The sequence below is a fragment of the Cupriavidus ulmosensis genome, from assembly GCF_977008105.1.
In genome coordinates this window covers 1,230,765-1,285,897 of the sequence record NZ_CDRMWP010000001.1, presented here as the reverse complement: position 1 = coordinate 1,285,897, position 55,133 = coordinate 1,230,765, and the positions used below count along the sequence as shown (strand labels likewise).

Sequence of the window (55,133 nt, the reverse complement as noted above, 5' to 3'; positions counted from 1 at the left end):
GCACCATGTGGCCGGCCGGCAGCTTCACGCGCTGCTGCCCGTAGGTATCCTCCACCACCAGTTCGCCGCCGTCGTAGTCCTCGAGCGCGGTCAGGAACAGCGTGGCGGAAAGGTCGCTGCGAATGCGGAAATTGGTGCCGCGCAGATGGCGGATGGCATTGTCGACATGATTGTCGAAGGCCTGCCCGCCCTCGTAGCGGTTGAACAGCGGCGGATAGACCTTGAGCGGCAAGGCCGCGGAGAAGAACAGCGGGTTGGCGGCCAGCGCGTCCTGGATCAGGTCGCCGACCTGCCGTGCCGCGGGCGAGCCCTCGGGCAACTGCATGTTGCGCTTGGCGAGCGCCGACTGATGCCCGGAAGTGACGTTGCCGTCGACCCACTCCGCCGCGTCCATCAACGCACGGCATTCGGCCACCTGGGCCGGCGTCAGCACATCGGGGATATGCAGCATCATGATTTCAGTTACCTCGGCAAGATAATGTATGGGTCGTGGGACAAACAGGCGAGCGCCGATTGTATGAGAAAGGTCCACGATGCTCAAATAGGAATCATTTCCAGAGAGAACCTGCTTGACCTGGAGCAAGTCGGATAGGATGTCTCTCATCCAGTGACGGGCACCGCCCTGCCCCGCGGACGCGGCGATGAACCTCGCGGGCGCCAGCCATCTCTAACCGTTATCGCCCGGCACACGCCGGGCAGCCTACCGCCCGACCGAACGCATCATGCACCGCGCTCCGCTCCGCCTCTTGCTGGCCTTGCCGCTGTTGTTGCTGGGAGCCTGCGTCGCCTTCGACAGCGACTATGACTACTCCCCATACGGCCCCTACGATGCCTACGGCGCCTACGATCCCTATGCGTTCTACGGCCCCGGCGCCGCCTACCCGCCCGCGTGGTACGGCTACGGCGGCTATGGATATGGGGATGGATACGGCTACGACTATCCGCTGCCGTTCTATGGCGGGTTCTATGGCGGCGGCGCCGTCTTCTATGGCTACCGCTCCCACGGCTATGGTGGCTATGGTGGCTATGGCGGCTATGGCGGCTACTACCGCGGCGGCGCGCCCCACGCCTGGTATCGCTATCACGGCGCCTATCCGTATCGCGGCGGTTATGGCTACCGGGGCGGTTATCCCGCTCGCCCGGGCGCCGGCCACGGCTACTACCGCGGCGGCGGCTGGGGCGGCGGACGGCATGGCGCCGGCGGCCGCGGTGGTGGTGGCGGCGGCGGCCGGGGCGGACGGCGCTGAGACCGCGCCTCGCCGGCATGCGCGCGCACGGCGGCACGCACGACAGCGCGCGCCAAGCCACCGCCAGCCGCGCGGCGCGTTCGCGCCGGCGGCGCCTGCCGTCAGTGCCCCGATCCGGCCAGCGGCGAACGCCGCCGGCCTAGCTCTCGGCGCGGCCGACCAGCTGGTCGACGAGCCGGTAGCCGGCAATGAATGCCGCTTCCTCCGCGGCATGCCGGGTCGCATAGGGCGGGCCCTGCGCCGACGAGCGCTCGGTGTCTCCCGCATCGGAAGGGTCCGCGCCTTCCTGCGCGACCCGCACTTCGTATCGCCACTTCCCTGCCCCGCCCAGCGTCGCGATGCCCGCGCCCTGTTCTTCCTCCTGCCCGGAGACCAGCACGTAGACATCCATGCCGCGATAGGCTTCGACACGCCAGTCCGAATGGTTCATGACATCCTCCTGCGTTGCCCGTGGCCGGGCGCGGCCACCCGCGCCGCGCCACCCGATCCAGCCTAGCCCGCATGCCGCGCGCCCGCAAGCCGGCGCCCGCCTACACGGGACCGCGGCGCGGATACGGCGAGGCCCGCCACGGACCGGCGGGATCGTCGATGCAGGCGCGCGCGAATGCCATGTGGCGCGCGAAGCCGGCATCCGGGCCGGCCCACATGGCGCGCCCGAGCAGGTAGCCCGCCACCACCTGCTCCCACGACGCATAGTGCGCGAACGCCTGCGCCGCCGCGCGCTCGATCACGGCCCAGGCCTGCGCGTCGGTCTGCATGCCGCAGTCGTGGGCCATGCGCGCGAGATGGATGGCGCGGCTCATGTCCCACGCCAGCACGCCGCGCGCGAGATCCTGCCCCGAGGCGATGAAGCGCGCCGCGCGCAGGCCCGGCAGCGCGCGCTCGAGATGGTCGACGCACAGCGCCAGGCGCACCGGATCGAACAACTGGTCGAGCCGCACGATCTCGCGCTCGCGCGCGGCGCGCGGCACCTTGAACAGGATGCGGCAGACCTGCGGGTACAGGGCGCGATGCCCTTCCTCGAGCAGCCACGCCAGCGTGCCGCGCGCCTCGCCGGCGGTATGGATATGCCAGTCGTCGGCGAGCGCGTTGGCCTGCGCGCGCGCATCGGCGCCGGTGGCCAGCGCATGCGCATTGCCGCACGGGCCGCCGTCGTGCAGCAGGCCGAGCAGCAAGCCGTGCGCGCGCTCGGCCGCGCCTGGCATGGCCGCCGCGCGGCGGACCGCGCCGCCCTTGCCGGCCGGCAGCCGGCACGCGGGCATGGGCGGCGGCGCGCACGCGGCGCGGCGTTGGTGCCGCGCTGCACGGGCCAGCCCGGCAAGCAGCAGGACGGAGACGAACCAGGGTAAAGCCCGCATCGTGGAAGCCCTCGGAGAAGCGTTCGGAGAAAACGATCGGAGAAAGCGATCGCGGCCGCGCGCGGCCGGAAAAAAACCGACCACGCCGCGTTGCGGCGATCGGCGCGTACCATGTGCGCACCGGACCGAGATTAGCGGCGGCAAGAACGGCGCGCGATGCGACAACTCTGATTCGCGCGGATGCGCGCGCCGCGGCAGGCAACCGCGGGCGGATGGCCTGGCGATGGCGGGAACGGAAGACGCGGAGATGAAGCGCAAAGGCGCCGACAGGCGCCGGGAAAGCGAAGGCCGGACAGCGAAGGCCCGACAGATGCGGAAAGCGAAGACCAAAGAAAAAGGGCTTCCATTTCTGGAAGCCCTTCTCTTCTTGATAGGTGGTGCGGCTGGCAGGATTCGAACCCACGACCCCTTGGTTCGTAGCCAAGTACTCTATCCAACTGAGCTACAGCCGCACTCGAGAAAGAAATTATATCGTACTTTTGGGTTTTGTGAACCCCCTTCTGGCATATTTCCGGTTTTTCTTTCGGCCAGCGTGGACTTTCTATAATGACAGCCCTATCGAAGTGATCCGTACCATGAACAAGGCATTCGTCAAAGAGTCGTCCGGCGATGAGGACGACGACCTGCCAGAGGGCGCCGCGCCGCTGCCGCCGGGCAGCAAGAACTACATCACCGCGCAGGGCTACCAGCGCCTGCGCGACGAGCTGATGCACCTGATCGACACGGAGCGCCCCGAGGTGGTCCAGATCGTCTCGTGGGCCGCGTCCAACGGCGACCGCTCCGAGAACGGCGACTATCTCTACGGCAAGAAACGCCTGCGCGAGATCGACCGCCGCATCCGCTTCCTGACCCGCCGCCTGGACAAGGCCGAGGTGGTGGACCCGTCCGTGCAGGGTGACAACGACCAGATCTTCTTCGGCGCCACGGTGACTTACGCCAACCGGGCCGGCGAAGAGACCACCGTCACCATCGTCGGCATGGACGAGGTGGACCTCGACAGCAACCACGTGAGCTGGATCTCGCCGGTCGCGCGCGCGCTGATCAAGGCGCGCGAAGGCGACACCGTGCCCCTGCACACGCCCAACGGCGTCGAGCAGATCGATATCCTGGAAGTCCGCTACCCGAAGCAGCCGGCCGCGCAGCCCGGCAAGGCCTGAGCCCCCGGCGCCGCGCGCGCGGCGGCGTCAGCCGTCGTTGCGGTCGCGGAAGATGCGGATCACGTCCGGGTTGCGCCGCAGCGCCCGCATCACGTTGGCGAGGTGCAGGCGGTTCTGCACCTGGATGACGAACTGCATGTAGGTGGCCTCCTGGTGGCCGCCCTCCTGCTGCTCCATCGAGACGTGCGCCACGTTGGCGTCGGCCGAGGTCAGGTCCGCCGCCACGCGCGCGACGATGCCCTTGACGTTGCGCACCATGACCTTGATCGAGGCGTCGAACGCGCGCGTGGTCTTGCGCGCCCACATCACGTCGATCCAGTGCTCCGGGTCCTTGCTGTGCAGGCGCTTGGCCACCTTGCAGTCCTGCACGTGGATCTGCAGGCCTTCGCCCTTGCCCAGGTAGCCGACGATGGAGTCGCCGGGAATCGGGCGGCAGCACGCCGAGAAGATCATCGACATGCCTTCGTCGCCGGTGATCGGCACCGCCGGCGCTTCGTCGCCGGCGAAGGTCTGCACGGCGGCCAGCAAGGCGCTGTCGACGTCGCCGGACAGGTCCTGCAGCAGGATCTCCATGCGCTTGGCCACCACGGCCGGCACGCGCCGGCCCAGCGCCAGGTCGGCGAAGATGTCCTCGCGGTGCTTGTTGCCGGTCCACTGCACCATGCGGTCCCACACCGACTGCGGCAGCGCCTTGAGCTCGATGCCGAGCTGGCGCGCGGACTGCTCCAGCAGGCGCTCGCCGAGCTGGATGGCTTCGTCGAGGCGCGTGGTCTTGAGGTAGTGGCGAATCGCCGCGCGCGCCTTGCCGGTGCGCACGAAGGCCAGCCACGCCGGATTGGGCTTGGAGTACGGCGCCGTCACCACCTCGACGATGTCGCCGCTCTTGAGCTCGGTGCGCAGCGGCAGCAGCTCGTTGTTGATCTTGACCGCCACGCACTGGTTGCCGAGGTCGCTGTGCACGGCGTAGGCGAAATCGAGCGCGGTGGCGCCGCGCGGCAGCGCGCGGATGTGCCCCTTGGGCGTGAACACGTAGACCGCGTCCGGGAACAGGTCGATCTTGACGTGCTCGAGGAATTCCTGCGAATCGCCGGTCTGGCTCTGGATGTCGAGCAGCGACTGCAGCCACTGATGGGCCTGCTGCTGGATGTCGTTGGCCTGGTCGGCCTGGTGCTTGTACATCCAGTGCGCGGCCACGCCGGCCTCGGCGATCTGGTGCATGTCGCGCGTGCGGATCTGGAATTCCACCGGCGTGCCGAACGGGCCCACCAGCGTGGTGTGCAGCGACTGGTAGCCGTTGATCTTGGGGATCGCGATGTAGTCCTTGAACTTGCCCGGCATCGGCTTGTACAGGCCGTGCAGCGCGCCCATCGCCATGTAGCAGTGCATCTGCGTCTCCACCACCACGCGGAAGCCGTAGACGTCGAGCACCTGCGAGAACGACAACTGCTTGTCGTGCATCTTGCGGTAGATGCTGTACAGCGTCTTCTCGCGCCCGGACAGCTCGGCCACGATGCCGGCGTCGCCCAGCGCCTTCTGCGCCGCCTCCAGGATGCGCTTGACCACCTCGCGCCGGTTGCCGCGCGCGGCCTTGACGGCCTTCTCGAGCGTGGCGTAGCGGAACGGCGAGCCGACCTTGAACGACAGTTCCTGCAGCTCGCGGTAAGTGGTGTTGAGACCGAGCCGGTGCGCGATCGGCGCGTAGATCTCCATCGTCTCGAGCGCGATCCGGCGCCGCTTCTCGGGCGGCACGAAATCGAGCGTGCGCATGTTGTGGGTGCGGTCGGCCAGCTTGACCAGGATCACCCGCACGTCGCGCGCCATCGCCAGCAGCATCTTGCGGAAGCTCTCCGCCTGCGCCTGCTCGCGGCTCTGGAATTCGAGCTTGTCCAGCTTGGTCAGGCCGTCGACCAGCTCGGCCACCTTGGGGCCGAATTTCTCGGCCAGCTCGCTCTTGGTGATGCCCTGGTCTTCCATCACGTCGTGCAGCAGCGCGGCCATGATGGACTGGACGTCGAGCTTCCAGTCCGCGCACAGCTCGGCCACCGCCACCGGATGGGTGATGTAGGGCTCGCCGCTCTGGCGGTACTGGCCCAGGTGCGCCTCGTCGGAGAACTGGAAGGCCTCGCGCACGATGGCCTGGTCGGCCGGCTTCAGGTAGGCCAGCTTCTCCATCAGCCGGCCGATCGAGATGACCTGCTGGCGCGGCGGCACCGCGGGCTGCGAGGTCGGGCCGAAGAAGTGGCGGTAGGACTGCGCCAGGACGGCGTCGATGAACAGCGCGTCGCCCGGCGTGGCGGCGGCCGGCGCCTCGCTCAGCTCGCCTTCGGCCGCGGCCTGCGCGGCGCGGCCCTTGCCCGAGCCCATCGCGGGCGCGGCCGCGCGCTCGCCGACGACGTTGTCGCCGAGCGGATCGGGAAGATTGGGAGCGCCGGTGCGTGCCGTCACGGGCGGATGGCCGGTCCCGGCGCGCTTGCGCGAGACGGGCGGCGCTGCTTCGCCGCCCGCATCACCAGGCACTTCCCCGTGCGGGCGCGAAGGCGCGCCCGGAGGGCTCGCCGTGGCGGCAGGAGAGGAAGGCTGGGAAGAAGACATCGGGGCGGCCTCTGTGATCTGGCTGTGCAATCGCGTTCGCGAACAGGTACGTCAGCAGGTGCAGCAAGCGCTGGATGCAAAGGTACGCATTGCGAAGACTGGCCACGGCCGCCCGAAAATCAGGTGGGTACCTTCTTGAGCATCTCGATGCCGACCTGGCCCGACGCGATCTCGCGCAGCGCCACCACGGTCGGTTTGTCCTTGGCCTCGACCTTGGGCGTATGACCCTGCACCAACTGACGGGCCCGGTACGTCGCCGCGAGCGCGAGCTCGAAACGATTCGGGATGTGTTTCAGACAATCTTCGACGGTAATACGCGCCATATCAAATCCACCTCGGGACAAAACCTATGCGATGCCGGCTATTTTACAGCACGCGGGAAAAACCGTTCCCGCGCGCCCCCGGGCTCAATGAATCCCGAGCTCGATGAAGAGGTCGGTGTGGCGCGCCTTTTGCGACGAAAAGCGCAGACGGGTGGCGCGGATCACGGTGCGCAGCTCCTCCAGCGCCCGCTCGAATATCTCGTTGATGATGACGTAGTCCGACTCGGAAGCGTGCGCCATCTCGCTGCCGGCGGCCAGCAGGCGCCGCACGATCACGTTGGGCTCGTCCTGGCCGCGCTTGTTCAGGCGCTCCTCGAGCGCCGACAGCGACGGCGGCAGGATGAAGATTTCCGTGGCGTTGGAGAAGCGCTGGTGCACCTGCTGCGCGCCCTGCCAGTCGATCTCCAGCAGCACGTCGTTGCCCTGGGCCATCTGCTGCTCGATCCAGACGCGCGAGGTCGCGTAGTAGTTGCCGTGCACCTCGGCCCATTCGAGGAACTCGCCGCGGTCGCGCGCGGCGCGGAAGGCGTCCACCGTGGTGAAGTGGTATTCGCGCCCGTCCTGCTCGCCGGGGCGCGGCGCGCGGGTGGTGTGGGAGATGGACAGGCGGATGGCCGGGTCCTGCGCCAGCAGCGCGTTGACCAGCGTGGACTTGCCGGCGCCGGAAGGCGCCACCACCATGAACAGGTTGCCGGGGTAGGCGGTGTCGATGGCGACGTGGGACGACGTTTCACTCATGATGATCATTCGAGGTTCTGAATCTGTTCGCGCATCTGCTCGATCAGCAGCTTGAGCTCCATCGAGGCATCGGCCAGTTCCTTCGCGGCGGCCTTGGAGCCGAGCGTGTTGGCTTCGCGGTTGAGCTCCTGCATCATGAAATCGAGCCGCTTGCCGACCTGGCCGCCCTTCTTGAGGATGTGGCGGGTTTCGTTCAGGTGGGCCTGCAGGCGCGAGAGCTCTTCGGCGATGTCGATGCGGATGCCGTAGACCGTGGCTTCCTGGCGGATGCGCTCGCCGATCTCGTCGCGGCTCATCGCGGTCATGCCGTTGGGCGCGACCATGCCGAACGCCTCCTGCAGGCGCTCGGTGAGCTTTTCCTGGTGGTGGGCGATCAGCTGCGGAATGGTCGGCACGAGCCGCTCGACGATGGCCAGCATGGCCTCGATGCGCTCGACCAGCGTGGCCTTGAGCGCCTCGCCCTCGCGGCGGCGCGCCTCGAGCAACTGGGCCAGGGCGTCCCTGGCCGCCTCGGTCACGGCCTCGCGCAGCGCTTCCTGCGACAGCTCGGGCTCGACCAGCACGCCGGGCCAGCGCAGGATCTCGCCCATGCGCAGCGTGCCGGCCTCGGTGAAGGTGGCCGCCACGGTGGATTCGATCGCGCGGATCTGCGCCAGCAGCGCGTCGTTGAGCGCCAGCGTGGCGCCGCCGGTGCCGGCCTCGGCGCGCTGCAGGTTGATGCGGCACTCCAGCTTGCCGCGCGACAGCTTGGCCATGAGCATCTCGCGCAGGGCCGGCTCGAACGCCCGGCACTCTTCCGGGGCCCGGAACAGCAGGTCGAGGAATCGCGAGTTGACAGTGCGGAATTCGACCGATACGGATGCCGTCCTGCCGGTCGGCGCGCCGTGTGCGTCGGTCAGCGGCGCCTGGCGGGACGCCAGGCCGTAGCCCGTCATGCTGTGGATCATTGGATAGTCTCGCGAAATGGCCAACTGGCCGCATGGGTCCGGGCGGCGCGCGGTGCCGGGTGTCCCGCTGCCGCGCCGTCCGGATACCCGAAAGAGGGCCGATAATGGCCGCTATTGTGTTCTTTACAAGTCATCGATTAGTCAGGACAATCCGGAGGCAATCACGGTCCCGAATCCTATGACAGAGTCCAAGGGCGCAACACCTCCGAAGAGCGCACCGCTGCCCATCGGCACGCTGCTGTCCAACTACCGTATTGTAAAGAAGTTGGCCAGCGGGGGGTTCAGTTTCGTCTATCTCGCCACCGACGAGACCGGCGCGCCCGTCGCCATCAAGGAATACCTGCCTTCGTCGCTGGCGCGCCGCAAGCCCGGCGAGCTGATTCCGGTGGTGCCCGAGGAAAGCGCCGCGTCGTTCCGGCTCGGGCTCAAGTACTTCTTCGAGGAAGGCCGCTCGCTGGCCCGCATCTCGCACCCCAGCGTGGTGCGCGTGGTGAATTTCTTCCGCGAGAACTCCACCGTCTACATGGTGATGAACTACGAGCTGGGCAAGACGCTGCAGGAACACATCCTGCACGCGCGCCAGCAAGGCCGGGCCAAGGTCCTGCGCGAGCATTTCATCCGCAAGGTCTTCCACGCGCTGATGAGCGGCCTGCGCGAGGTCCACATCCACAAGCTGCTGCACCTGGACATCAAGCCCGGCAACATCTACCTGCGCGAGGACGAGTCGCCGATCCTGCTCGATTTCGGCGCCGCGCGCCAGATCCTGACGATGGAGGCGGCGCGCTTCCAGCCCATGTACACGCCCGGCTTCGCCGCGCCCGAGCTGTACGGCAAGCACAGCGAGCTCGGCCCCTGGACCGACATCTACAGCCTCGGCGCCACGCTCTACGCCTGCATGGCCGGCATGCCGCCCCAGGAAGCCAACCAGCGCGAGAAGGACGACCGCATGGCGGAGTCCCTGACGCGCCTGCGCACGAGCTACACCAACGGCCTGGTCGACCTGGTCGAATGGTGCCTGCGCCTGACGCCGTCCGAGCGGCCGCAGAGCGTGTTCCGGCTGCAGAAGGAGTTGCGCGAGCAGACCAACGCGCTCGGCGAGCAGGCCGCGGCCAGCGCGCCCGCCCCGGCCGCGGCCGAGCGCCCGATCGCCAGCCGCTTCCTGACCCTGCTGCGCAAGCGCGACGAACCCGCTGCCGGCGTCCCCGCGCGGGAAATCGGCACAAGCGGCGATTAACCTACATTCGGCCGGCGCGGCCCGCGGGCGCCGCCGGCCGAAAACCGACCCCAACAGCCAAAATGCGATTCTCCGTCTATCAGGAAAGCAGAAAAGGCGGCCGCCGCATCAACCAGGACCGCATGGGGTATTGCTTCACGCGCGATGCCCTGCTGATGGTCCTGGCCGACGGGCTCGGCGGCCACGCGCTCGGCGAAGTCGCCGCGCAGCAGGCCCTGCAGACCCTGGCGCGCCAGTTCCAGGCCCAGGCCCGGCCGTCGATCCGCAATCCGGCCGACTTCCTGCAGGACACCATCATGCTGGCCCACCGCGACATCCATCGCTACGCCGAGGCCAACGGCCTGGCCGACGTGCCGCGCACCACGGTGGTCTGCTGCCTGGTGCAGAACGGCCAGATCCACTGGGCGCACGCCGGCGACTCGCGCCTGTACCTGGTGCGCAAGGGCAACCTGCTGACCCGCACGCGCGACCACTCCAAGATCGAGAACCTGCTGCAGCAGGAGCGCGTGCTGCCGATGCAGGTGGCCAACCACCCCGAGCGCAACAAGCTCTACAACTGCCTGGGCTCGCCCAACCTGCCGCTGATCGACATCGGCGGCCCGCTGCGGCTGGAGCCCGGCGACGTCGCCCTGCTGTGCTCGGACGGCCTGTGGGGCAGCATCGAGGAGCCGCTGCTGGTCGAGAAAGTGACCAACCTGTCGGTGGTGCACGCCATCCCCGACCTGATCGACCAGGCCCTGGAGAACGCCGGCGAAGGCGCGGACAACACCACCGCCATCGCCATGATGTGGGAGCTCGACGCGCACCTGCCCAACGAGGAAGCGGTGGCGACCGAGACCCTGCCGCTCAACACCTTCACCACCTCCATCCTCGAAAACAACGGCGGCGACACCGACCTGCTGTCGGAAGAAGAGATCGAGCGCTCGATCGCCGAGATCCGCGCGGCGATCGACAAGAGCAGCAACTTCATGCGCTGAGCGCGGCGGCCTTGCCGGCCGCCCAGGTAGCCTCCGCGCCGCCCGGCGCGCAAGAACGAGGGGCAAGCGCGGGGAAGCGGAGGAAGCAGAGGAAGCGCGGGAATCGAGAAAAACCGGGAAACCGGCACGGTATCGGCGCCCGCGCCGGCGCCGGACGGGCACGCAAGCCCGGCCGGCGGTAAAATCCCGCTCCTGGACCGTTTCCCGAGACAATTCCCCCATGCGACCAAGCGGACGCGCAGCCGATGCGCTGCGCCCTATCACCCTGACCCGTCACTACACCCGCCACGCCGAAGGCGCCGTCCTGAGTGCCTTTGGCGATACCAAGGTGCTGTGCACGGCCAGCGTGCTGGCCAAGGTGCCGCCGCACAAGAAAGGCAGCGGCGAAGGCTGGGTCACGGCCGAATACGGCATGCTGCCGCGCGCCACCCACACCCGTTCGGACCGCGAGGCCGCGCGCGGCAAGCAGACCGGCCGCACGCAGGAAATCCAGCGCCTGATCGGCCGCGCCATGCGCTCGGTGTTCGATCTCGCCGCGCTCGGCGAATACACCATCCACCTCGACTGCGACGTGCTCCAGGCCGACGGCGGCACGCGCACCGCGGCCATCACCGGCGCCTTCGTGGCGGCGCACGACGCCATCTCCGCCATGCTGCGCGACGGCCTGCTCACGGCCAGCCCGATCCGCGACTTCGTCGCCGCCGTGTCGGTCGGCATGGTCGACGGCAAGGCCGTGCTCGACCTCGACTACGCCGAGGACAGCAGCTGCGACACCGACATGAACGTGGTGATGACCGGCAGCGGCGGCTTCGTCGAAGTGCAGGGCACCGCCGAAGGCGCGCCGTTCAGCCGCGCCGACCTCGACGCCATGACCCGCCTGGCCGAACAAGGCATCGCCGAGCTGGTGACGCACCAGCGCCGCGCGCTGGGCCTGGCCTGATGAACCGAACCCAACGGTGAACGCGATGCAACGCCTGGTCCTCGCCTCCAACAATCCCGGCAAGCTCGGCGAGTTCGGCGCGCTGCTCGCGCCGCTGGGCTATGACGTGGTGCCGCAGGGCCAGCTCGGCATTCCCGAGGCCGATGAGCCGTTCGCCACCTTCGTCGAGAACGCGCTCACCAAGGCGCGCCATGCCAGCCGCCTGTCCAACCTGCCCGCGCTGGCCGACGACTCCGGCATCTGCGTGGACGCGCTCGACGGCGCGCCGGGCGTCTACTCGGCGCGCTACGCGCAGCTCGTGGGCAAGCCCCGGTCGGACGCCGCCAACAACGCGCACCTGATCTCGCAGCTGGCCGGCAAGCTCAACCGGCATGCCTACTACTACTGCGTGCTGGTGCTGGTGCGCCATGCCGACGACCCGCGCCCGGTGATCGCCGAAGGCGTGTGGGCCGGCGAGGTGGTCGACGCGCCGCGCGGCAGCGCCGGCTTCGGCTACGACCCGCATTTCCTGCTGCCGCAGCTGGGCAAGACCGCGGCCGAGCTCAGCGCCGAGGAAAAGAACACCATCAGCCACCGCGCGCAGGCGCTCAAGGCGCTGACCGAGCGCCTGCGCGCTTCGGGCAGCCACCACGCGCGGTCATGATCCCGATCGTTCCCGCCGCGCAGACCGGCGCGGCCGTCCCCGCCGACACCAAGTCGCTGTGGCTGCAGCCCGGCCAGATCTCGCTGCCCGGCTCGCCGCCGCTGTCGCTCTACGTGCACGTGCCGTGGTGCGTGCGCAAGTGCCCGTACTGCGATTTCAACTCGCACGCGGTGCCCGGCGCCGCCGGCAGCCACGACATCCCCGAAGACGCCTACCTCGACGCGCTGCGCGCCGATCTCGAGCAGTCGCTGCCGCTGGTGTGGGGCCGCCCCGTGCATACCGTGTTCATCGGCGGCGGCACGCCGAGCCTGCTGTCGGCCACCGGCATGGACCGCCTGCTGTCCGACATCCGCGCGCTGCTGCCGCTCGACGCCGACGCCGAGATCACCCTGGAGGCCAACCCCGGCACCTTCGAGGCCGAGCGCTTCGCCAGCTATCGCGCCAGCGGCATCAACCGCCTGTCGATCGGCATCCAGAGCTTCAACGACCGCCACCTCGCCGCGCTCGGGCGCATCCACGGCGGCGAGGAAGCGCGCGCCGCCATCCGCATCGCGCTGGCCAACTTCGACAACGTCAACCTGGACCTGATGTACGCGCTGCCCGGCCAGACCCTGGCCGAATGCGCCGAGGACCTGGAAACCGCGCTGTCGTTCGGCACCACGCACCTGTCGCTGTACCACCTGACGCTCGAGCCCAACACCCTGTTCGCCAAGTTCCCGCCGGCGCTGCCCGACGACGACAGCGCCTACGAGATGCAGGACCTGATCGACGCGCGCACCGCGCAGGCCGGCTACCGGCACTACGAGACCTCCGCCTACGCGAAGCCGCACCGCCAGGCGCGCCACAACCTCAACTACTGGCGCTTCGGCGACTACCTCGGCATCGGCGCCGGCGCGCACGGCAAGCTCTCGTTCCCGCACCGCGTGCTGCGCCAGATGCGCCACAAGCATCCGGCCACCTACATGGCGCAGGCGATAGCCGGCAGCGCGGTGCAGGAAAGCCACGACGTCCCCGCCGCGGACCTGCCCTTCGAGTTCATGCTCAACGCGCTGCGCCTGACCGACGGCGTGCCGGCCAGCACCTTCTTCGACCACACCGGCCTGCCGCTGCACACCATCAGCCGCGACCTCGCCGCGGCCGAAAAAAAAGGCCTGCTCGAAGCCGACCTCGCCACCATCAAGCCCACCGAGCTGGGACGGCGCTTCCTCAACGACCTGCAGGAGATGTTCCTGAAGGGCTGAAGCGCGCCGATGGCGGCGCAGGCGCCGCCATGCAATACGGCCACCCGAGGGTGGCCGTATGTTTTCGTCAGGACAGCATCAGTACGGCGTTGCCATGTCGTTGGCCACCTGCGCGCGGGCGCCCACGCGCAGATTGCTCACGTTGCGCTGCGTGACCGTCGCCAGGCGGCCATCGTCGAGCCGCACGTTGACGCGGTAGACCGTCTCGGGGCCGCTCACGCGCTTCTCCACCTGGTTGCCGGCCACGCCGCCCAGCACCGCGCCGCCGATGGTGGCCACCGTGTTGCCGGTGCCGCCGCCGATCTGGTGGCCCAGCAGGCCGCCCGCGACGCCGCCGATCACCGTGCCGAGCAGGCCCGAACTGCCGCCCTGCTGCGTGGCAACCGGCTCGATCGACTCGACGCGGCCATAGAACACCGACCCCGCCGGGGCCTGGTAGGTGGTGGCGCCGGGCTGCTGGTAGCCCGGCTGCTGATACCCCTGCTGCGGATAACCCGGCTGCTGGTAGCCGCCCTGCGGCGGCGGCGCGTTATAACCGCCGCCGTAACCGCCGTTGTAGCCACCGCCATAACCGCCGGGCGCCGCGCATCCGGCCAGGCCAACCACGGCGGCCGCTGCCGCCACGCCCAACAGAGTCTTGCCGTTCATCAGAATTCTCCTCGATTGATCGCAACTGCGTGAAATTGCCGGAGAGCGAGCGGACCGGAACCACGACCACGCCGCGCCGCATGTGCGCTCTCACGCATGATAGGAGCCGAAGGCCCCGACCAAGGTTCCATCTTGCCAGACTCGCGCGCGACAAACCCGTGCCCCGCTCCATGCCCTTGCTATAATGCGCGCTCTTTCCTTCCCGGAAGCGTGGCCGAGTGGTTTAAGGCAGCAGTCTTGAAAACTGCCGATGGGGTGACCCATCCGTGAGTTCGAATCTCACCGCTTCCGCCAGTTCCTCTCGAATCCCCCGGCACGAAAATCCGCCTTCCGCCGTCCGCGCGAGAAAACGGCACGCATTTCGCGTATTCCCGTACCGGCCGCACCCCGGCAATCCACAGTCCCCAAGAACTGCCTAGAATTCGCTTTCGCCGATTTCCCGCGTCCGCGTATTGCCGTTGGGCACCTTGTAAAGCGTGAGCGTGGTCTTGCTGTATTGCGTGCCGTTGTATTCGGCGGTTTCATCGAGCGTGAACGGCTCCGACCTGGAAATCCTGCCGGTATCGAGGTCCATGTAGCGGACATCGAAATCGCCGGGCGCGATGCCCGCGAATTCGAAGGATGCGCCGGCCTTGATGAAAGCGAACCGCACGGGCGTCTTGCTGCCCGCGTTCAGCGAGAACACCTTCAGGAACACGTCCGCGTCATTGCGCGTGTTGTCTATCGTCAGCGTCGAGAGGCCGTTGGTCTTCAGGACGGGATAACCGGGCACATAGCCGCTCCGGTTCGGCCACGGATAGCCGTTGGGCGCCGTGGGCCTGCGTGCATAGCGCGGCGCGGGTTCGGGCAGCGCCAGCGGCTGTTCGCGCGCGGCGGCCGGCAAGACGCGCATCGGCAGCGGCGCGGAGGCCGCGGGCGTCCATGCCGGCGCCGGCGCGGCGCGGTCCGGCGCGCGGGACGAGGTCGAGAACGCGGCGTATATCGCCACGCCGGCAATGATCATGACGACCACCTTCCCGGCGCCGGAACCGCCGCCGGGTGCCGGCGCGGCCTTGGGCTTGGCCGCGCCCTGCGTACTGGCCTGGCGCGGCGCCGGGCCGGGACGCTTCGCGGAAGCGGACGCGGAAGACGACGAGGAAGCCGCCGGGGCGGGCCGCGCCTGCGCCCGGGCGTGCAGCGCGGCGGCCTTCTCGGCCTGCTCCTGCGCCAGGATCCAGGCGTCATGCTGCGCGCGCCGCACGGGGTCGATCAGGACCTCGTAGGCCGTGTTGATGATCGTCATGTTCCGGTGCGACTCGGGCGAGCCGTTGTTCCGGTCCGGATGATGCTTCTGGCTCAGCGCCTTGTATGCCGCGCGAATGACCTCCGGTGGTGCTTCACGAGAAATCTTCAGATTATCGTAATGTGTATGCATTCCCGTCGTTGCCCCAAGCAAGTCGGCGCCGATTTTACCCGGGGCGCCGAAACAAGGGAATCTCCCGAAAGGCAGGGCACTGCCCACGCCGGATTTTCCGGCCGCGGGCCAATGCCGGCCCAATACCGGCCCAATCCCGGACCCATCCCGGCTGCCATTTCCATTTACCTGTATCGGCAAGAACGCGCCATTTTCAAGCGCGGGCGAAACCGGCCGGCGCCGTCCGCGGCCGACCGCATGCGCCGCGGGCGTCCTCACGCCGCCGGCGCCGTCAGCAGCCGGTACGCTTCTTCCTCGGAAATCTTCAGGTGGTAATGGCGCGACAGCATGCGCGCGAACTGGCGCGCCGCCGGCGGCTCGCAATGCCTGAGCTGCTCGCGGTAGGCTTCGAGCTCGAAGCGCAGCCGCCAGCGCGGGCTGAGCAGGTAGAGCACGCCCATCAGGCCGCAGGAGCGCCAGAACTGGCGCACGTGCACCTTCTCGTGCTCGATCAGCGCGTGGCTCGCGCCGGGCCGCAGCAGGATCAGCGGGCCGGGCGTGAAGCCATCGAAACGGCGCGGCACCAGCCAGCGGGTTTCGACCAGCACGCAGGGCGGCGACTTGCAGAAGCGGATGAGGGGGCGGCGCATGCCGGCAAGCGTAGCAGGCCGCGGGACCGCCAGGTAAAAAGCCCCGCCGCGATGGCGGGGCAAGGAGCATGACATCGGCGCTGCCGCGCCAGCCGCGCGGCTCGTGCGCGCTTATTCGCTGGTGATCTTCCCGGCCTCGATCACGGCCTTCCAGCGCTGCAGTTCCTGCCTCTCGAACTGGTCGAACTGCTCGGGCGTGTTGGCGACCACCTCGAAACCGCTTTCGGCCAGCTTCTGGCGCATCTGCGGATCGGCCAGCGCGCTGACCAGCGCGGCGTGCAGCCTGGCCTTGACGTCCTTGGGCAGCCCGCGCGGCGCGGCCACGGCCTGCCACGAGTAGACGTCCACGTCCTTGACGCCGCCTTCGGTCATGGTGGGCACGTTGGGCAGCACCGGCGAGCGCTTGTCGCCGGTCACGGCCAGCGCCTTGAGCTTGCCGCTGCGGATGTGCTGCAGCACCGCGTTGATGTTCTGGAACGACGCATCGACCTGCCCGGCCAGCAGATCGGAGATCGCCGGCGCGCCGCCCTTGTAGGGCACGTGCAGCCCGTCGGTGCCGGATTTCTGCCAGAACAGCGCGGCGGTCAGGTGGTCGGACGAGCCCGCGCCGGAAGTCGCGAACGACACCTTGCCCGGGTTCTTCTTCATGTACGCCACCAGTTCCTGCAGGTTGCCGGCGGGGAAGCCCGGCTTGGTCACGAGCACGTTGGGCGCGCGCACCGCCACCGTCAGCAGGTCGAAATCCTTGACCGGATCATAGGGCAGGTTCTTCTGCAGGAAGGGATTCACGGCGTAGACGCCGATCGACGCCACCATCAACGTGTAGCCGTCGGCCGGCGCGCGCTTGACCATCGCCGCGCCGATGGCGCCGGTCGCGCCCGGGCGGTTGTCCACCACGAAGGGCTGGCCGAGCTTCTCGTTGAGCGGCGGCGCCAGCATGCGCGCGATGGTGTCGGTGGAGCCGCCGGCCGGGAACGGCACGACCACCGAGACGGCCTTGGTCGGCCAGGTCTGCGCGGCGGCAGCGCTGATGCCGCCGGCGGCCGCCACTGCGGCGACCAGGGCGCCGGCGAGCGCGCACAGCCTGCGCCGCGCGGACGGTTGTTGGAACGGGTTCATGGTGTCTCCTTGGTTCTCGATGCGTGATGCGGGCATGGCGGACATGCCGGATGTCCCGGGCTTTCGACTTCTGATCGGATACCGCTTGTTTTCTTGTGCTGCCGGCCACGGAAAGGCGCGCTCACCTCACCATGCACGGCGCCTTGTTGTCGAACTTCCAGCCGGGAATCAGGAACTGCATGGCCACGGCATCGTCGCGCGCGCCCAGGCCCATGCGCTTGTAGCGCTCGTGCGCGAGCGCCACCTGCGCCATGTCGAGCTCCACGCCGAGGCCGGGCGCCTTCGGCACGGCGACCTTGCCGTTCTCGATCTTCAACGGCGCGCGGGTCAGGCGCTCGCCGTCCTGCCAGATCCAATGCGTGTCGATGGCGGTGACGCGCCCCGGCGCGGCGGCGGCCACGTGGGTGAACATGGCCAGCGAGATGTCGAAGTGGTTGTTCGAGTGCGAGCCCCACGTGAGGCCCCACTCCGCGCACATCTGCGCCACGCGCACCGAGCCCTGCATGGTCCAGAAATGCGGGTCGGCCAGCGGGATGTCCACCGACTGCAGGCGCACCGCGTGGCCCATCTGGCGCCAGTCGGTGGCGATCATGTTGGTGGCGGTGGGCAGGCCGGTCGCGGTGCGGAACTCGGCCATGATCTCGCGGCCCGAGTAGCCGTCCTCGGCGCCGCACGGATCTTCCGCGTAGGCCAGCACGCCGTGCTTGTCGCGGCACAGGCGCACGGCTTCGGCCAGCGACCACGCGCCGTTCGGGTCGAGCGTGATGCGCGCCCTGGGAAAACGCTCGGCCAGCGCGACGATCGCCTCCATCTCCTCGTCGCCGCGCAGCACGCCGCCCTTGAGCTTGAAGTCGTTGAAGCCGTAGCGCTCGAACGCGGCCTCGGCGAGGCGGACCACGCCGGCGGCGTCCATCGCCGCCTCGTTGCGCAGGCGGAACCAGGCGTTGTCGGCATCGGGCTCGCCGCGGTAGCCGAGCGTGGTGCGGTTGCGGTCGCCCACGTAGAACAGGTAGCCCAGCATCTCCACCGCGTCGCGCTGCTGCCCTTCGCCGAGCAGCGCCGCCACCGGCACGCCGAGGTGCTTGCCGAGCAGGTCGAGCAGCGCCGCCTCCAGCGCGGTGACGGCGTGGATGGTAATGCGCAGGTCGAAGGTCTGCAGGCCGCGGCCGCCAGCGTCGCGGCTGGCGAAGGCGCCGCGCACGCGGTTGAGCACCGCCTGGTAGTTGCCGACCGGCTGGCCCACCACCAGCTCGCGCGCCTCTTCCAGCGTCTGGCGGATGCCCTCCCCGCCCGGCACCTCGCCCACGCCGGTGTTGCCGGCGCTGTCGGCCAGGATGACGATGTTGCGGGTGAAGAACGGGCCGTGCGCGCCGGACAGGTTCATCAGCATGCTGTCGTGGCCGGCCACCGGGATCACGGTCAGCGCGGTGACGACGGGCGTGCCGGTGGCGGGCGCGCTTGCCGGCGAGGCGTCGCGGGCAGCGGAAACAGGCGTTTGGGTCATGTCGGATTTCGGCGCAAGGTGCGGCGCAATGCGCGCCGGACGGCCAGGCGGCGGCCGGCGCTGCGGGTTGTCTCGGGCTTGGCTGCGCCGGCTGGGGCCGGCTTTCTCATGCTAGCGGCGGTGGCAGGCCGCGGTGCGCGGCGGCAAGTCTCGTCCTGCCAGAAAGCTGTTATCGGTCGTCATATGACTTACGACGCAGTATAATGAGGCCATCGCGACCCGGTCAAGTCCCCGCCCTCACCATGTCAAACCCCATGCTCGCTTCCTCCACCCCGCTGCGGCGCCGCGGCCGCACGCTTGCCGAAGAGGCGGTGAGCAACCTGAGCGAACGGATCCAGCAGGGCGCGCTCAAGCCGGGCGACAAGCTGCCCACCGAGTCGGAGATCATGAGCGCGCTGGGCGTGAGCCGCACCGTGGTGCGTGAAGCGCTGTCGCGCCTGCAGGCCAGCGGCCTGGTCGAGACCCGCCACGGCATCGGCACCTTCGTGCTGGCGCGCCCGACCGAGAGCGCCTCGCCGTTCCGCATCGACCCCGCCGCCATGATCACCGCGATGGACGTGCTGGCCATGCTGGAATTCCGCGTCAGCCTGGAGGCCGAGGCCGCCAGCCTCGCCGCCACGCGCCGCAGCGACGAACAGCTCGCGGTCATGCGCGGCGCGCTCGACGAGCTCAAGCGCACCGCCACCGACGGCAAGGATTCGGTGGGCGCGGACTTCGAATTCCACCTCGCCATCGCGCGCGCCACCGGCAACCGCTATTTCACCGACATCATGGGCCACCTGGGCACCACGGTGATTCCGCGCAGCCGCCTGCACGTGAGCGCGCAGGAGCGCGCGCAGTACCTCGAGCGCGTCAACATCGAGCACGAGAACATCTACGACGCCATCGAGCGGCGCGACCCCGAAGGCGCCAAGGCGGCGATGCGCATGCACCTGACCAACAGCCGCGAGCGGCTGCGCAAGGCGTCGGCCGCGGTCGAGGGCGGCTGAGCCGCCGCTCCGCCGGCACCATCCGCCGCCCCATCGTCCTATAGCCGTATAGCCCTATCGCCCCGTCTCCCCATGCCCCAGCGGCCGCACGCCCCGTGCTACCGGCCTTCCGCTTGTGGGCAAGGCAGATGTTGTTGTAGGATGTCTTATGATTATGCGCGGCGCACCGCCGCGCCCGGCCCGTCACCCCGCCCGCAGCCCGGGCGCCCATTTGACCGCAGTCGAAGGAACCCCCTCCCATGACCACCACCGCCATCACCGGTGAAATGCTGATCGGCGCCAGCGCCGTGCGCGGCACCGCCGAGATCCTCCATGCCACCAACCCGGCCACCGGCGAGATCCTCGCGCCGGCGTTCCACGGCGGCGACGCGGCCGATGCCGCGCGCGCCTGCGCGCTGGCCGACGCGGCCTTCGACACCTACCGCCACACCTCGCCCGAGACGCGCGCGCAGTTCCTGGAAGCCATCGCCGGCGGCCTGGAAGCGCTGGGCGACACGCTGATCGAGCGCGCCCACGCCGAAAGCGCGCTGCCGCTGGCGCGCCTGCAAGGCGAGCGCGCCCGCACCGCCAACCAGTTGCGCCTGTTCGCAAGCGTGCTGCGCGACGGCCGCTGGCAAGCCGCCACGCTCGACGCCGCGCTGCCCGAGCGCACCCCGCCGCGCCCCGACCTGCGCCTGCAGAAGATCGCCGTGGGTCCGGTCGCGGTGTTCGGCGCCAGCAACTTCCCGCTGGCGTTCTCGGTGGCGGGCGGCGATACCGCGTCGGCGCTGGCGGCCGGCTGCCCGGTGGTGGTCAAGGCGCACCCGGCCCACCCCGGCACCTCCGAGCTGGTCGGCCGCGTGATCCAGCAGGCGGTGGCCGATGCCGGCCTGCCGGAAGGCGTGTTCTCGCTGCTGGCCGGCGGCTTCGCCATCGGCACCGCGCTGGTGGCGCACCCGGCGATCCAGGCGGTCGGCTTCACCGGCTCGCGCAGCGGCGGCCTGGCCCTGGTGCAGGCCGCCAACAGCCGGCCGCAGCCGATCCCGGTCTATGCCGAGATGAGCAGCATCAACCCGGTGTTCCTGCTGCCCGCCGCGCTCAACGCGCGCGCCGCCGACATCGCGCGCAACCTGGTGGAATCGCTGGTGATGGGCGTGGGCCAGTTCTGCACCAACCCCGGCCTGCTGCTGGCGGTGGAAAGCCCGGCGCTCGACGTGTTCCGCCAGGGCACGGTCGCCGCGCTGGCGGAGAAGGCCGCGGGCACCATGCTGACGCCGGGCATCTGCCAGGCTTATGAAAAGGGCGTGGCGCAACTGAACGAGATCGAAGGCCTGCGCCGCATCGGCAGCGGCCTGGCGGCCAACGGCCCCAACCAGGCCCGCCCGGCGCTGTTCGAGACCACCGCGGCGCAGTTCCTCGCCGACCACCGCATGGAGGCGGAAGTGTTCGGCCCGACCTCGGTGCTGGTGGTCTGCCGCGACCACGCGGAAATGCTGGCCGTGGCGCGCCGCCTCGAAGGCCAGCTCACCGCTACCGTGCAGGCCGACGCCGGCGACCGCGCCGAGGCCGCCAGCCTGCTGACGGTGCTCGAGCGCAAGGTGGGCCGCGTGCTGTTCAACGGCTATCCCACCGGCGTGGAGGTGGCCTACGCGATGGTGCACGGCGGCCCGTTCCCGGCGACGTCGGACACGCGCTCGACCTCGGTGGGCGCTTCCGCCATCGAGCGTTTCCTGCGCCCGGTGTGCTACCAGAACGTGCCGGCCGAGCTGCTGCCGCCGGTGCTGCAGGATGGCAATCCGCTGGGCGCGTGGCGCCTGAAGGATGGGCAGCTCGGGCGCGAATAAGCGCACGCGGCAGGCGTTGCCGTCATGACGAAGGGCCGGGGATTCCGGCCCTTTTTTCGTTCGCGGACGGCATCATCCTGCCCGCTGTTTTCTCCCCTCTCCCGCCTGCGGGAGAGGGGGCGGGGGAGAACACCTTGCTTGGGCTAGCTCTCGCGGCGTGGGCCCGTTCGCCGGCTTCGTTCAACGCTCCGGTCTTGTTCTCTGCCGGCGCGCCTCACGCGGCCGCGCGCTCGGGCGGCGCCTGCGGCGGCCGGATTACGGCCGCGTTGCCGCGCGAGCGCCCCGAACTCAGGTAGTCCGCGATCGATTCCTGCGTGACCTCGCCCAGGTACACGCCATCGGCGTCGAGCACCGGCAGCCAGCTGGTGTTGTGCTGGTACATGCGCGACAGCACGATGCGCAGGTGCTCGTCGAACGCGGCGGTGGCCTTGAACGGACGCATGGCGTCGGCGCACGTGCCCTGCCCGCCGCGCGCGTCGCGGCGCGTGACGTAGCCGAGCGCGCGCCGGGCGGCGTCCACCACCGGCAACTGGCGCACGTCGGCTTCGTCCATGAGGCCGAAGGCCTGCGCCAGCGGCATGTCGGGCGCGCAGCTTTGCGCCAGCGTGGCGGCGTCGCCGGCGCGCACCAGCAGCAGGCGCTTGAGCGTGTTGTCGTGGCCGACGAAGGCCTGCACGAAGTCGTCGGCGGGATGCGCGAGCAGCGCGTCGGGATGGTCGAACTGCACCAGCCTGCCGCGCCGGAACACCGCCACGCGGTCGCCGAGCTTGATGGCTTCGTCGATGTCGTGCGAGACCATGATGACGGTCTTGCCGAGCTGGCGCTGCATCAGCAGGAACTCGTTCTGGATGCTCTCGCGGTTGATCGGGTCGACCGCGCCGAACGGCTCGTCCATCAGCAGCACCGGCGCGTCGGCGGCCAGCGCGCGGATCACGCCGATGCGCTGCTGCTGCCCGCCCGAGAGCTCGCGCGGGTAGCGCGACAGCATCTTGCCGGGGTCGAGCTGCACCATCGACATCAGCTCGCGCGCGCGCTCGCGGCAGTGCTTCTTGTCCCAGCCCAGCAGGCGCGGCACCACCATGATGTTCTGCTCGATGGTCATATTGGGGAACAGGCCGATCTGCTGGATCACGTAGCCGATCTTGCGCCGCAGCGTGACCTCGTCCACGCGCGCGGTGTCCTCGCCGTCGATCAGCACGCGCCCGGCGCTGGGCCGGATCAGGCGGTTGATCATCTTGAGCGTGGTGGTCTTGCCGCAGCCCGAAGGCCCCAGGAAGACGCAGATCTCGCCCCTGGGCACCGTCATCGAGACGGCGTCGACGGCGCGCACTTCGGCGCCGTCCTTCTGGCGGAAGGTCTTGGTGAGTTGGTCGAGTTCGATCATGTCAGCGGATTCCTTTCGGCGTCAGCGCGCGCTGCAGCCACTGCAGGCAGGCATCGGCCACGATGGCGAGCACGCTGACCAGCACGGCGCCCACCGCCAGCTTGCTCATGTTGCTCTGGCTGATCGCCTGCAGGATCAGCACCCCGAGGCCGCCCGCGCCGATGATGGCGGCGATGGTGGCCACGCCGATGTTCATCACCACGGCGGTGCGCACGCCGCCGAGGATCACCGGCACGGCCAGCGGCAGGTCCACCAGCCGCATGCGCTGCCAGGTGGTCATGCCGATGCCGCGCCCGGCTTCCTGGATGCCGTCGTCCACGCTGGCCAGCGCCACGCAGGTGTTGCGCATGATCGGCAGCAGCGAATACAGGAACACCGCCGTCACCGCCGGCACGTAGCCGAGCGCGTGGCCGAAGCGCGCGAACACCGGGATCATCAGGCCGAACAGCGCGATCGACGGCAGCGTCAGCACGATGGTGGCCAGCGTCAGCAGCGGCGTGGCGAGAAAGCGGAAGCGCGCGCACAGGATGCCCAGCGGCACGCCGGCGACGATCGCCAGCCCCACCGCCGAGCCCACCAGCGCGAGATGCTGGCCGGTCAGCCGCAGCAGCGTGGGCCAGGCGTGCTGCAGGTAGGTCGTCAGGTCCATGCGGCCGCCCTCAGATCAGGCCGTGGCCGCGCAGGAAATCCTGCGCCACCTTGTCGACCGGCTGCTGGCCGATGTCGACCTGGTAGTTCATCGCGGTCATGGCCGCGTTGTCGAGCGCGGCGGCGAGCGCGTTGAGCAGCGCCGCCAGTTCCGGGTGCTGCGCCAGCGTCGCCTGGCGCACCACCGGCGCCGCGTTGTACGCGGGAAAGAAATGCAGGTCGTCCTCGAGCAGCACGAGGTCGAAGCCCTTGACGCGGCCGTCGGTGGTGTAGACTAGGCCCAGCTCGACCTGGTCGTTCTTCAGCGCGGTGTAGACCAGGCCCGGATCGAGCTGGATCACGTCGCGGCGCGCGAACGGCAACTGGTAGAGCGCCTTGAGCGGCTCCAGGCCATCGGGCCGCGCGGCGAACTCCATGTCGACCGCGAACGGATGCGCGCTGCCCTCGCCGGCCGCGCGCATCTTCCCGGCGAACGCGGACAGCGTGGTCACGCTGGCGGCCTCGGCGCGCTTGCGCGGCATCGCCAGCGCGTAGGTGTTGTTGATGCCGGAGGCGTCGAGCCAGACCAGCCCGCGCGCGGCGTCGAGCGCCTTGACGCGCTCGTAGCTCTCCTGCGCGCCGAGCTTTTCCTCGACCTTGTTGAAGACGATCAGCGCGGTGCCGGTGTAGTCCCACACCACGTCGAGCTGCGCGCTTTCCTGGGCCTGGCGCATCAGCGTGCTGCCCAGGCCGGAAGTCAGCTCGGTGTCGAGCCCCTTGGCCTTGAGGTATTGCGCCGTCATCGACGACAGGATCAGTTGCTCGGTGAAGTTCTTGCCGCCCACGCGGATGGTGTCGGCATGCGCCGGCACGCCCAGCGCGGCGGCGGCGCAGGCGGCCAGCACCGCCAGCGAGACGGCGGGGCGCGCCAGTGTGCGCGCCAACAGACGCGCCGCGGCCGGCGCCAGCGCGGCGGCCAGTTTCGCCAGTCCGTTCTTGATCGGTTGCATCGGATTCTCCTTGTGGTGCGCGGCGTGGTGCGCGGTGCTCAGCGGACCAGCCCGCGGCTGCGCAGGTAGCAATGGCCGGCGGCGGCGAACAGGCCGTCGAGCGCCAGCGCCAGCAGCGCGGTGGCGGCCGCGCCGAGCAGCAGCAGCGGCTGGTTGTTGAGGTAGATGCCGGGGAAGATCAGCTCGCCCAGGCTGTTGGCGCCGATCAGGAACGACAGCGGCACGGTGCCGACGTTGATGACGAGGCTGATGCGCACGCCGGCCAGGATCACCGGCAGCGCATTGGGCAGCTCCACGCGCAGCAGGCGCTGGCGCGCCGTCATGCCGAGCCCGCGCGCGGCCTCGGTCAGCGCCGGCGACACGCCGAGCAGGCCTTCGCAGGTATTGCGCACGATCGGCAGCAGCGAGGCCAGCCACAGCGCCAGGATGGCGGGCCGCTCGCCGATGCCGAGCACGGCCAGCGCCAGCGCCAGCACCGCCAGCGAGGGCACGGTGTTGCCGACGTTGAAGACCTGCATCAGGCGGCCGGCCCAGCGGCGCATGCAGGGCCGGCTCAGGGCGATGCCGGCCGGGATGCCGGTGGCCAGCGCCAGCGCCATCGACCACGCCACCAGGCGCAGGTGGTCGGCCACGTCGTACCACAGGCGCTCCCGGTATTGCCGGATGACGTCGACGCCGATCCACGCGGCCAGTCCGGCCAGCGCGGCAAGCGCGAGACATCCCCAGGCGAGCGCCCGCACGGATTGCTTGGACATATTCCCCTCTCCCCGCGCCGCATGCGGGCACGAAGCGCCACATCCGGACCAGCGGACGATAAAACGGGCGCGGGCGGTGCAAACGGGGGCCGCCGGCCCTGACTGGATTGTCTTGCCCGCCATGACCGGCAGATGAGCCGGTGGACGGGCGCCGGGCTCCACGCCGCGAGGCGGGGAAACCCATTTGACGGAACCCCGGACGATGAAGCCGGGGTCCCTGGAGCGGCGCAGCCCGCCGCGAGGACGCGGAACAGGGTGGCCAGTGGCAGCGCAGAGTTGATGGTTTTCCGACGCGCCGCCGGATCAATCGGCCGATGCGGCGCAGGCAGCGATCAGGACACAAGAGGCAGGCCGGGCAGCTTGCCGGGCCATGACCAACGTTTGTGCCTCACGCGCGATTACGCAGCATCGGATGACAACGAGAGCGCTATTATACGCATTTACGCTCATCCTGTCACCTTCCGGCATTTCTCGCCGTGCCCGCGGGCCATTGTCGGTGTTTGTCCTACAGCGCCGGGGGCCGCCGCGTTGTTGCAAAAACCGGCATCGAACGCCCCCACCGTATCACTATCAGAACAATCTGTTGCCCGCCCGCCCTCTACCGCTTTCGGGCCAAACCCTTAAATTGGGAGGGTAGCCAACGGGGACCGCGCGCCATTGCCGCCGCCCCCGCCCCCACAGGAGATCGAACATGGAACAACGCACCATCCCGACCATTCCGGCCACCGCCACGGAAACCGTGCAGCAATCGCGCGCGATCGACCGCGTGGTGCGCGGCATCGCCACCTCGGACGGCGCCGGCGTCAAGCTGACCCGCGTGCTGACGCAGAACCTGCAGCGCCGCCTCGACCCGTTCCTGATGCTGGACGCCTTCGGCACCGACAGCCGCGACGACTACATCGGCGGCTTCCCCGACCACCCGCACCGCGGCTTCGAGACCATCACCTACATGCTGGCCGGACGCATGCGCCACCGCGACAGCGCCGGCAACGAAGGCCTGCTGGAAAACGGCGGCGCCCAGTGGATGGTGGCCGGCGCCGGCGTGGTGCACTCGGAGATGCCCGAGCAGGAAGACGGCCGCATGGAAGGCTTCCAGCTCTGGCTGAACCTGCCGGCCGCCGACAAGATGACCGCGCCGTGGTACCGCGACCTGCCCGCCGCCGCCGTGCCCACGGTGGCGCTGCCGGGCGGCGCCACCGTGCGCGTGCTGGCGGGCGCCTCGCACGGCGTGGCCGGCGCGGTCGCGCGCCCGGTGACGGCGCCGCTCTACCTCGACGTGTCGCTGCCGGCCGGCCAGCGCTTCTCGCAGGCGCTGCCCGCGGGCCATAACGCCTTCCTGTACACCTACCGCGGCGAGATCGCGGTGGGCAGCGGCGACAACGCGGCCGCGCTCGAAGCGCAGCGCATGGGCGTGCTCGACAACGCCGCCGGCGCCGACGGCGTGACGGTGACGGCGACCACCGATGCGCGCTTCCTGCTGATCGCGGGCAAGCCGCTGGGCGAGCCGATCGTGCAATATGGGCCGTTCGTGATGAACAGCCAGGAGGAGATCTACCAGACCCTGGCGGATTTCCGCGAAGGCCGCTTCAACCGGATCGCGGCGAACAACGGCGCCTGAAGCGCCGCGCCCAGGCAGGAAGGCAACGCGCCCTTCCCGCGGCAGCCCCGGGAGCACACCCTGCTCCCGGGGCTTTTTTTCGCCTTGCCGCCCGCTGGCGCCGCCCGTCCTTGCCAGCGCCCGCGCCGGCTGCGCGGCGGCGCGGGCGCCACGCCCCGGCATGCGACTTGCAACCTGCCTGCAACCGTTGCGGGGCCGCCGAAACAGCCCGGAACAGGCTGTCCGGCCCCCGCGCACTTATATAATCCTCGCTTAATAAACGGCATCACCATCCCGTGATGGTCCCGGCGATGCGATGCGGCGATCCTGCCCGTCGCGCCGCAGGAGGTGCCGCCTGCGAAGAACGTCGACCAACGTTGCTGCCATAACAATTCGAGCCGCCTCAGTGACCCTAAGCACCCCTCCCCGGCTGGCGCTTGCGCATATCAGCAAGCGCTACCCCGGCGTAACCGCCAACGACGACGTCTCGCTCGTCGTGGCTCCCGGCGAGATCCACGCCGTCCTCGGCGAGAACGGCGCCGGCAAGTCCACCCTGATGAAGATCATCTTCGGCGCGGTCAAGCCCGACGCCGGCGAGATGCACTTCAACGGTGCGCCCGCCGCCATCCACAATCCGCACGATGCCCGCAACCTGGGCATCGCGATGGTGTTCCAGCATTTCTCGCTGTTCGACACGCTGACCGTCACCGAGAACATCGCGCTGGGCCTGCCGCGCGGCAAGGGCAAGGACAACGCCAGCATGAAGCAGCTGGCCGAGCGCATCCGCGAGACCGCGCAGCGCTACGGCCTGCCGCTCGAGCCCAACCGCCACGTGCACACGCTGTCGGTGGGCGAGCGCCAGCGCGTGGAGATCGTGCGCGCGCTGCTGGCCAGGCCGCAACTGCTGATCCTCGACGAGCCCACCTCGGTGCTCACGCCGCAGGCCGTGCAGACGCTGTTCGTCACGCTGCGCCAGCTTGCCGCCGAAGGCACCAGCATCCTGTACATCAGCCACAAGCTCGACGAGATCCGCGAGCTCTGCCACAGCGCCACGGTGATGCGCATGGGCCGCGTCACCGGCGTGTGCGACCCGCGCCAGGAGAGCGCGGCCTCGCTGTCGCGCCTGATGATCGGCGGCGAGCCGCCGCGCGAGGCGCGCGTGCAGACCGAGCCGGGCGCCTGCCGCCTGGCGGTGCGCGCGCTCTCGCTGCCGCGCGCGCATGCCTTCGCCACCGAGCTGTCGGACATCGCGATGGACCTGCGCGCGGGCGAGATCGTCGGCATCGCCGGCGTGTCCGGCAACGGCCAGCAGGAACTGCTGGCGGCGCTGTCGGGCGAGGACACGCGCGCCGAGCGCGGCGCGGTGCTGCTCGACGACAAGCCGGTCGGCCGCCTCGACGCGCGCGCGCGCCGCCGCGCCGGCCTGGCCTTCGTGCCGGAAGAGCGCCTGGGCCGCGGCGCGGTGCCGGGCATGAGCCTGGCCGCCAACACGCTGCTGTCGCACCAGTCCGCGCCCTACGTGCGGCGTGGCATGATCTCGCCCAAGGCCGCGGCCGGGCTGGCGCAGGCCGTGATCACGCGCTTCCGCGTCAAGGCCAGCGGGCCGCAGGCGCTGGCCAAGAGCCTGTCGGGTGGCAACCTGCAGAAATTCATCGTCGGCCGCGAGATCGAGAGCGGCCCCAAGGTGCTGATCGTGGCCCAGCCCACCTGGGGCGTGGACGTCGGCGCCGCGGCGCAGATCCACAACGAGCTGCTGGCCCTCAAGGCCACCGGCTGCGCGCTGCTGGTGGTGTCCGAGGAGCTGGACGAACTGTTCGCCATCTGCGACCGCCTGCACGTGATCGCCAAGGGCCGGCTGTCGCCGCCGATCCCGGCCCGGGACGCCACGCGCGAGCAGGTCGGCCTGTGGATGAGCGGCTTGTGGGAAGGCGGGCCGGGCGGCCAGCAGGAACCGCGGGAGGCAGCGCTCCATGCCTGATTTCCTGCTCCGCTCGCCGCTCTCGCTAGCCCCGCGCGGCCTGCCCTCGCGCCGCATGGCCTATGCCTCGCCGTTCATCGCGCTGGCGCTCACGCTGGTGTTCGGCGCGCTGCTGTTCCTGCTGCTCGGCAAGGATCCGGTGGCCGCGCTCAAGGTCTTCCTGGTCGATCCGCTCAAGGACCGCCGCGCCATCGGCGAGGTGCTGCTCAAGACCGTGCCGCTGGTGCTGTGCGCGCTCGGCCTCTCCGTGTGCTACCGCGCCAATATCTGGAACATCGGCGCCGACGGCCAGCTCATCGTGGGCGGCATCTTCGCCGGCGCCACCGTGCTGTATTTCGACGTGCCGGGGCACGCCATCAACGGCACCGTGGTGCTGGTGCTGGCGTCGCTCGCGGGCGTGATCGGCGGCATGTTCTGGGCCTCGCTCACCGCCGCGCTCAAGGACAAGTTCAACGCCAACGAGATCCTGGTGTCGCTGATGCTGACCTACATCGCGCAGCAGCTGATGCTGTACGTGGTCAACGGCCCGCTCAAGGACCCCAACGGCATGAACTTCCCGCAGTCCAAGGTGTTCTCCGCCGAGTTCCTGCTGCCCAACCTGATGGCGGGCTCGCGCCTGCACGCCGGCTTCGCGGTGATGCTGGTGCTGGTGGTGGCCATGACGGCCTTCATCTTCCGCAGCTTCGCCGGCTACCGCCTGCAGGTGGGCGGCACCGCGCCGGCGGCGGCGCGCTATGCGGGCTTCTCGGCGCGCCGCTCGCTGTGGAGCGCGCTGATGATCTCGGGCGGCACCGCCGGCCTGGCGGGCGCCTTCGAAGTGACCGGGCCGATCGGCCAGTTGCTGCCGTCGATCTCGCCGGGCTACGGCTTCACCGCCATCATCGTGGCCTTCGTCGGCCGCCTGCATCCGGTGGGCACGGTGTTCGGCGGCATCGTCATGTCCCTGTTCTACATCGGCGGCGAGATGGCGCAGTCGCGCCTGGGCCTGCCCTCGGCCATCGGCGCGGTGTTCCAGGGCATGCTGCTGTTCTTCCTGCTGGCCAGCGACACGCTGATCGACAACCGCCTGCGCTGGCGCGCCAAGGCCGCCTGAGCGAGAACCCACGTACATGGAACAATTCGCACCCCTCATCGCCACCGCGATCAACGCCGGCACGCCGCTGCTGCTGGCCGCGCTCGGCCTGCTCATCAACGAGCGCGCCGGCGTGCTCAACCTCGGCGCCGAAGGCATGATGCTGGTGGCGGCCGCGTTCGGCTTCATGGCCGGCTACCAGACCCAGTCGCCGATGATCGGCTTCGCCGCCGGCGCGCTGGCCGGCATGGTGATGGCCACGCTGTTCTCGTGGCTGGCGCTGGTGCTGGCCACCAACCAGGTCGCCACCGGCCTGGCGCTGTCGATCTTCGGCACCGGGCTGTCGGCCTTCATGGGCCAGCGCTTCGTCGGCTTCGCCATGCCCTCGCAGGCCAGGTCGGTTCCCGGGCTGGCCGACATCCCGTTCTTCGGGCCGGCCTTCTTCCAGCAGCACTGGATGGTGTATTTCAGCCTGCTGCTGTGCGCGGCCATCGCGTGGTTCCTGTTCCGCACGCGCGCCGGACTGACGCTGCGCGCCATCGGCGAGTCGCCCGAGTCGGCCCACGCGCTGGGCTATCCGGTGCGCCTGATCCGCTTCGGCGCGCTGCTGTTCGGCGGCGCCTGCTGCGGGCTGGCCGGCGCCTACCTGTCGCTGGTGTACACGCCGATGTGGGTGGAGAACCTGGTGGCCGGGCGCGGCTGGATCGCGCTGGCGCTGACCACCTTCGCCACCTGGCGCCCGGGCCGCGTGCTGGCCGGCGCGTGGCTGTTCGGCGGCGTCACCATCCTGCAGTTCTACCTGCAGGGCATCGGCGTGGCAGTGCCGTCGCAGATCCTGTCGATGCTGCCCTACGCGGCCACCATCGTGGTGCTGGCGCTGATCTCGCGCAACCCGGCGTGGATCCGCCTGAACATGCCGGCGTCGCTCGGCAAGCCGTTCCGCCCCGGTGCCGCCTGAGCCCCTTCCCGCCATGTTTTTCCCGGTGACGGCGCGCGCGGGGAAGCGCCGCCGCACCGGTGTTTCGCGTTCGAGAACCACAGTTGAGCCAACGTCGCACCCTTAGTCATAACAATCACTAGCCAGGTCATTTCAAGGAGAAACCATGATCGTCACGCGCAGGAAAACCCTGGCGGCATTCGCCGCCACCGCCGTGCTGGCCCTCGCCGGCTGCGGCCAGAAGGAAGCCGAGAAGCCCGCCGAAAGCGCCGCACCCGCCTCGGCCCCGGTGGCCGAGCAGAAGGCCGAACCGCTCAAGGTCGCCTTCGTCTACATCGGACCGGTGGGCGACGCCGGCTGGACCTACGCGCACGACGCCGGCCGCAAGGCCGTGGAAGAAAAGTACGGCGACAAGGTGAAGACCTCGTTCGTCGAGAACGTGCCCGAATCGGCCGCCGACGCCGAGCGCGTGTTCCGCGACCTGGCCGCCCAGGGCAACAAGCTGATCTTCGGCACCACCTTCGGCTACATGGAATCGATGCTCAAGGTCGCCAAGGAATTCCCGGACGTGAAGTTCGAGCACGCCACCGGCTTCAAGACCGCCGACAACCTGGCGCAGTACGACGTGCGCACCTATGAAGGCGCCTACCTCGCCGGCGTGGTGGCCGGCAAGATGAGCAAGAGCGGCAAGATGGGCGTGGTCGCGTCGGTGCCCATCCCCGAGGTGATCCGCAACATCGACTCGTTCACGCTGGGCGCGCGCAGCGTCAACCCCAAGGCCACGGTCAAGGTGGTGTGGGTGAACAAGTGGTTCGACCCGGGCAAGGAACGCGAAGCCGCCACCACCCTGATCGGCCAGGGCGTGGACATGCTGATGCAGAACACCGACTCCGCCGCCGTGGTGCAGACCGCCCAGGAAAAGGGCGTGTACGCGTTCGGCTGGGACAGCGACATGAGCAAGTTCGGCGAGAAGGCCCACCTGGCCGCCTCGGCGATCTCGTGGGGCGTCTACTACAACAAGGTGGTCGGCGACGTGCTGGCCAACCAGTGGAAGAACAGCACCACGTGGTGGGGCATCAAGGAAGGCATGATCGACCTCAAGGCCTTCAACGCGGTGGTGCCGGATGACGTCAAGGCGCTGGTGGACGAGCGCAAGAAGGGCATCGCCGACGGCTCGGCGCCGATCTGGAAGGGTCCGCTCAAGGACAACACCGGCAAGGAACAGTTGGCCAAGGATCAGGTCGCCGACGACGGCTTCCTGCATGGGATCAAGTTCTACGTGGAGGGTGTGGAGGGGAAGATTCCGGGGTGATGGTTGGAGGTAGTGGGGAGCGGTGGATGGGGTTTTGGCGTCTGCCGCTTTTTTTGCCGTTGGGGGATTGGGGGGGTGGCTTTTGTGCTTCGAAGTCAAATTCAAAATCAACTGCTTAACGTCAAAGTCAACCGCTTAACTTCAACTTCAAAATCAAAGGCTTTCGCTCCCCCGGAGCGAAAGCCTTTGATTTTGACGTTCTGCAGTTGACGTTGAAGCACAAGCACACCAACCCGCAAGCCAAGCCAAAACCACAAATAGCAATCCCCGTCACCGGGGAACTTGAACCCCCGCCAACCACCCCAAGCTACTTGCAAGACAAGACCCGCCCTCCAGCTTTATGGCGAATGAATCTCGCTGAGTAAAGGAGCCCCTCTCATGTGGAAACGATTCTCCGCGCTATGGACCCTGCTGCGGCGCGACGGCCGCCTGCTGTGGTTCGCGCTGCGCCATCCGGACGCGCCGCGCTGGCTGCGCCCGGCCAGCTTCGGGCTGGTGCTCTATGCGATCTCGCCGATCGACCTGATCCCGGATTTCATCCTCGGGCTGGGCATCGTCGACGACGTGGTGCTGATTCCGCTGGCGGTGCACTTCATGCTCAAGGCCCTGCCGCCGCATGTGCTGCGGCAGGCCGAGGCGCGCGCCGGCACCACCACCGTGCGCGCGCGCTAGCCGCCGCGCTCAGGGCAGCAGGATGGTGGTGCCGGTGGTCTTGCGGCCTTCCAGGTCGCGGTGCGCCTGCGCCACGTCGGCCAGCGCGTAGCGCTGGCGCACCTCGATCTTGACCTTGCCGCTGGTGACCATCTCGAACAGGTCGGCCGCCATCGGCTCCAGCAGTTCGCGGTGGACCACGTAGGTCATCAGCGTGGGCCGCGTGAGGCGCAGCGAGCCCTTGTTGCCGAGCACCGACAGGTCGAACGGCGGCACCGGGCCCGAGGCGTTGCCGAACACCACCATCGTGCCGCGCGGCGCCAGGCAGTCCAGCGAGCCGTTGAAGGTGTCCTTGCCCACCGAGTCGTAGACCGCGGCGACGCCCTTGCCGCCGGTGATCTCCTTGACCCGGTCGACGAACGATTCGCGCGTGTAGACGATGGTGTGGTCGCAGCCGTGCGCGCGCGCCAGCGCCGCCTTCTCGTCGCTGCCGGCGGTGCCGATCACGGTCACGCCGAGCGCCTTGAGCCACTGGCTGGCGATCAGGCCGACGCCGCCCGCGGCCGCGTGCAGCAGCACGGTGTCGCCGGGCTGCGCGCGGTAGCTGTCGCGCACCAGGTATTGCACGGTCAGGCCCTGCAGCATCATCGCCGCGCCCTGCTCGAACGAGATCGCGTCCGGCAGGCGCACCACGATGTCGGCCGGCATCACGCGCACCTGCGCGTAGGCGCCCGTGGGACGGCCCGCGTAGGCCACGCGGTCGCCCACGCCGAGGTGCGTCACGCCCTCGCCCACCGCCTCCACCACGCCGGCGCCTTCCATGCCGATGCCGCCGGGCAGCGGCTGCTTGTACAGGCCGGTGCGGAAATACACGTCGATGTAGTTCAGGCCCACGGCCTCGTGCCGCACGCGGATCTGGCCGGGGCCGGGCTCGCCGACCTCGACATCCACCCACTGCATCACTTCCGGTCCGCCGGTCTCGAAAATACGGATGGCCTTGCTCATGTTGTGCTCCTGTCGTTCTTGCAACCGCGACTTGTGAGGGATCAGGCTTGCGTGCCCGGCTCGGGGTAGAGCCGGCGCAGTTCGGCGACCAGCAGTTCGGCGGTCGCCACGTTGGTCGCGCACGGCACGTTGTGCACGTCGCAGGCGCGCACCAGCGCGTTGATGTCGGGCTCGTGCGGCTGCGGCGTCATCGGGTCGCGCAGGAAGATCACCACGCCCACGCGGCCTTCGGCCAGTTGCGCGCCGATCTGCAGGTCGCCGCCCCAGGGGCCGGAGAGCATGCGCGTCACCGTGAGGCCAACCTCGTCGGCCAGGCGCCCGCCGGTGGTGCCGGTGGCCAGCAGTTCGCAGCGCGCGAGGAAATCGCGGTGGCGCTGGGCAAAAGCGACGATGTCGTCTTTCTTGTGGTCGTGCGCGATCAGCGCAATGCGGGGGCAAGTCATCTGCGTCATCCGGGCCAGTCAGGGAAAGGCCGGGCCGGCGCGGCCCGGCGGGAAACACCCCGTGCGCGGCAAGGCCACGCGCGGGGTACGGCAAAACGGGGCAAACGGCGAAAAGCGGCCTAGAACGTGCCCGGGAACGCGCCACCGTCCAGCAGGATGTTCTGGCCGGTCATGTAGGCGGCCTGGCGGCTGCACAGGAAGGCGCAGGTGGCGCCGAACTCGGCCGGCTCGCCGAAGCGGCGGGTCGGGTTCTGCGCGGCGCGGCGCTCGGCCACTTCCTCCACCGTCAGGCCGGCCTTCTTCGCGCCGCCTTCCATCGTCTTGAACAGGCGGTCGGTATGGAACGGCCCCGGCAGCAGGTTGTTGACGGTCACGCCGTGCTGCGCCACTTCGCGCGCCAGCCCGGCGACGAAGCCGGTCAGGCCCGAGCGCGCGCCGTTGGACAGGCCGAGCACGTCGATCGGCGCCTTGACCGCGCCGCTGGTGATGTTGATGATGCGGCCCCACTTGCGCGCGATCATGCCGTCCACGGTGGACTTGATCAGCTCGATCGGGGTCAGCATGTTGGCGTCGATCGCGGCCAGCCACGCATCGCGGTCCCAGTCGCGGAAATTGCCCGGCGGCGGGCCGCCGGCGTTGTTGACGAGGATGTCCAGGTCGCCGAGCCTGGCGACGGCATCCAGCGCCAGCTTGCGTCCTTCCGGGGTGGTGATGTCGGTGGCCACCGCCACCACGCGCCGGCCGTGGCGCGCGCGCAGGTCCGCCGCCGCCTTCTCCAGCGCCTCGGCGCCGCGCGCCACGATCACCACGTCCACGCCTTCGGCGGCCAGCGCGTCCGCGCAGGCGAAACCGAGGCCCTTGCTGGCGCCGCACACCAGCGCATGCTTGCCGCGCAATCCTAGATCCATCTCGTCGACTCCTTGTTGTGTCATCGGGGCGGCTGCCCGCCCCTGTTGTTGGCCATGCCTTGTGTCTTCTAGCCTGCCCGCGCCGGTTCGCGCCGGCGCGCCGACAGCAAATATATCCCGCCCATGACCAGCGCGCTGCCGGCCAGTTGCACGCCGGTGATCGGCTCGCCCAGCAGCCAGAAACCGAGGAACAGCGTCGACACCGGGCCCAGCATGCCGGCCTGCGACGCCATCGGCGCGCCGATGCGCGCCACCGCGATCATCGTCAGCGACACCGGCATCACCGTGCACAGCACCGAGTTCACCAGCGACAGCCACATCACGGGCGCCGGCTGCAGCAGCGCCGCCACGGGGCGCCCCAGCACGACATACTGCACGATGCAGCAGGCGGTGGACACGCACATCGCATACGCCACCAGCCGCAGCGAGCCGATGCGCTGCACCAGCTCGCCGGACAGGATCAGGTAGATGCCGTAGGTCAGCGCGCTGCTCAGCACCAGCGCCGCGCCCAGCCAGACCCCGCTGCCGCTCACGTCCAGATCATGCGCGAAAACCAGCACGATGCCTATATACGCGAGCAGCAGCGACAGCCATTGCCTGGGGCTGATGCTGCGCTTGAACACCACGGCGCTGGTCAGCAGCACGAACGACGGCGTGAGGAACAGGATCAGCCGCTCCAGCCCGGCGGTGATGTACTGCAGGCCGAGGAAATCGAGGAAGCTCGACAGGTAGTAGCCGATGAAGCCGAGGAAGACGATGCGGCCGCGGTCGGCCCAGGACAGCGCCGGCAGCCGGCGCGACTGCCACCAGCCGATCGCCATGAACAGCGGCACGGCGAACAGCATGCGCAGCGTGATGACCATGACCGCGTCGACGTCGTAGCGGTACATCAGCTTGGCGACGATGGCCTTGCAGGAAAACAGCACGGCGCCGATGGCGGCCACGGCGAGGCCGCTGCGCTGGGAGGGTGGCTGGGAAGCGGGCTGCGCGGGAGCCGCGATGCGGGAAAGTGGGGATGCGGGCACGGGGGCGGACTGGATGGGACACGCCGCGCGCCGCCGGAGGCGGCTCGGGCAGGACGCGAGCCATTGTATGCGAAAAGAGGCAAAGGCTGCGGACGCCGCCCGCGCCGGGCCGCGGCGGGCGGCAGCGGCCGCGGCGGCGCGGGCGCGGGCCCGGCCGAGGCGGCGCTGGCAGCCTTCGCCAAACTGCCGTAAGCTCGCCGGTCGGCACGCCCGCCCGCGTGCCGCATAAGAAAAACCAAGGAGCACACATGACGGCAGCATCCCTCTTTCCCTCCCTTTCGCCCGCCGCCGCGCGCGGGCCGGCCGCCGGCCGGCGCCTGCTGGGCGCGGCCGCCATCGCCGCCGCGCTGGCCGGAAGCTGGCTGCCAGGCGTGGCCGGCGCGGCCGGCGACTACCCGTCCAGGCCGATCCGCTTCGTCGTGCCCTACGCGGCCGGCGGCACCACCGACCTGGTGGCGCGCACGGTCGGCCAGCGCATCGGCGAGAAGCTGGGCCAGCCGGTGGTGGTGGAAAACCGCCCGGGCGCCGGCGGCAACATCGGCATGGAGGCGGTGGCCAAGGCCGCGCCGGACGGCTACACCATCGGCTTCGGCGCGATCTCCACCAACGCGCTCAACCCGCACATCTACAAGCACGTGCCGTTCGACCCGCGCAAGGACTTCACCGCGGTGAGCCTGCTGGGCACCTCCACCATCGTGCTGGAAGTCAGCAACGACCTGCCGGTGAAGACGGTAGCCGAGCTGGTCGGTTATGCCAAGGCGCATCCCGGCCTGACCTACGCCACGGCGGGCGCCGGCACCTCGATGCACCTGGCCGGCGCGATGTTCTCGCAGATGACGCAGACCGGCCTGGTCCACGTGCCGTACAAGGGCAGCAGCCCGGCCATCAACGACATGCTGGGCGGCCACGTGCAGGTGATGTTCGACAACCTGCCGGCCTCGCTGCCGCACATCCAGGCCGGCAAGCTGCGCGCGCTGGCGGTGGCGGGCAAGACCCGCTCGCCGTCGCTGCCCAACGTGCCGACGCTGGCCGAGGCCGGCCTGGCCGGCTACGCCGTGGAGCCGTGGTTCGGCGTGTACGGCCCGGCCGGCATGCCGGCGCCGGTGGTGCAGGCGCTCAACGCCGCGCTGGTCGAGGCGCTCGGCAATGCCGAGGTGAAGGACAAGCTGGTGCAGGCCGGCTTCAACCCGAAGGGCTCGAGCGCGGCGGAGCTGCAGTCGCTGACGCTGTCCGAGTACGAGAAGTTCGGCAAGGTGGCCAGGAGCGCCAGCATCTCGCTGGACTGACGCGGGCGGGCCGGCCCGCCACGGTGGCGGCGGGCGGCCCGGCATCCATTACAATCCGGCTGCACCGGGCCTCGCGCCCCTTCCCGTGTTCAGCGCACCCGCGCACACCCGCGCGTACCTTCCGCGCCTTTTCTGCCGCCGATCCGCCATGAAGCAAGACCCCCGCTTTCCCAACCTGTACATCCTCGACCACCCGCTGATCCAGCACAAGCTCTCCCACATGCGCGACAAGGAGACCTCCACGCGCACGTTCCGCGAGCTGCTGCGCGAGATCACGCTGCTGATGGGCTACGAGATCACGCGCAGCCTGCCGCTCACCACGCGCCGCATCGAGACGCCGCTGGTCGAGCTGGACGCGCCCGTGATCGCCGGCAAGAAGCTGACCATCGTGCCGGTGCTGCGCGCCGGCGTGGGCATGAGCGACGGCCTGGTCGAGCTGATTCCGTCGGCGCGCATCGGCCACATCGGCGTGTACCGCGACGACCAGCACCGCCCGGTGGAATACCTGGTGCGCCTGCCCGACGTGGAGGACCGCAGCTTCATCCTGTGCGACCCGATGGTGGCGACCGGCTATTCGGCCGCGCACGCGGTCGACGTGCTCAAGCGCCGCGGCGTGAAGGACGAGGCCATCACCTTCGTCGCGCTGGTGGCGGCGCCCGAAGGCGTGGAAGTGTTCCAGAAGGCGCACCCGAACGTGAGGCTGTTCGTGGCCTCGCTGGACAGCCACCTCGATTCGCACGCCTACATCGTGCCGGGCCTCGGCGACGCCGGCGACCGCCTGTTCGGCACCAAGAACTGAGCGCGGGAAGGGCGCGGGAGGGGCGCGGGCGGGCGGCACAGTCTGCACCCGGATTGATCCGCCTCAACGCCCGCAGCCGGGGGTCTGCCTAGACTGGGCAGCGGCACGTCGACCGACGTGCCGCGCCAGACCAGGGAGACTCAGATGGAAGCCTTCAAGATCCTGTTCACCACCGATACCGGGCTGATGAGCCTGGCCGTGATCGCCTTCATCATCGGCATGGGGTGGTTTTTCACGCGCCTGTTCCTGCGCAAGATGCGCGAGGATGCCGAGGCCGCGCGCAAGCGCTGAGCCGGCGCGCCGCCCTAGCGCGGGCGGCGGCCTACTTCTTCTTGCCCCCTCCCAGCAGGCTGCCCAGCACGCCGCGGATCAGTTCGCGGCCGACCTGCGAGCCGACCGTGCGCGCGGCCGACTTGGCCATCGACTCCAGGATGGAGTCGCCGCGCCCGCTCTTGCCGGTGCCCTTGGTCAGGCCGCCGAAGATCTCGCCGGCCTGGTCGAGCCAGCCGCCGCCCTGCGCCGGCGCGTCCTGGCCCGCGGCGGGCGTGCCGGCGGGCGCGCCATTGCCGGCCGTTCCCGTTCCCGCCGCGCGGCCCTTGAGCTTCTCGTAGGCCGATTCGCGGTCGATGGCCTGCTCGTAGGTGCCGGCCACCAGCGACGCGGCCAGCAGTTGCTTGCGCTCGTCGTCGCTGACCGGGCCGATGCGGCTGCCCGGCGCCATCACCCAGGCGCGCTGGGTGATGCCGGGGATGCCCTTGGCGTCGAGCAGCGACACCAGCGCCTCGCCCACGCCGAGCTCGCCGATCACCTTTTCCAGGTCCAGCGCCGGGTTGGCGCGCATGGTGGTGGCCGCCACCTTGACCGCCTTCTGGTCGCGCGGCGTGAACGCGCGCAGCGCGTGCTGCACGCGGTTGCCGAGCTGGCCCAGCACGGTGTCGGGAATGTCCACCGGGTTCTGCGTGACGAAGTACACGCCCACGCCCTTGGAGCGGATCAGGCGCACCACCTGCTCGATCTTGTCGAGCAGCGCCTTGGGCGCGTCGTTGAACAGCAGGTGCGCCTCGTCGAAGAAGAACACCAGCTTGGGCTTGTCGAGGTCGCCGGCCTCGGGCAGCTTCTCGAACAGCTCGGACAGCAGCCACAGCAGGAAGGTGGCGTAGAGCTTGGGAGAGCTGAGCAGCTTGTCGGCGGCCAGGATGTTGACCACGCCCTGCCCGTTCTCGGTCTGGATGAAGTCGTCCAGGTTGAGCATGGGCTCGCCGAAGAAGACGTCCGCGCCCTGCGACTCCAGCGCCATCAGGCCGCGCTGGATGGCGCCGACCGAGGCCGTGGAGATGTTGCCGTACTCGGTGGTGAACTGGCCGGCGTTGTCGCCCACGTACTGCAGCATGGCGCGCAGGTCCTTGGCGTCGAGCAGCAGCAGGCCGTTGGCGTCGGCGATGCGGAACACCAGGTTGAGCACGCCCTGCTGGGTGTCGTTGAGCTCCAGCAGGCGCGACAGCAGCAGCGGGCCCATGTGCGAGACCGTGGCGCGCACCGGATGGCCCTTCTGCCCGAACACGTCCCACAGCGTGGTGGGGCAGCCGCCCCACACCGGCTCGGGCAGGCCCAGGTCGTGCAGGCGCGCCTTGAGCTTGTCGGACAGCGCGCCCGGCTGGGAGATGCCGGTCAGGTCACCTTTGACGTCGGCCAGGAATACCGGCACGCCCAGCCGCGAGAATCCCTGCGCCAGGCTTTGCAGCGTCACGGTCTTGCCGGTGCCGGTGGCGCCGGTGATCAGCCCGTGCCGGTTGCCCATCTCGGGCAGCAGGGCGAGTTCGAGTTCTGCGTTCTTGGCAATGAGGATGGGATCGGCCATGATTTCTCTGGTTGGCAGGCGGCGCCCGGGGCGCCGCCGCTTGTCGTTCCCCGCGCGCCGGCGGCTCCCGCCATCGGGGGCCGGCGGCGGCAGGGCCGCGTGATAAAATGCTGGGCTGATTATAGCCAGCCCCCAGGCCGGCTCACAGGCATACGACACCTTCCGCCGGCGCCGCCGGGCCAGCTTGGCCCGCCCGGCGCGGGCGGCGCGCGCCGGCCAAGGCGCGCGCATCAATACGCATTCCGCTTCGGAGAGAATCATGGCCGGTCACTCAAAATGGGCCAATATCAAACACAAGAAGGCCGCCGCTGACGCCAAGCGCGGCAAGGTCTGGACCCGCCTGATCAAGGAAATCACGGTGGCCGCCAAGCTCGGCGGCGGCGACCCCGATTCCAACCCGCGCCTGCGCCTGTCGATGGACAAGGCGATGGACGCGAACATGCCCAAGGACAACATGCAGCGCGCCATCCAGCGCGGCGTGGGCGGCCTGGAAGGCGTGAACTACGAAGAAATCCGCTACGAGGGCTACGGCCTGGCGGGCGCGGCCATCATCGTCGACTGCCTGACCGACAACCGCACCCGCACCGTGGCCGAAGTGCGCCATGCGTTTTCCAAGCACGGCGGCAACATGGGCACGGAAGGCTCGGTGGCCTTCATGTTCACCCACTGCGGCCAGTTCCTGTTCGCCCCCGGCACGCCCGAGGACAAGCTGATGGAAGCCGCGCTGGAAGCCGGCGCCGACGACGTGGTCACCAACGACGACGGCTCGATCGAGGTGCTGTGCCCGCCCAACGATTTCGGCACGGTCAAGGCCGCGCTGGAAGCCGCGGGCTTCAAGGCCGAGCTGGCGGACGTCACCATGAAGCCGCAGAACGAAGTCAGCTTCACCGGCGACGACGCCGCCAAGATGCAGAAGCTGCTCGACGTCCTGGAAAACCTGGACGACGTGCAGGAAGTGTTCACCAACGCGGTGATCGAGGAATAAGCGGGCGTCCGGCAGGAGGCTCGTCCCACGGCGGCAGCGCGGTTCTTGGCGGACCCTCGCTGCCGCTTTTTCGCATGCGAATTTTTTCTGGCAGTGGATCATGAAAGTATTGGTTGTCGGCTCGGGTGGTCGTGAACACGCGCTGGCCTGGAAACTGGCCCAGTCGCCCAAGGTACAGGTGGTGTACGTGGCGCCGGGCAACGGCGGCACCGCGCTCGACAAGCGTCTGCAGAACGTGCCGCTGACCGATCCGGAAGTGCTGGCGGCGTTCGCCGAGCGCGAGGGCGTGAGCTTCACCGTGGTCGGCCCCGAGGCGCCGCTGGCGGCCGGCATCGTCGACATCTTCCGCGCCAAGGGCCTGCGCATCTTCGGGCCGACCCAGGCCGCCGCGCAGCTGGAGTCGTCCAAGGACTTCGCCAAGGCCTTCATGCAGCGCCACGGCATCCCCACCGCCGCCTACCAGACCTTCAACGACGCCGCCGCCGCGCATGCCTACATCGACGCGCAGGGCGCGCCGATCGTCGTCAAGGCCGACGGCCTGGCCGCCGGCAAGGGCGTGGTGGTCGCCACCACGCTGGAAGAAGCGCACGCCGCGGTCGACATGATGCTGGCCGACAACCGCCTCGGCGACGCCGGCGCGCGCGTGGTCATCGAGCAGTTCCTGGCCGGCGAGGAAGCCAGCTTCATCGTGCTGGTGGACGGCAAGAACGTGCTGGCGCTGGCCACCAGCCAGGACCACAAGCGCCTGCTCGACCACGACGCCGGCCCCAACACCGGCGGCATGGGCGCGTACTCGCCGGCCCCGGTGGTCACGCCCGCGCTGCACGCGCGCGCGCTGCGCGAGATCATCCTGCCGACCGTGCGCGGCATGGAGAAGGACGGCATCGTCTACACCGGCTTCCTCTACGCCGGCCTGATGATCGGCGCCGACGGCAGCCTCAAGACGCTGGAATTCAACTGCCGCATGGGCGACCCGGAAACCCAGCCGATCCTGGCGCGCCTGAAGACCGACCTGGTCGACGTGATGGAGCACGCGGTCTCCGGCCGCCTCGACGAGATCGAGCTGGACTGGGACCGCCGCACCGCGCTGGGCGTGGTGATGGCCGCGCACGGCTATCCCGACGCGCCGCGCAAGGGCGACGTCATCACCGGCATCCCGCCCGAGGCCGAGGACAGCATGACCTTCCACGCCGGCACCGCGCTCAAGGACGGCGTGCTGCAGGTCACCGGCGGGCGCGTGCTGTGCGTGGTCGGGCTGGCCGACACGGTCAAGGCGGCGCAGCGCGCGGCCTACGCGGCGGTCGGGCAGATCCATTTCGACGGCATGCAATATCGTACCGACATCGGCTACCGCGCCCTGAAGCGTTAAAGGCGGATAAATCTACTGCGCGGCGCATGGCGGGCCCTGTGGTGCTCGCCGTACCGATGTACGGCTGCGCTCCTCGGACCCGCCATGCGCCGCTCGCTACGATTTCTCCGCCTTCAACGGGACGTCCGGACCGGCGTTTCAGCGTTTCGGCATGCCCCGCGCCAAACATCCGCAAAGCCCCTATTCCGGGCATTCCCGGCGCCAGCCAGTACAATCATGACACCGCCATGACGGCCGGACAGGCGAACCGCCTGCCCGGCCGTCGCCGCACCGGCCCATCCGCCCGCACACCATGATCGATTCCCAGGCAGTCCGTGCCTATCTGCTCGGTCTGCAAGACCGTATCACCGACGCTGTCGCCGCCATCGACGGCCAGCCGTTCGCCACCGATGCCTGGGAGAAGCCGCCCACCGAGCGCCTGCGCGGCAGCGGGCGCACCCGCATCCTGGAAGGCGGCGCCGTGATGGAGCGCGCCGGCGTGGGCTTTTCGCACGTGCGCGGCGACGCGCTGCCGCCGTCGGCCACCGCCAGCCGGCCGGAGCTGGCCGGGCGCGGCTTCGAGGCGCTGGGCGTGTCGCTGGTGTTCCATCCGCGCAACCCCTACGTGCCGACCGTGCACATGAACGTGCGCTGCCTGCTGGCGGTCAAGGACGGCGCCGAGCCGGTGTGGTGGTTCGGCGGCGGCATGGACCTGACGCCGTACTACGGCGACGCCGGCGACTGCGCGCACTTCCACCGCGCCTGCCGCGACGCGCTGGCGCCCTACGGCGCGGATCTCCATCCGCGCTTCAAGCAGTGGTGCGACGAGTATTTCTTCCTCAAGCACCGCGACGAGCCGCGCGGCATCGGCGGCATCTTCTTCGACGACTTCTCCGCGCTCGGCTTCGAGCGCAGCTTCGCCATGACGCGATCGGTCGGCGACGCCTTCCTCGATGCCTATCTGCCGATCCTGCGCGCGCGCAAGGACCAGCCCTACGGCGCGCGCGAGCGCGACTTCCAGGCCTACCGGCGCGGGCGCTACGTGGAGTTCAACCTCGTGTTCGACCGCGGCACGCATTTCGGCCTGCAGTCGGGCGGGCGCAGCGAATCCATCCTGATGTCGATGCCGCCGCAGGCCACCTGGCGCTACGACTGGCAGCCGGAGCCGGGCAGCGCCGAAGCGGCGCTGTACACCGACTTCCTGCCCGTGCGCGACTGGGCCTGACGGCGAGCGTATGGAATACGACAAGACCCGATCAGGCAGCGCCGGCGACGGCCAGCGCCCCTACCGCCTCGGCATCCTCGGCGGCACCTTCGACCCACCGCACAGCGGCCACGTCGCGCTCGCGCGGCTCTGCATCGAGCGGCTCGAGCTGGATGAGCTGGTGTGGATCCCGACCGGCCAGTCCTGGCAGAAAGGCGACGACGTCACGCCCGCCGCCGACCGCCTCGCCATGACCGAACTGGCCGCGGCGGCGCTGGCCGACACGCATGCGCGCGTGCACGCCAGCCGCATGGAAGTCGACCGCGCCGGCCCCAGCTACACCGTCGACACCGTGCACGAACTGCGCCAGCGCTACGGCCCGCACGCCTCGCTGGCGTGGTTGATGGGCGCCGACCAGTTGCTGCGCCTGCATACCTGGCACGGCTGGCAGGCGCTGTTCGCGGACGTGCATCTGTGCGTGGCCACGCGGCCCGGTTTCGACCTCTCCGAACTCGACGGTCCGGTGCGCCAGGAGCTCGCCGCGCGCCGCGCGCCCACCCACCTGATACAATCCACGCCCTCCGGCCACATGTGGATCGACCAGACGCTCGCCGTCGACCTCTCCTCCACCGCCCTTCGCCAACGCCTGGCCGCCGGACAGCCGGCAGATGACCAACTGCCGCCCGGCGTGGCACACTACATCGCGAGCCGCGGCCTTTACCGGCCTGCCCCGTCGGATCTGCCCGGCGCGGCCCGCCCACAAACCGATCTCAGCTGAACAAGAACGCACCATGGATATTCGCAAACTGCAACGCGCCATCGTCGACGGCCTCGAAGATGTCAAGGCGCAGGACATCAAGGTGTACGACACCACCCACCTGACCGAGCTGTTCGACCGGGTGGTGATCGCCAGCGGGACCTCGAACCGCCAGACCAAGGCGCTGGCCGCCTCGGTGCGCGATACCGTCAAGGGCGCGGGCGGCCACATCGTCGCGGTGGAAGGGCTGGAAACGGGCGAATGGGTGCTGGTCGACTGCGGCGACGCCGTGGTCCACATCATGCAGCCGCAGTTGCGCATGTACTACAACCTCGAGGAAATCTGGGGCGACAAGCCGGTGCGCCTGAAGCTGGCCGCCGCCAAAAAGGGCCTGGCCAAGGCCAGCGAGCCGGTCGACGAGGACGAGGATGAAGACGCGCCGGTGGTCCGCACCGTGCGCCGCGCCAGCAACCTGCGCCCCGCGCTGGCACGCCTGCCCGAAGGCATGAAAGAGCCCTCGCCGCCGCTCGGCCACGAGGACACCGACGCCGACGCCATCGCCGTCAACCGCGCGCCGGCCGTCAAGAAACGCCTGACCAGCAGCCTGGGCTCGGCTCCCGCGCGCGGCGCGCCGGCCAAGTCCGCCGCGCCGCGCAAGAGCGCCGCCGGCACCGGCGCGGCGCGCAAGACCGCGGCGAAGACGCCGGTCAAGACCGCCACCAAGACCGCGGCCAAGGCGCCCGCCAGGACCGCCGCCGCCAAGGCGCCGGCGCGCAAGCGCGCCACCCGTCCGGCCTGAGCCGGCGCGGCGCCATCCCGCCATGCAGTTGCTGATCGTGGCCGTCGGCCACAAGATGCCCGGCTGGATCGAGACCGGCTTCGCCGAGTACGCCAAGCGCATGCCGCCCGAACTGCGCATCGAGCTGCGCGAGATCAAGCCCGAGGCGCGTTCCTCCAGCAATAACGCCGCCACCGTGATGCAGCGCGAGGCGGCCCGCATCGAGGCGGCGCTGCCGCGGCAATGCCGCATCGTGGCGCTGGACGAGCGCGGCCGCGACCTCACCACGGTGCAGCTCGCCGGCCAGTTGACCGACTGGCAGCGCGAGGGCGGCGACGTGGCCTTCCTGATCGGCGGCGCCGACGGCCTCGACCCGGCCCTCAAGACGCGCGCGCAGACCCTGCTGCGGCTGTCCAGCCTGACCCTGCCGCACGGCATGGTGCGCGTGCTGCTGGCCGAGCAGCTGTACCGCGCGTGGTCGGTCACGCAGAACCATCCGTATCACCGCGCCTGACCTGCGCGCCGGTCCCGCGCACCGCCCCCCGGCCGCATCTGCGGCGATGCAGCACAAGGGTACAATGCGGCCCAAGCGGCGCATGGCGCCTGCCGGATCTTCTCCCACCAGGACTACCCGACCGCCGTGATCCATCCCTTTCTCTACCTTGCCTCCCAGAGCCCGCGCCGGCGCGAGCTGCTGACCCAGCTCGGCGTGGCCTACGAACTGCTGCTGGCCGGCGACGATGAAGACGCCGAAGCGCTCGAAGCGGTGCTGCCCGGCGAAAGCCCCGACGACTACGTGCAGCGCGTGTGCGCGCTCAAGGCCGAGGCCGCGCTGCGCCGCCGCGAGCGGCGCGCCCTGCCCGACGCGCCCATCCTGACCTCCGACACCACGGTCTGCCTGGACGGCGAGATCCTCGGCAAGCCGGACGGCGACGCCGATGCCGCGCGCATGCTGGCGGCGCTGTCGGGCCGGACCCACCGCGTGCTGACCGCGGTGACGGTGGCCTCCACGCTCGGCCTGCGCCATGCGCTGTCGGTCTCCGACGTCACCTTCCGCGCCATGACCGAGGCCGAGATCGCCGCCTACGTGGCCAGCGGCGAGCCGGCCGGCAAGGCCGGCGCGTACGGCATCCAGGGCCGCGCGGCGGAGTTCGTGGCGCGAATCGCCGGCAGCTATTCGGGTATCATGGGCTTGCCCTTGTTCGAGACGGCTGCCCTGCTCAGACAGGCCCGACTACGGTTCTGAGAACCCGCCACCGACCTTTTCGTCAACCCACGGCATGCACGGCCGTGGCATCGCCCCCGGAGCGCGTGGCGGCATAGTGCGGACAACCATCTGGCCGGCGCGCCGGCACGAGTTTCACCCACCATGACTGAAGACATCCTAGTCAACATCACACCGCAGGAAACGCGCGTGGCCATCGTGCAGCAGGCCGCCGTGCAGGAGCTCCATGTCGAGCGCACGCTTTCGCGCGGGCTGGTCGGCAACATCTACCTGGGCAAGGTCGTGCGCGTGCTGCCGGGCATGCAGTCCGCCTTCATCGACATCGGCCTGGAGCGCGCGGCCTTCCTCCACGTCGCCGACATCTGGCACCCGCGCGACCCCGAGAAGAACGGCAACGCCGCGCCGCTGGCGATCGAGAAAACGCTGTACGAAGGCCAGGCGCTGATGGTGCAGGTGATCAAGGACCCGATCGGCACCAAGGGCGCGCGCCTGTCGACCCAGGTCAGCATCGCCGGGCGCACGCTGGTCTACCTGCCGCAGGACCCGCACATCGGCATCTCCCAGCGCATCGAAGGCGAGGTCGACCGCGAAGCGCTGCGCGCGCGCGTGCAGGGCCTGGTGCCGGCCGACGAGCGCGGCGGCTTCATCGTGCGCACCATCGCCGAGGAATCGAGCGACGAGGAGCTCGGCAACGACATCGCCTACCTGCGCAAGATCTGGGCCTCGATCCGCCAGAACGCCACCAGCCTGCCCGCGCCCAGCCTGCTCTACCAGGACCTGAACCTGGCCCAGCGCGTGCTGCGCGACTTCGTCAGCGACGCCACCAACGTGATCCAGGTGGACTCGCGCGAGAACTACCAGAAGCTGGTCGAGTTCGCCCAGGAATACACGCCCGCGGTGCTGCCGCGCCTGTCGCACTACACCGGCGAGCGCCCCGTCTTCGACCTCTTCAACATCGACGCCGAGATCGAGAAGGCGCTGTCGCGCCGCGTCGACCTCAAGTCCGGCGGCTACCTGATGATCGACCAGACGGAGGCCATGACCACCATCGACGTCAACACCGGGGGCTACGTCGGCGCGCGCAACTTCGACGACACCATCTTCAAGACCAACCTGGAGGCGGCGCACACCATCGCGCGCCAGTTGCGGCTGCGCAACCTGGGCGGCATCATCATCATCGATTTCATCGACATGGAGAACGCCGAGCACCGCGACGCCGTGCTGTCCGAGCTCAAGCGCGCGCTCGCGCGCGACCGCACCCGCATCACCGTCAACAGCTTCTCCCAGCTCGGGCTGGTCGAGATGACCCGCAAGCGCACGCGCGAATCGCTCGCGCACGTACTGTGCGAGCAGTGCCCGGTGTGCCAGGGCAAGGGCCAGGTCAAGACGCCGCGCACGGTGTGCTACGACATCCTGCGCGAGATCATGCGCGAGTCGCGCCAGTTCAACCCGCGCGAATTCCGCATCCTCGGCTCGCAGCACGTGATCGACCTGTTCCTCGAGGAAGAAAGCCAGCACCTCGCCATGCTCGGCGACTTCATCGGCAAGCCGATCTCGCTGCAGGTGGAATCGACGTTCCACCAGGAGCAGTACGACATCATCCTGATGTGAGCCCGGCGTGCGGCGCCCGCCTCCCGAAATGGAAGAATTGGTAACAGTTGTGCCGGGCGATCCACGCTAGACTGATCCGCAAGCCCTTCCTGAACAGGGCTCTTCGGAGAAGAAACGATGAAAAAGACCAAGGTGGTCGCCAGCATGCTGCTGGCCGCTTTCGCGATGACTTCGGTCGCCGGGTTCGCCCAGGGCCATGACGACCGCAGGGGCCCGCCGCCGGGCCGCTACGATCACGATCACGGCCACGGGCCCGCGCATGGCCGCGGCCCGGACCGCGGTCCCGACCGTGGCCCCGAGGGGTATCGCCCGCCGCCGGGCGGCTGGCACAAGGGCGAGCGGATTCCGATGGAATACCGCGACCGCCAGTACGTGGTCGACAACTGGCGCGAGCATCGCCTGTCCGCGCCGCCGCGCGGCTACCAGTGGGTCGGCGTGGGCGGCGACTACTTCCTGATCGGCGTGGCCACCGGCGTGGTGCTCCAGACCCTCATCGGCCACTGAGCGCCGCATCGCCACAGGTCGGCGGGCGGGGCCTGCGCCGGGACCAAGCGCCGCCAGCCGACCAGCCGCCGGACCGCGCCATGCGGCCGGCGGGCATCAACCTCCAGACGCCACGCGCGGCCCTGGCGCCGCCTTGACGTCCTGCCCCGATGTTCTGCCCTGATCCCTGATCTGCAGCCTCAACGCGCCGCCGCCACCTTGGCCGGCGCCGGCACCGCGTAACCATCCGTCAGCGTCTTCAGGAACGCGATCACGTCGCGGATCTCGGCGTCGCTCATCGCCGGCTTGCCGCCGGCCTTGCCGCCGAACGGCGCTTCCATGTTGACGTTGTCGTGGTACTGCGCGGGCAGGTCGTCGAACTTGTCGACGCCGCCGCCGGGCTTGCGCGGATACCAGCGGCCCGGGTTGGTGTCGCGCTCCGCGTAGAAGTGCAGCACCGCTTCCAGCGAATGGAACATGCCGTTGTGGAAGAACGTGCGGCGCAGCGCCACGTTGCGCAGCGACGGCGTGCGGAACAGCCCGCAGTATTCGCCGCGCTCCTTGAGATCGGTACGGTCGGGGCCGCACAGGCCCATGTCGAAGAAGGCCGGGTCCGCGTTGCTCGCGAGCTTGCGGTTGCGCGGCACGCCCAGCGCGATGAAGCCGAAGTCCGTGAACGCCGGGAACGCGCCTTCGCGGATGCTGCCCGGGTGGCAGGCGGCGCAATTGCCCTTGTCCGGATCGTTGAACACGCGCAGCCCGCGCGTTTCCTGCGGGGTCAGCGCCGCCTGGCCGCGCAGCACGGCGTCGTACTTGCTGGTGTACGGATAGAACTCGGCCGGCGTTTCCTGGAAGACCTCGAGCGCCATCACGATGGCCTGGTAGGCGGTGCCTTCGTCGTCGAGGATGTCCTTGCCGAACACCTGGCGGAAGGTGTCCGCATGCGGGCCCGAGCGGATGCGCGCGACCACCGCGCCCGGCGTGCCGTTGGCCATCTCGTGCGCGGACAGCAGCGGCGCGCCGGCCTGCTCGTGCGTCGACGCGGCGCGGCCGTCCCAGTCGTGGCCGCCGGTCGGCCCCTGGTCGACCGAGTCGTCGCCGTCGTTCTCGTGGAAGTGCTCGGCGAACGGCGGCACGTTCTGCACATAGCGCAGCGACGGCGCGGCGCGCGTGCCCGGGTGCCGCATGTCGGTGCCGCCCAGCTGCACGGACAGGTCGTTGGGCGGCCCGTAGGCATGCGTGGGGCTGTGGCAGCTCGCGCAGGCCTGCTGGCCCGATGCCGACAGCGCCGGATCGAAGAACAGCGCCCTGCCGAGCGCGCCCAGCGCCGGAATCGACGGATGGCGCTCGGCCATCATCGCGTAGAACGCCTTGGGTGCGGCCTTGGAAGCCGGGGCCGGCGCGCTGGCCGCCACCGGCGGCGCGTCCTGCCCGCCGCACGCGCCCAGCAAGGCCACCGCCAGCACCAGCGCCCCGCCACCCGCAGCACGCCTCCACGCCTGCGGTGAAGGCAACGAGATATTCAACGGCAAGGGCGGCGGCAGCATGGAGGCGAAGCGCGAAATCGTGGAAGTCGTGAGGGGGGCGGCGCAGGCGCGAGGCGTCGGCATTCGCGCCCGGAAGGCTTGCCACACTAGCGCACGCGGATGACAGCCGCGTGTCAGTCACCAGACCGACTTGTGCGGCGCTGACCGCCGCCGGCACGCGAAGTTCCCCGCTGTGCAGCACCATCATCAATTTGACACGGACGCGCGCCACACTCCCGCCTCATGGAAAACACCGGCCTTTTTTGCCTCGGCAGCCATTTCTTGTCCCCTCAAACGCATAGAAGAGGAAAACCCATGCGTCGCGCATTTCGACTCTTTCCGCTGGCGGCACTAGCCGCTGCCGCCATGACCGCCTGCGGCGGCAGCGACTCCGTCAGCCCGACGCCGGCCACGCCGGCCGCCACCACCTCCGGCGTAGTGACCGGCAGCTACTTCGAGCACGCCAAGGTCTGTATCGACGCCAACAACAACGCCAAGTGCGACAGCGGCGAAGCCAGCACCTTCACCGACGCGCAAGGCGCCTACACGCTCACCGGCAGCGGCGCCGTGGTGGCCGAGATCGGCACCGACGCCTTCCGCAACGACGGCAGCGCGCACAACGCAGTGACCCGCCCGCTGGTCTTCCGCGCACCGGCGGCGGCCAACGGCGTGCTCAGCGCCATCTCGACCGAGCTGGCCGCGCTGATGGACGGCAACGGCGGCGACCTCAACGCGGCCAAGACGCAACTGGCCACCCGCCTCGGCGTGGCCGCGGACAAGCTGCTGGAAGACCACAACAAGGAAACCGACAGCAAGATCAAGACCACGCTGCAGGCCGAGATCGACCAGACCATCGACCTGATCGCCGACGCCGTGGCCGCTGGTGGCGACATCGGCAAGGCCATCGGCGACGGCGTGGCCAAGCGCCTGGCGCTGAACAACATCCAGACCGTGGTGGTGATCTACGCGGAAAACCGTGGCTTCGACACCCTGTACGGCCTGTTCCCGGGCGCCAACGGCATCCCCGGCGCGAACCCGACGTCGGACGGCAAGATCGAGCCGCAGAAGGACTTCGACAACAGCGCGCTGTCCTCGCTGCCGCCGACCTGGGGCGGCTTCACCGCCACCGGCCAGACCGTCACGATCCCGCAGGCCAACACGGTCGGCTGGGCCAACAAGCCGTTCCGCATCGACGATCCGGCCGGCGTGCAGAACACCAGCACGGTGGTGGACCAGACCGTCATCACGCGCGACCTGGTGCACCGCTTCTACAACAACCAGATGCAGATCAACGGCGGCAAGAACGACAAGTTCGCGGCCTACTCCGACGCCGGCGGCCTGTCGATGGGCTACTACGACGGCAGCAAGATGGCCCTGTGGAAGGTCGCCCAGAACTACACGCTGGCCGACAACTTCTACATGGGTGCGTTCGGCGGCTCGTTCCTGAACCACCAGTACCTGGTCTGCGCCTGCGCGCCGCAATACCCGAACGCGGACACCTCGCCGGCCAGCGGCTCGATCTCCGCCATCGACACCGATGCCAACGGCAATTTCGTGCGCCTCACGCCGGCCGCCGCGGCGCCGGCCAGCGTCCTGACCGGTGCTGCCACCTACAAGAACGACAGCACGCTGACGCCGAAGGACAAGACGGGCATGTACTACGCCGTCAACACCATGCAACCGGCCTACCAGCCGAGCGGCAACGCGCCGGCGGCCAGCGGCAACGCGGCCTATGCCGACCCGAGCAAGGCCACCACGCTGCCGCCGCAGACGCAGGCCACCATCGGCGACCTGCTCGACGCGCGCGGCGTCAACTGGGCCTGGTATGCAGGCGCCTGGTCCAAGGTGACGGCCGACCGCACGCTGATCAACAACGGCCAGGCCGTGCCCAACTTCCAGACGCACCACCAGCCGTTCAACTTCTACGCCAAGCTGGACCCGGTCGCCAACGCCAGCTACCGCAGCGCGCACCTGAAGGACTTCGACTCGCAGTTCCTGCAGGACGCCGCCGCCGGCAAGCTGCCCGCCGTCACGTTCTACAAGCCGCAGGGCAACCTGAACCAGCACGCCGGCTACGCCAACGTGGCCGACGGCGATGCCCACATCGCCAGCGTGATCAGCCAGCTCCAGCAAAGCCCGCAGTGGAAGAACATGCTGATCGTCGTGACCTACGACGAAAACGGCGGCTTCTTCGACCACGCCGCGGTGCCGAAGGGCGACGTGTGGGGCCCGGGCACGCGCATCCCGGCGATCATCGTGTCGCCGTTCGCCAAGAAGGGCTTCGTCGACCATACCCAGTACGACACCGCCTCCATCCTGCGCTTCATCACGCACCGCTACGCCCTGCCGACGCTGCCGGGCCTGAAGCAGCGCGACGATGCGCTGCTGGCCAACAAGGGCAAGGCGATGGGCGACCTGAGCAACGCGCTCGACTTCTCCGCGGCCAAGTAAGCCCACGCCCGGCACCGCGTCGCCAGATGCGGCGCCGGGCGCGCGCAGGCCCGCAAACGAAAAACCCCGCGCCGGCAACGGCGCGGGGTTTTTGCTTTTCGTTGCGCGGCGCGGCAACCCCGGCGGCGGCCTCCGATGCCTGCCGCACGCAGGCGCCGTGCTTTCCCCTCGCCTTCCTTTGCGCATCCGCTATAACTACAGGTAGAGGTGGGCGCGGCCAGCCCGACGGCCGCGCGGGCACCGGGCGCAAGGAGTAGCCATGAAGAACACGCGCTTGCCTGCGTGGGTGCCGGTCGCCGCGCTGTCGGTTGCCGCGCTGACGGCCTGTACCGTGACCTTGCCGCCGTCCTCCCCGCCCGCCGCGCGCGCGCCCGAGCCGCGCCCCTCGGCCGCCGGCGCCGCGCGCGAGCGCGCCACGCCGATACCGCCGCGCGACATCGACCTCGCCGGCAGCTGCCAGCGCACCGAAGACGATGGTTTCCGCGAGGACGCGCACATGCGCGTGGCGAGCAACGACGTGCGCAGCCTCACCTGGACCCTGTGGGTCGGCCGGCGCGGCTCCTGCCATTTCGACCTGGCCGAGTTCCGCCAGACCCGCAAGACCCCGCACATCGAACTGCGCGCGCTCGACGACAGCGGCTGCACACTGATGGTGTGGCAGGACCCGCGCCGCGTGACGCTGGCCCATGCCCATTGCGAGAAGCATTGCACGCCGGGCATCTACGAGCAGGCGTGGCCGGTCCTGTTCGACCCGCGCAGCGGCGCGTGCGCGGAGGTGCGCTAGCGCGCCCGGCTCAGGCGGCGCCGCGCAGCCCGGAAGCGGCGCGCGTCAGCGGCTTGGCCAGCACCGTAGTGGCCAGCGCCATCAGCAGCAGCCCCGAGAACGCCGTCTGGCCGATCAGCCCGGCCTCGAACAGGATGCCCAGCACCACCACTTCCATCAGCCCCTTAGTCTGCACCAGCGCGCCCAGCATCCATGCCTCGCGCCGCGGCAGGCCGGCCAGGCGCGCGGGCAGCGCGGTGCCGGCCACCTTGCCGGCGACCGCCACCAGCGTGCTGAGCCCGAATACGAGCAGCGTGTCGTACCCGCCGATGGCGATGTCGGTGCGCAGCCCGGTCATCAGGAAGAAGAACGGCATCAGCACCACCACCGTGGTCGGCTCGAGCTGGCGCCGCAGGTCGGCCGCCGCCTCGCGCGGCAGCGCCACGCCAGCCAGGAAGCCGCCCAGGATGTAGTGCAGCCCGATCGATTCGGAGACCAGCGCGGAGCCGAAGATCAGCACCGCGACCAGCGCCAGCCGCGCGTCGTTGCCCTGCATGCGCGGCAGCAGGCGCGCCAGCGCCGGGCGCACCAGCCACAGCATGGCGCCGACGTAGAGCGCGCCGCACAGCGCCAGGCGCAGGAAGTCACCGGCCGACGAGCGGCCCGCGCTGGCGAGGATGACCGAGAGCACCAGCCAGATCGCCGCGTCGCTGAACGCGGAGCAGCCCAGCGCGAGCTGGCCGGGCACCGAATCGGACAGCTTCATCTCGCGCAGGATGGCGCCCAGCACCGGCAGCGCGGTCACTGCCATCGACACGCCCACGGCAAAGGCGAACTGCCAGGCCGAGGCCGCCGGCCCGACCACCGCCGGCGCCGCATGCGCCAGCCACGCGCCGGCCGCGGTGCCGAGCGCGAACGGCGCCAGCACGCAGCCCAGCGCCGCCGCCGTGGCGATGCGCCGCATGCCCGGCTGCCCGGCGCCGCCGATATGCAGGCCCGACAGGAAAGCGAACAGCACCACCGCCAGCCATTGCAGGCCCGACAGCGCCGACAGCTGCGCGGCGCCGAACAGCGCCTGCCAGCCCCGCGGCCACAAGGTGCCCAGCAGCGACGGCCCGAGCAGGATGCCGCCCACGATCTGCATGGCGACCAGCGGCACGATGCTGCCGATGCGCAGTCCGCGCCACAGGACGAAGGGCGTGCCCACCACCAGGCAGGCCTGGGCAAAGAAGAGCGAGACAGGATTCAAGATGGAAGGCGCCGTGCCGGTCGGGCAGGACGAACAGAGGTTGGTGGATCGAGGCAGCGGGAGCCGGGGACCGCGCCACGCGCGGCCCCGGCAGCGGGCGAATCAGCGAATCAGCGAATCAGCGAACGGGCGCGCTATTTTGCCTTGGGCACGCGCCCCATCAGGTAGAACTCGTCGTTCGGGCGCATGCCGATGGTGTTGGCCATGCGGTTGGACAGGCCGAAGAACGCCGTGATGGCGGCGATGTCCCAGGCGTCCTCGTCGCTGAAGCCATGCGCGCGCAGCGCGGCGAAATCGGCTTCGTCGACCTCGTGCGAGGCCTGGCAGACCTTGAGCGCGAAATCGAGCATGGCGCGCTGGCGCGGCGTGATGTCGGCCTTGCGGTAGTTGACCGCGACCTGGTCGGCCAGCGCCGGCTGCTTCTCGTAGATGCGCAGGATGGCGCCGTGCGCCACCACGCAGTACAGGCACTGGTTGGCGCCCGAGGTCGCCACCACGATCATCTCGCGCTCGCCCTTGGTCAGGCCGCCGTCCTTGAGCATGAGCGCGTCGTGGTAGGCGAAGAACGCGCGGAACTCGTCGG

Annotated in this window: 53 protein-coding genes and 2 tRNA genes (2 of these 55 cut by a window edge); 30 read left to right on the top strand and 25 right to left on the bottom strand. The window is 69.6% G+C overall.

The window, feature by feature from the left end; genetic code table 11:
• Positions 1-454: the 5' portion of a Fe2+-dependent dioxygenase gene (locus ACWTPI_RS05905; RefSeq protein ID WP_454731180.1), read on the bottom strand. The gene continues 230 nt to the left of window position 1, outside the view; 454 of the gene's 684 nt are visible here — the first part of the coding sequence; its start codon is at positions 452-454; the stop codon falls past the left edge of the window.
• 268 nt (positions 455-722) lie between these two features.
• On the opposite strand from ACWTPI_RS05905, the gene ACWTPI_RS05900 reads away from it, so the two are divergent.
• Positions 723-1,247, top strand: coding sequence for a hypothetical protein (locus ACWTPI_RS05900; protein ID WP_454731179.1), 525 nt, complete (start codon positions 723-725; stop codon positions 1,245-1,247).
• A 139-nt stretch (positions 1,248-1,386) separates the two neighbouring features.
• On the opposite strand, the gene ACWTPI_RS05895 is transcribed toward ACWTPI_RS05900, so the two are convergent.
• The 3 genes from ACWTPI_RS05895 to ACWTPI_RS05885 all read right to left on the bottom strand — a co-directional run bounded on the left by ACWTPI_RS05895 (position 1,387) and on the right by ACWTPI_RS05885 (position 3,057).
• Positions 1,387-1,677 (bottom strand): hypothetical protein, encoded by a 291-nt coding sequence (locus ACWTPI_RS05895; RefSeq protein WP_454731178.1) that lies wholly within the window; start codon positions 1,675-1,677, stop codon positions 1,387-1,389.
• 100 nt (positions 1,678-1,777) lie between these two features.
• Positions 1,778-2,509 carry a DUF1266 domain-containing protein gene (locus ACWTPI_RS05890; protein WP_454731177.1) on the bottom strand — a complete coding sequence of 244 codons (732 nt, stop codon included), beginning with the start codon at positions 2,507-2,509 and terminating at the stop codon, positions 1,778-1,780.
• A 471-nt stretch (positions 2,510-2,980) separates the two neighbouring features.
• Positions 2,981-3,057, bottom strand: a tRNA-Arg gene (locus tag ACWTPI_RS05885).
• Positions 3,058-3,180: 123 nt separating this feature from the next.
• On the opposite strand from ACWTPI_RS05885, the gene greB reads away from it, so the two are divergent.
• Positions 3,181-3,762, top strand: a complete 582-nt coding sequence (greB, locus tag ACWTPI_RS05880) for a transcription elongation factor GreB (protein ID WP_020205030.1) — start codon at positions 3,181-3,183, stop codon at positions 3,760-3,762.
• 27 nt (positions 3,763-3,789) lie between these two features.
• Here greB and ACWTPI_RS05875 read toward each other — a convergent pair whose 3' ends face one another.
• The 4 genes from ACWTPI_RS05875 to ACWTPI_RS05860 all read right to left on the bottom strand — a co-directional run bounded on the left by ACWTPI_RS05875 (position 3,790) and on the right by ACWTPI_RS05860 (position 8,362).
• Positions 3,790-6,207: a RelA/SpoT family protein gene (locus ACWTPI_RS05875; RefSeq protein WP_454731176.1), complete on the bottom strand. Its 2,418-nt coding sequence runs from the start codon at positions 6,205-6,207 to the stop codon at positions 3,790-3,792.
• 266 nt (positions 6,208-6,473) lie between these two features.
• On the bottom strand, positions 6,474-6,677 hold the full coding sequence (rpoZ, locus tag ACWTPI_RS05870; protein WP_006578656.1) for a DNA-directed RNA polymerase subunit omega: 204 nt from the start codon (positions 6,675-6,677) through the stop codon (positions 6,474-6,476).
• An 84-nt stretch (positions 6,678-6,761) separates the two neighbouring features.
• Entirely contained in the window at positions 6,762-7,415 is a 654-nt protein-coding gene (gene gmk, locus ACWTPI_RS05865) for a guanylate kinase (protein WP_020205028.1), read from the bottom strand.
• 5 nt (positions 7,416-7,420) lie between these two features.
• Complete coding sequence (locus ACWTPI_RS05860) at positions 7,421-8,362, bottom strand: YicC/YloC family endoribonuclease (RefSeq protein WP_020205027.1); 942 nt, start codon at positions 8,360-8,362, stop codon at positions 7,421-7,423.
• Between the two features lie 178 nt (positions 8,363-8,540).
• On the opposite strand from ACWTPI_RS05860, the gene ACWTPI_RS05855 reads away from it, so the two are divergent.
• From ACWTPI_RS05855 to hemW, 5 genes are all read left to right on the top strand, one after another.
• Positions 8,541-9,596, top strand: coding sequence for a serine/threonine protein kinase (locus tag ACWTPI_RS05855; protein WP_029044028.1), 1,056 nt, complete (start codon positions 8,541-8,543; stop codon positions 9,594-9,596).
• A 62-nt stretch (positions 9,597-9,658) separates the two neighbouring features.
• Entirely contained in the window at positions 9,659-10,573 is a 915-nt protein-coding gene (locus ACWTPI_RS05850; RefSeq protein WP_020205025.1) for a PP2C family protein-serine/threonine phosphatase, read from the top strand.
• Between the two features lie 220 nt (positions 10,574-10,793).
• Complete coding sequence (gene rph / locus ACWTPI_RS05845; RefSeq protein WP_020205024.1) at positions 10,794-11,513, top strand: ribonuclease PH; 720 nt, start codon at positions 10,794-10,796, stop codon at positions 11,511-11,513.
• 25 nt (positions 11,514-11,538) lie between these two features.
• A complete protein-coding gene (gene rdgB, locus ACWTPI_RS05840) occupies positions 11,539-12,156 on the top strand; it encodes an RdgB/HAM1 family non-canonical purine NTP pyrophosphatase (protein WP_020205023.1) in 618 nt (205 codons plus the stop codon).
• A complete protein-coding gene (gene hemW, locus ACWTPI_RS05835; protein ID WP_454731175.1) occupies positions 12,153-13,397 on the top strand; it encodes a radical SAM family heme chaperone HemW in 1,245 nt (414 codons plus the stop codon). The genes rdgB and hemW overlap by 4 nt, the downstream gene beginning before the upstream one ends.
• A 78-nt stretch (positions 13,398-13,475) precedes the next feature.
• Here hemW and ACWTPI_RS05830 read toward each other — a convergent pair whose 3' ends face one another.
• Entirely contained in the window at positions 13,476-14,045 is a 570-nt protein-coding gene (locus ACWTPI_RS05830; RefSeq protein ID WP_020205021.1) for an outer membrane lipoprotein, read from the bottom strand.
• Between the two features lie 204 nt (positions 14,046-14,249).
• On the opposite strand from ACWTPI_RS05830, the gene ACWTPI_RS05825 reads away from it, so the two are divergent.
• Positions 14,250-14,339 (top strand) — tRNA-Ser (locus tag ACWTPI_RS05825).
• Positions 14,340-14,460: 121 nt separating this feature from the next.
• On the opposite strand, the gene ACWTPI_RS05820 is transcribed toward ACWTPI_RS05825, so the two are convergent.
• The 4 genes from ACWTPI_RS05820 to gudD all read right to left on the bottom strand — a co-directional run bounded on the left by ACWTPI_RS05820 (position 14,461) and on the right by gudD (position 18,711).
• Positions 14,461-15,546, bottom strand: coding sequence for a J domain-containing protein (locus ACWTPI_RS05820; RefSeq protein WP_454731174.1), 1,086 nt, complete (start codon positions 15,544-15,546; stop codon positions 14,461-14,463).
• Positions 15,547-15,713: 167 nt separating this feature from the next.
• Positions 15,714-16,088, bottom strand: coding sequence for a hypothetical protein (locus ACWTPI_RS05815; protein ID WP_020205019.1), 375 nt, complete (start codon positions 16,086-16,088; stop codon positions 15,714-15,716).
• 111 nt (positions 16,089-16,199) lie between these two features.
• Positions 16,200-17,207: a Bug family tripartite tricarboxylate transporter substrate binding protein gene (locus ACWTPI_RS05810; RefSeq protein WP_454731173.1), complete on the bottom strand. Its 1,008-nt coding sequence runs from the start codon at positions 17,205-17,207 to the stop codon at positions 16,200-16,202.
• Positions 17,208-17,328: 121 nt separating this feature from the next.
• A complete protein-coding gene (gudD, locus tag ACWTPI_RS05805) occupies positions 17,329-18,711 on the bottom strand; it encodes a glucarate dehydratase (RefSeq protein WP_454731172.1) in 1,383 nt (460 codons plus the stop codon).
• 242 nt (positions 18,712-18,953) lie between these two features.
• Between gudD and ACWTPI_RS05800 the strand changes: the two genes are divergently transcribed.
• Positions 18,954-19,700: a FadR/GntR family transcriptional regulator gene (locus ACWTPI_RS05800; protein ID WP_454731171.1), complete on the top strand. Its 747-nt coding sequence runs from the start codon at positions 18,954-18,956 to the stop codon at positions 19,698-19,700.
• Between the two features lie 239 nt (positions 19,701-19,939).
• Positions 19,940-21,523, top strand: coding sequence for an aldehyde dehydrogenase (NADP(+)) (locus tag ACWTPI_RS05795; RefSeq protein WP_454731170.1), 1,584 nt, complete (start codon positions 19,940-19,942; stop codon positions 21,521-21,523).
• 214 nt (positions 21,524-21,737) lie between these two features.
• Here the strand turns inward: ACWTPI_RS05795 and ACWTPI_RS05790 are convergent, their stop codons facing one another.
• Genes ACWTPI_RS05790 through ACWTPI_RS05775 form a run of 4 tightly spaced genes read right to left on the bottom strand, consistent with a single transcriptional unit; the run spans position 21,738 to position 25,299 of the window.
• Positions 21,738-22,907 (bottom strand): osmoprotectant ABC transporter ATP-binding protein OsmV, encoded by a 1,170-nt coding sequence (locus tag ACWTPI_RS05790; RefSeq protein WP_059413042.1) that lies wholly within the window; start codon positions 22,905-22,907, stop codon positions 21,738-21,740.
• 1 nt (position 22,908) lies between these two features.
• On the bottom strand, positions 22,909-23,556 hold the full coding sequence (locus ACWTPI_RS05785) for an ABC transporter permease (RefSeq protein ID WP_059413043.1): 648 nt from the start codon (positions 23,554-23,556) through the stop codon (positions 22,909-22,911).
• Between the two features lie 10 nt (positions 23,557-23,566).
• Positions 23,567-24,544 carry a glycine betaine ABC transporter substrate-binding protein gene (locus ACWTPI_RS05780; protein WP_454731169.1) on the bottom strand — a complete coding sequence of 326 codons (978 nt, stop codon included), beginning with the start codon at positions 24,542-24,544 and terminating at the stop codon, positions 23,567-23,569.
• 38 nt (positions 24,545-24,582) lie between these two features.
• Complete coding sequence (locus ACWTPI_RS05775) at positions 24,583-25,299, bottom strand: ABC transporter permease (protein ID WP_059413045.1); 717 nt, start codon at positions 25,297-25,299, stop codon at positions 24,583-24,585.
• A 691-nt stretch (positions 25,300-25,990) separates the two neighbouring features.
• On the opposite strand from ACWTPI_RS05775, the gene ACWTPI_RS05770 reads away from it, so the two are divergent.
• From ACWTPI_RS05770 to ACWTPI_RS05745, 6 genes are all read left to right on the top strand, one after another.
• Entirely contained in the window at positions 25,991-26,917 is a 927-nt protein-coding gene (locus ACWTPI_RS05770) for a pirin family protein (RefSeq protein WP_454731168.1), read from the top strand.
• 385 nt (positions 26,918-27,302) lie between these two features.
• Positions 27,303-28,874 (top strand): ABC transporter ATP-binding protein, encoded by a 1,572-nt coding sequence (locus ACWTPI_RS05765; RefSeq protein ID WP_454731167.1) that lies wholly within the window; start codon positions 27,303-27,305, stop codon positions 28,872-28,874.
• Positions 28,867-29,967: an ABC transporter permease gene (locus ACWTPI_RS05760; RefSeq protein ID WP_454731166.1), complete on the top strand. Its 1,101-nt coding sequence runs from the start codon at positions 28,867-28,869 to the stop codon at positions 29,965-29,967. The genes ACWTPI_RS05765 and ACWTPI_RS05760 overlap by 8 nt, the downstream gene beginning before the upstream one ends.
• 16 nt (positions 29,968-29,983) lie before the next feature.
• The gene (locus ACWTPI_RS05755) at positions 29,984-30,904 is read left to right on the top strand and encodes an ABC transporter permease (protein ID WP_020205007.1); all 921 of its coding nucleotides are present in this window, start codon (positions 29,984-29,986) and stop codon (positions 30,902-30,904) included.
• Between the two features lie 145 nt (positions 30,905-31,049).
• Positions 31,050-32,195, top strand: a complete 1,146-nt coding sequence (locus ACWTPI_RS05750) for a BMP family ABC transporter substrate-binding protein (RefSeq protein ID WP_454731165.1) — start codon at positions 31,050-31,052, stop codon at positions 32,193-32,195.
• A gap of 378 nt (positions 32,196-32,573) precedes the next feature.
• A complete protein-coding gene (locus ACWTPI_RS05745) occupies positions 32,574-32,867 on the top strand; it encodes a YkvA family protein (protein WP_454731164.1) in 294 nt (97 codons plus the stop codon).
• A gap of 9 nt (positions 32,868-32,876) precedes the next feature.
• Here ACWTPI_RS05745 and ACWTPI_RS05740 read toward each other — a convergent pair whose 3' ends face one another.
• The 4 genes from ACWTPI_RS05740 to ACWTPI_RS05725 all read right to left on the bottom strand — a co-directional run bounded on the left by ACWTPI_RS05740 (position 32,877) and on the right by ACWTPI_RS05725 (position 36,227).
• Complete coding sequence (locus ACWTPI_RS05740; protein ID WP_020207062.1) at positions 32,877-33,851, bottom strand: quinone oxidoreductase family protein; 975 nt, start codon at positions 33,849-33,851, stop codon at positions 32,877-32,879.
• A gap of 41 nt (positions 33,852-33,892) precedes the next feature.
• Complete coding sequence (locus ACWTPI_RS05735) at positions 33,893-34,294, bottom strand: methylglyoxal synthase (RefSeq protein WP_020207063.1); 402 nt, start codon at positions 34,292-34,294, stop codon at positions 33,893-33,895.
• 119 nt (positions 34,295-34,413) lie between these two features.
• Positions 34,414-35,202, bottom strand: coding sequence for an SDR family oxidoreductase (locus ACWTPI_RS05730; RefSeq protein WP_059410821.1), 789 nt, complete (start codon positions 35,200-35,202; stop codon positions 34,414-34,416).
• 68 nt (positions 35,203-35,270) lie between these two features.
• The gene (locus tag ACWTPI_RS05725) at positions 35,271-36,227 is read right to left on the bottom strand and encodes a DMT family transporter (RefSeq protein WP_081651636.1); all 957 of its coding nucleotides are present in this window, start codon (positions 36,225-36,227) and stop codon (positions 35,271-35,273) included.
• A gap of 248 nt (positions 36,228-36,475) precedes the next feature.
• Between ACWTPI_RS05725 and ACWTPI_RS05720 the strand changes: the two genes are divergently transcribed.
• The 3 genes from ACWTPI_RS05720 to ACWTPI_RS05710 all read left to right on the top strand — a co-directional run bounded on the left by ACWTPI_RS05720 (position 36,476) and on the right by ACWTPI_RS05710 (position 38,603).
• Positions 36,476-37,513, top strand: a complete 1,038-nt coding sequence (locus ACWTPI_RS05720) for a Bug family tripartite tricarboxylate transporter substrate binding protein (protein ID WP_454731163.1) — start codon at positions 36,476-36,478, stop codon at positions 37,511-37,513.
• A 148-nt stretch (positions 37,514-37,661) separates the two neighbouring features.
• Complete coding sequence (gene upp / locus ACWTPI_RS05715) at positions 37,662-38,312, top strand: uracil phosphoribosyltransferase (RefSeq protein WP_020201037.1); 651 nt, start codon at positions 37,662-37,664, stop codon at positions 38,310-38,312.
• 144 nt (positions 38,313-38,456) lie between these two features.
• On the top strand, positions 38,457-38,603 hold the full coding sequence (locus ACWTPI_RS05710) for a DUF3149 domain-containing protein (RefSeq protein ID WP_020201036.1): 147 nt from the start codon (positions 38,457-38,459) through the stop codon (positions 38,601-38,603).
• Positions 38,604-38,634: 31 nt separating this feature from the next.
• Here ACWTPI_RS05710 and ACWTPI_RS05705 read toward each other — a convergent pair whose 3' ends face one another.
• Positions 38,635-40,170 (bottom strand): helicase HerA-like C-terminal domain-containing protein, encoded by a 1,536-nt coding sequence (locus tag ACWTPI_RS05705; RefSeq protein WP_454731162.1) that lies wholly within the window; start codon positions 40,168-40,170, stop codon positions 38,635-38,637.
• Positions 40,171-40,429: 259 nt separating this feature from the next.
• Between ACWTPI_RS05705 and ACWTPI_RS05700 the strand changes: the two genes are divergently transcribed.
• The 9 genes from ACWTPI_RS05700 to ACWTPI_RS05660 all read left to right on the top strand — a co-directional run bounded on the left by ACWTPI_RS05700 (position 40,430) and on the right by ACWTPI_RS05660 (position 48,582).
• Positions 40,430-41,155, top strand: a complete 726-nt coding sequence (locus ACWTPI_RS05700) for a YebC/PmpR family DNA-binding transcriptional regulator (RefSeq protein WP_020423653.1) — start codon at positions 40,430-40,432, stop codon at positions 41,153-41,155.
• A 100-nt stretch (positions 41,156-41,255) separates the two neighbouring features.
• Positions 41,256-42,524, top strand: a complete 1,269-nt coding sequence (gene purD / locus ACWTPI_RS05695) for a phosphoribosylamine--glycine ligase (RefSeq protein ID WP_029043191.1) — start codon at positions 41,256-41,258, stop codon at positions 42,522-42,524.
• A gap of 292 nt (positions 42,525-42,816) precedes the next feature.
• Complete coding sequence (gene hemF, locus ACWTPI_RS05690) at positions 42,817-43,728, top strand: oxygen-dependent coproporphyrinogen oxidase (RefSeq protein ID WP_454731161.1); 912 nt, start codon at positions 42,817-42,819, stop codon at positions 43,726-43,728.
• Between the two features lie 10 nt (positions 43,729-43,738).
• Complete coding sequence (locus ACWTPI_RS05685; RefSeq protein ID WP_454731160.1) at positions 43,739-44,485, top strand: nicotinate-nucleotide adenylyltransferase; 747 nt, start codon at positions 43,739-43,741, stop codon at positions 44,483-44,485.
• Between the two features lie 13 nt (positions 44,486-44,498).
• On the top strand, positions 44,499-45,263 hold the full coding sequence (gene rsfS, locus ACWTPI_RS05680; protein WP_454731159.1) for a ribosome silencing factor: 765 nt from the start codon (positions 44,499-44,501) through the stop codon (positions 45,261-45,263).
• Positions 45,264-45,285: 22 nt separating this feature from the next.
• Positions 45,286-45,756 (top strand): 23S rRNA (pseudouridine(1915)-N(3))-methyltransferase RlmH, encoded by a 471-nt coding sequence (gene rlmH / locus ACWTPI_RS05675; protein WP_454731158.1) that lies wholly within the window; start codon positions 45,286-45,288, stop codon positions 45,754-45,756.
• Between the two features lie 129 nt (positions 45,757-45,885).
• Positions 45,886-46,488 (top strand): Maf family protein, encoded by a 603-nt coding sequence (locus tag ACWTPI_RS05670; protein WP_043365298.1) that lies wholly within the window; start codon positions 45,886-45,888, stop codon positions 46,486-46,488.
• A gap of 123 nt (positions 46,489-46,611) precedes the next feature.
• Positions 46,612-48,078 carry a ribonuclease G gene (gene rng, locus ACWTPI_RS05665; protein WP_029043189.1) on the top strand — a complete coding sequence of 489 codons (1,467 nt, stop codon included), beginning with the start codon at positions 46,612-46,614 and terminating at the stop codon, positions 48,076-48,078.
• A gap of 117 nt (positions 48,079-48,195) precedes the next feature.
• Positions 48,196-48,582, top strand: coding sequence for an RcnB family protein (locus tag ACWTPI_RS05660; RefSeq protein ID WP_020201026.1), 387 nt, complete (start codon positions 48,196-48,198; stop codon positions 48,580-48,582).
• Between the two features lie 179 nt (positions 48,583-48,761).
• On the opposite strand, the gene ACWTPI_RS05655 is transcribed toward ACWTPI_RS05660, so the two are convergent.
• Positions 48,762-50,108, bottom strand: a complete 1,347-nt coding sequence (locus tag ACWTPI_RS05655; protein ID WP_454732449.1) for a cytochrome-c peroxidase — start codon at positions 50,106-50,108, stop codon at positions 48,762-48,764.
• 294 nt (positions 50,109-50,402) lie between these two features.
• Here ACWTPI_RS05655 and acpA point away from each other — a divergent pair, with 294 nt between their 5' ends.
• Positions 50,403-52,538 (top strand): acid phosphatase, encoded by a 2,136-nt coding sequence (gene acpA / locus ACWTPI_RS05650; protein WP_454731157.1) that lies wholly within the window; start codon positions 50,403-50,405, stop codon positions 52,536-52,538.
• A 259-nt stretch (positions 52,539-52,797) separates the two neighbouring features.
• Positions 52,798-53,322: a hypothetical protein gene (locus ACWTPI_RS05645; RefSeq protein WP_454731156.1), complete on the top strand. Its 525-nt coding sequence runs from the start codon at positions 52,798-52,800 to the stop codon at positions 53,320-53,322.
• A 10-nt stretch (positions 53,323-53,332) separates the two neighbouring features.
• Here the strand turns inward: ACWTPI_RS05645 and ACWTPI_RS05640 are convergent, their stop codons facing one another.
• Together ACWTPI_RS05640 and ACWTPI_RS05635 are read right to left on the bottom strand one after the other, a co-directional pair.
• Positions 53,333-54,550 carry a cation:proton antiporter gene (locus ACWTPI_RS05640; RefSeq protein WP_020201022.1) on the bottom strand — a complete coding sequence of 406 codons (1,218 nt, stop codon included), beginning with the start codon at positions 54,548-54,550 and terminating at the stop codon, positions 53,333-53,335.
• Positions 54,551-54,684: 134 nt separating this feature from the next.
• A protein-coding gene (locus ACWTPI_RS05635) for a peroxidase-related enzyme (protein WP_020201021.1) crosses the window boundary here: on the bottom strand, positions 54,685-55,133 show its 3' portion. 142 nt of this gene lie beyond the right edge of the window; 449 of the gene's 591 nt are visible here — the last part of the coding sequence; its start codon lies off the right edge, out of view; its stop codon occupies positions 54,685-54,687.

Coding starts and splice junctions, on each gene's coding strand:
- ACWTPI_RS05900 (WP_454731179.1), top strand. CDS start 723: ATGCACCGCGCTCCGCTCCGCCTCTTGCTGGCCTTGCCGCTGTTGTTG.
- ACWTPI_RS05895 (WP_454731178.1), bottom strand. CDS start 1,677: ATGAACCATTCGGACTGGCGTGTCGAAGCCTATCGCGGCATGGATGTC.
- ACWTPI_RS05890 (WP_454731177.1), bottom strand. CDS start 2,509: ATGCCCGCGTGCCGGCTGCCGGCCGGCAAGGGCGGCGCGGTCCGCCGC.
- greB (WP_020205030.1), top strand. CDS start 3,181: ATGAACAAGGCATTCGTCAAAGAGTCGTCCGGCGATGAGGACGACGAC.
- rpoZ (WP_006578656.1), bottom strand. CDS start 6,677: ATGGCGCGTATTACCGTCGAAGATTGTCTGAAACACATCCCGAATCGT.
- gmk (WP_020205028.1), bottom strand. CDS start 7,415: ATGAGTGAAACGTCGTCCCACGTCGCCATCGACACCGCCTACCCCGGC.
- ACWTPI_RS05860 (WP_020205027.1), bottom strand. CDS start 8,362: ATGATCCACAGCATGACGGGCTACGGCCTGGCGTCCCGCCAGGCGCCG.
- ACWTPI_RS05855 (WP_029044028.1), top strand. CDS start 8,541: ATGACAGAGTCCAAGGGCGCAACACCTCCGAAGAGCGCACCGCTGCCC.
- ACWTPI_RS05850 (WP_020205025.1), top strand. CDS start 9,659: ATGCGATTCTCCGTCTATCAGGAAAGCAGAAAAGGCGGCCGCCGCATC.
- rph (WP_020205024.1), top strand. CDS start 10,794: ATGCGACCAAGCGGACGCGCAGCCGATGCGCTGCGCCCTATCACCCTG.
- rdgB (WP_020205023.1), top strand. CDS start 11,539: ATGCAACGCCTGGTCCTCGCCTCCAACAATCCCGGCAAGCTCGGCGAG.
- hemW (WP_454731175.1), top strand. CDS start 12,153: ATGATCCCGATCGTTCCCGCCGCGCAGACCGGCGCGGCCGTCCCCGCC.
- ACWTPI_RS05830 (WP_020205021.1), bottom strand. CDS start 14,045: ATGAACGGCAAGACTCTGTTGGGCGTGGCGGCAGCGGCCGCCGTGGTT.
- ACWTPI_RS05815 (WP_020205019.1), bottom strand. CDS start 16,088: ATGCGCCGCCCCCTCATCCGCTTCTGCAAGTCGCCGCCCTGCGTGCTG.
- ACWTPI_RS05810 (WP_454731173.1), bottom strand. CDS start 17,207: ATGAACCCGTTCCAACAACCGTCCGCGCGGCGCAGGCTGTGCGCGCTC.
- gudD (WP_454731172.1), bottom strand. CDS start 18,711: ATGACCCAAACGCCTGTTTCCGCTGCCCGCGACGCCTCGCCGGCAAGC.
- ACWTPI_RS05800 (WP_454731171.1), top strand. CDS start 18,954: ATGTCAAACCCCATGCTCGCTTCCTCCACCCCGCTGCGGCGCCGCGGC.
- ACWTPI_RS05795 (WP_454731170.1), top strand. CDS start 19,940: ATGACCACCACCGCCATCACCGGTGAAATGCTGATCGGCGCCAGCGCC.
- ACWTPI_RS05790 (WP_059413042.1), bottom strand. CDS start 22,907: ATGATCGAACTCGACCAACTCACCAAGACCTTCCGCCAGAAGGACGGC.
- ACWTPI_RS05785 (WP_059413043.1), bottom strand. CDS start 23,556: ATGGACCTGACGACCTACCTGCAGCACGCCTGGCCCACGCTGCTGCGG.
- ACWTPI_RS05780 (WP_454731169.1), bottom strand. CDS start 24,544: ATGCAACCGATCAAGAACGGACTGGCGAAACTGGCCGCCGCGCTGGCG.
- ACWTPI_RS05775 (WP_059413045.1), bottom strand. CDS start 25,299: ATGTCCAAGCAATCCGTGCGGGCGCTCGCCTGGGGATGTCTCGCGCTT.
- ACWTPI_RS05770 (WP_454731168.1), top strand. CDS start 25,991: ATGGAACAACGCACCATCCCGACCATTCCGGCCACCGCCACGGAAACC.
- ACWTPI_RS05760 (WP_454731166.1), top strand. CDS start 28,867: ATGCCTGATTTCCTGCTCCGCTCGCCGCTCTCGCTAGCCCCGCGCGGC.
- ACWTPI_RS05755 (WP_020205007.1), top strand. CDS start 29,984: ATGGAACAATTCGCACCCCTCATCGCCACCGCGATCAACGCCGGCACG.
- ACWTPI_RS05750 (WP_454731165.1), top strand. CDS start 31,050: ATGATCGTCACGCGCAGGAAAACCCTGGCGGCATTCGCCGCCACCGCC.
- ACWTPI_RS05745 (WP_454731164.1), top strand. CDS start 32,574: ATGTGGAAACGATTCTCCGCGCTATGGACCCTGCTGCGGCGCGACGGC.
- ACWTPI_RS05740 (WP_020207062.1), bottom strand. CDS start 33,851: ATGAGCAAGGCCATCCGTATTTTCGAGACCGGCGGACCGGAAGTGATG.
- ACWTPI_RS05735 (WP_020207063.1), bottom strand. CDS start 34,294: ATGACTTGCCCCCGCATTGCGCTGATCGCGCACGACCACAAGAAAGAC.
- ACWTPI_RS05730 (WP_059410821.1), bottom strand. CDS start 35,202: ATGGATCTAGGATTGCGCGGCAAGCATGCGCTGGTGTGCGGCGCCAGC.
- ACWTPI_RS05720 (WP_454731163.1), top strand. CDS start 36,476: ATGACGGCAGCATCCCTCTTTCCCTCCCTTTCGCCCGCCGCCGCGCGC.
- upp (WP_020201037.1), top strand. CDS start 37,662: ATGAAGCAAGACCCCCGCTTTCCCAACCTGTACATCCTCGACCACCCG.
- ACWTPI_RS05710 (WP_020201036.1), top strand. CDS start 38,457: ATGGAAGCCTTCAAGATCCTGTTCACCACCGATACCGGGCTGATGAGC.
- ACWTPI_RS05705 (WP_454731162.1), bottom strand. CDS start 40,170: ATGGCCGATCCCATCCTCATTGCCAAGAACGCAGAACTCGAACTCGCC.
- ACWTPI_RS05700 (WP_020423653.1), top strand. CDS start 40,430: ATGGCCGGTCACTCAAAATGGGCCAATATCAAACACAAGAAGGCCGCC.
- purD (WP_029043191.1), top strand. CDS start 41,256: ATGAAAGTATTGGTTGTCGGCTCGGGTGGTCGTGAACACGCGCTGGCC.
- hemF (WP_454731161.1), top strand. CDS start 42,817: ATGATCGATTCCCAGGCAGTCCGTGCCTATCTGCTCGGTCTGCAAGAC.
- ACWTPI_RS05685 (WP_454731160.1), top strand. CDS start 43,739: ATGGAATACGACAAGACCCGATCAGGCAGCGCCGGCGACGGCCAGCGC.
- rsfS (WP_454731159.1), top strand. CDS start 44,499: ATGGATATTCGCAAACTGCAACGCGCCATCGTCGACGGCCTCGAAGAT.
- rlmH (WP_454731158.1), top strand. CDS start 45,286: ATGCAGTTGCTGATCGTGGCCGTCGGCCACAAGATGCCCGGCTGGATC.
- rng (WP_029043189.1), top strand. CDS start 46,612: ATGACTGAAGACATCCTAGTCAACATCACACCGCAGGAAACGCGCGTG.
- ACWTPI_RS05660 (WP_020201026.1), top strand. CDS start 48,196: ATGAAAAAGACCAAGGTGGTCGCCAGCATGCTGCTGGCCGCTTTCGCG.
- ACWTPI_RS05655 (WP_454732449.1), bottom strand. CDS start 50,108: ATGCTGCCGCCGCCCTTGCCGTTGAATATCTCGTTGCCTTCACCGCAG.
- acpA (WP_454731157.1), top strand. CDS start 50,403: ATGCGTCGCGCATTTCGACTCTTTCCGCTGGCGGCACTAGCCGCTGCC.
- ACWTPI_RS05645 (WP_454731156.1), top strand. CDS start 52,798: ATGAAGAACACGCGCTTGCCTGCGTGGGTGCCGGTCGCCGCGCTGTCG.